Annotated in this window: 59 protein-coding genes, 2 tRNA genes and 1 other RNA gene (2 of these 62 cut by a window edge); 31 read left to right on the plus strand and 31 right to left on the minus strand. The window is 56.7% G+C overall.

Going from position 1 to position 55,646, the window contains the following annotated elements; translation table 11 throughout:
- The 4 genes from glmM to LGM20_RS02765 all read left to right on the plus strand — a co-directional run.
- On the plus strand, positions 1–253 hold the 3' portion of the coding sequence (gene glmM, locus LGM20_RS02750; protein WP_004206179.1) for a phosphoglucosamine mutase. 1,085 nt of this gene lie to the left of the window's left edge; 253 of the gene's 1,338 nt are visible here — the last part of the coding sequence; the start codon falls outside the window, past its left edge; the stop codon is at positions 251–253.
- Between the two features lie 229 nt (positions 254–482).
- Positions 483–812 (plus strand): preprotein translocase subunit SecG, encoded by a 330-nt coding sequence (gene secG / locus LGM20_RS02755; protein ID WP_002918369.1) that lies wholly within the window; start codon positions 483–485, stop codon positions 810–812.
- Between the two features lie 9 nt (positions 813–821).
- Positions 822–908: transfer RNA gene (locus LGM20_RS02760), tRNA-Leu, on the plus strand.
- Between the two features lie 297 nt (positions 909–1,205).
- The gene (locus tag LGM20_RS02765) at positions 1,206–1,454 is read left to right on the plus strand and encodes a hypothetical protein (protein WP_072420646.1); all 249 of its coding nucleotides are present in this window, start codon (positions 1,206–1,208) and stop codon (positions 1,452–1,454) included.
- 42 nt (positions 1,455–1,496) lie between these two features.
- Here LGM20_RS02765 and LGM20_RS02770 read toward each other — a convergent pair whose 3' ends face one another.
- From LGM20_RS02770 to argG, 3 genes are all read right to left on the minus strand, one after another.
- The gene (locus LGM20_RS02770) at positions 1,497–2,048 is read right to left on the minus strand and encodes a YfaZ family outer membrane protein (RefSeq protein WP_032454172.1); all 552 of its coding nucleotides are present in this window, start codon (positions 2,046–2,048) and stop codon (positions 1,497–1,499) included.
- 344 nt (positions 2,049–2,392) lie between these two features.
- Complete coding sequence (locus tag LGM20_RS02775; RefSeq protein WP_023291118.1) at positions 2,393–3,022, minus strand: winged helix-turn-helix transcriptional regulator; 630 nt, start codon at positions 3,020–3,022, stop codon at positions 2,393–2,395.
- A gap of 172 nt (positions 3,023–3,194) precedes the next feature.
- Positions 3,195–4,538, minus strand: a complete 1,344-nt coding sequence (gene argG, locus LGM20_RS02780) for an argininosuccinate synthase (RefSeq protein ID WP_004144895.1) — start codon at positions 4,536–4,538, stop codon at positions 3,195–3,197.
- A gap of 307 nt (positions 4,539–4,845) precedes the next feature.
- Here argG and LGM20_RS02785 point away from each other — a divergent pair.
- From LGM20_RS02785 to mtr, 12 genes are all read left to right on the plus strand, one after another.
- Positions 4,846–4,922: transfer RNA gene (locus LGM20_RS02785), tRNA-Met, on the plus strand.
- Between the two features lie 208 nt (positions 4,923–5,130).
- Positions 5,131–5,583: a ribosome maturation factor RimP gene (rimP, locus tag LGM20_RS02790; RefSeq protein WP_002918364.1), complete on the plus strand. Its 453-nt coding sequence runs from the start codon at positions 5,131–5,133 to the stop codon at positions 5,581–5,583.
- A gap of 27 nt (positions 5,584–5,610) precedes the next feature.
- Positions 5,611–7,098, plus strand: coding sequence for a transcription termination factor NusA (nusA, locus tag LGM20_RS02795; protein ID WP_002918252.1), 1,488 nt, complete (start codon positions 5,611–5,613; stop codon positions 7,096–7,098).
- A 24-nt stretch (positions 7,099–7,122) separates the two neighbouring features.
- A complete protein-coding gene (infB, locus tag LGM20_RS02800) occupies positions 7,123–9,813 on the plus strand; it encodes a translation initiation factor IF-2 (protein WP_044524835.1) in 2,691 nt (896 codons plus the stop codon).
- Positions 9,814–9,915: 102 nt separating this feature from the next.
- Positions 9,916–10,317, plus strand: coding sequence for a 30S ribosome-binding factor RbfA (gene rbfA, locus LGM20_RS02805; protein WP_002918248.1), 402 nt, complete (start codon positions 9,916–9,918; stop codon positions 10,315–10,317).
- Positions 10,317–11,261: a tRNA pseudouridine(55) synthase TruB gene (gene truB, locus LGM20_RS02810; RefSeq protein ID WP_044524834.1), complete on the plus strand. Its 945-nt coding sequence runs from the start codon at positions 10,317–10,319 to the stop codon at positions 11,259–11,261. The genes rbfA and truB overlap by 1 nt, the downstream gene beginning before the upstream one ends.
- 147 nt (positions 11,262–11,408) lie before the next feature.
- Positions 11,409–11,678: a 30S ribosomal protein S15 gene (gene rpsO / locus LGM20_RS02815; protein WP_002918244.1), complete on the plus strand. Its 270-nt coding sequence runs from the start codon at positions 11,409–11,411 to the stop codon at positions 11,676–11,678.
- 242 nt (positions 11,679–11,920) lie between these two features.
- Positions 11,921–14,056: a polyribonucleotide nucleotidyltransferase gene (pnp, locus tag LGM20_RS02820; protein WP_023291115.1), complete on the plus strand. Its 2,136-nt coding sequence runs from the start codon at positions 11,921–11,923 to the stop codon at positions 14,054–14,056.
- A 108-nt stretch (positions 14,057–14,164) separates the two neighbouring features.
- A complete protein-coding gene (gene nlpI, locus LGM20_RS02825) occupies positions 14,165–15,049 on the plus strand; it encodes a lipoprotein NlpI (RefSeq protein WP_004206169.1) in 885 nt (294 codons plus the stop codon).
- Positions 15,050–15,153: 104 nt separating this feature from the next.
- Positions 15,154–15,234: a protein YrbN gene (gene yrbN / locus LGM20_RS02830; RefSeq protein WP_085903200.1), complete on the plus strand. Its 81-nt coding sequence runs from the start codon at positions 15,154–15,156 to the stop codon at positions 15,232–15,234.
- The gene (deaD, locus tag LGM20_RS02835; RefSeq protein ID WP_023291114.1) at positions 15,227–17,158 is read left to right on the plus strand and encodes an ATP-dependent RNA helicase DeaD; all 1,932 of its coding nucleotides are present in this window, start codon (positions 15,227–15,229) and stop codon (positions 17,156–17,158) included. The genes yrbN and deaD overlap by 8 nt, the downstream gene beginning before the upstream one ends.
- Before the next feature lie 143 nt (positions 17,159–17,301).
- Positions 17,302–18,546, plus strand: coding sequence for a tryptophan permease (gene mtr / locus LGM20_RS02840; protein ID WP_032454170.1), 1,245 nt, complete (start codon positions 17,302–17,304; stop codon positions 18,544–18,546).
- A gap of 44 nt (positions 18,547–18,590) precedes the next feature.
- Here the strand turns inward: mtr and LGM20_RS02845 are convergent, their stop codons facing one another.
- The 3 genes from LGM20_RS02845 to ubiU all read right to left on the minus strand — a co-directional run bounded on the left by LGM20_RS02845 (position 18,591) and on the right by ubiU (position 21,621).
- Complete coding sequence (locus LGM20_RS02845) at positions 18,591–19,598, minus strand: luciferase-like monooxygenase (protein ID WP_044524832.1); 1,008 nt, start codon at positions 19,596–19,598, stop codon at positions 18,591–18,593.
- Positions 19,599–19,741: 143 nt separating this feature from the next.
- The gene (locus LGM20_RS02850) at positions 19,742–20,620 is read right to left on the minus strand and encodes a U32 family peptidase (RefSeq protein ID WP_023291112.1); all 879 of its coding nucleotides are present in this window, start codon (positions 20,618–20,620) and stop codon (positions 19,742–19,744) included.
- 5 nt (positions 20,621–20,625) lie between these two features.
- Complete coding sequence (gene ubiU / locus LGM20_RS02855; RefSeq protein ID WP_004206164.1) at positions 20,626–21,621, minus strand: ubiquinone anaerobic biosynthesis protein UbiU; 996 nt, start codon at positions 21,619–21,621, stop codon at positions 20,626–20,628.
- A 221-nt stretch (positions 21,622–21,842) separates the two neighbouring features.
- Between ubiU and ubiT the strand changes: the two genes are divergently transcribed.
- Positions 21,843–22,367, plus strand: a complete 525-nt coding sequence (ubiT, locus tag LGM20_RS02860) for a ubiquinone anaerobic biosynthesis accessory factor UbiT (protein ID WP_002918231.1) — start codon at positions 21,843–21,845, stop codon at positions 22,365–22,367.
- Positions 22,361–22,864, plus strand: coding sequence for a GNAT family N-acetyltransferase (locus tag LGM20_RS02865; protein ID WP_023291110.1), 504 nt, complete (start codon positions 22,361–22,363; stop codon positions 22,862–22,864). The genes ubiT and LGM20_RS02865 overlap by 7 nt, the downstream gene beginning before the upstream one ends.
- Here the strand turns inward: LGM20_RS02865 and LGM20_RS02870 are convergent.
- Positions 22,851–23,141: a GIY-YIG nuclease family protein gene (locus tag LGM20_RS02870; RefSeq protein WP_074186135.1), complete on the minus strand. Its 291-nt coding sequence runs from the start codon at positions 23,139–23,141 to the stop codon at positions 22,851–22,853. The two genes, LGM20_RS02865 and LGM20_RS02870, sit on opposite strands and share 14 nt — an antisense overlap.
- A gap of 49 nt (positions 23,142–23,190) precedes the next feature.
- Between LGM20_RS02870 and LGM20_RS02875 the strand changes: the two genes are divergently transcribed.
- Complete coding sequence (locus tag LGM20_RS02875; RefSeq protein WP_023291108.1) at positions 23,191–23,634, plus strand: YhbP family protein; 444 nt, start codon at positions 23,191–23,193, stop codon at positions 23,632–23,634.
- Here LGM20_RS02875 and LGM20_RS02880 read toward each other — a convergent pair.
- Entirely contained in the window at positions 23,596–24,132 is a 537-nt protein-coding gene (locus tag LGM20_RS02880; RefSeq protein WP_004206160.1) for a type 1 glutamine amidotransferase domain-containing protein, read from the minus strand. The genes LGM20_RS02875 and LGM20_RS02880 overlap by 39 nt on opposite strands.
- Before the next feature lie 128 nt (positions 24,133–24,260).
- Here LGM20_RS02880 and LGM20_RS02885 point away from each other — a divergent pair, with 128 nt between their 5' ends.
- Positions 24,261–24,908: an NAD(P)H-binding protein gene (locus LGM20_RS02885; RefSeq protein ID WP_023291107.1), complete on the plus strand. Its 648-nt coding sequence runs from the start codon at positions 24,261–24,263 to the stop codon at positions 24,906–24,908.
- 75 nt (positions 24,909–24,983) lie between these two features.
- Positions 24,984–26,024, plus strand: coding sequence for a permease (locus tag LGM20_RS02890; protein WP_023291106.1), 1,041 nt, complete (start codon positions 24,984–24,986; stop codon positions 26,022–26,024).
- A gap of 121 nt (positions 26,025–26,145) precedes the next feature.
- Here the strand turns inward: LGM20_RS02890 and dolP are convergent, their stop codons facing one another.
- Genes dolP through LGM20_RS02910 form a run of 4 tightly spaced genes read right to left on the minus strand, consistent with a single transcriptional unit; the run spans position 26,146 to position 29,799 of the window.
- Positions 26,146–26,721 (minus strand): division/outer membrane stress-associated lipid-binding lipoprotein, encoded by a 576-nt coding sequence (dolP, locus tag LGM20_RS02895; RefSeq protein ID WP_023291105.1) that lies wholly within the window; start codon positions 26,719–26,721, stop codon positions 26,146–26,148.
- Positions 26,722–26,730: 9 nt separating this feature from the next.
- Positions 26,731–27,321, minus strand: coding sequence for a DnaA initiator-associating protein DiaA (gene diaA, locus LGM20_RS02900; protein ID WP_002918211.1), 591 nt, complete (start codon positions 27,319–27,321; stop codon positions 26,731–26,733).
- A gap of 25 nt (positions 27,322–27,346) precedes the next feature.
- Complete coding sequence (locus tag LGM20_RS02905) at positions 27,347–27,733, minus strand: YraN family protein (RefSeq protein WP_044524830.1); 387 nt, start codon at positions 27,731–27,733, stop codon at positions 27,347–27,349.
- Entirely contained in the window at positions 27,691–29,799 is a 2,109-nt protein-coding gene (locus tag LGM20_RS02910; protein ID WP_044524829.1) for a penicillin-binding protein activator, read from the minus strand. Before LGM20_RS02910 ends, LGM20_RS02905 begins: the two co-directional genes overlap by 43 nt.
- 63 nt (positions 29,800–29,862) lie before the next feature.
- Here LGM20_RS02910 and rsmI point away from each other — a divergent pair, with 63 nt between their 5' ends.
- A complete protein-coding gene (gene rsmI / locus LGM20_RS02915; protein ID WP_023291102.1) occupies positions 29,863–30,726 on the plus strand; it encodes a 16S rRNA (cytidine(1402)-2'-O)-methyltransferase in 864 nt (287 codons plus the stop codon).
- Positions 30,727–30,925: 199 nt separating this feature from the next.
- Here the strand turns inward: rsmI and garD are convergent, their stop codons facing one another.
- The gene (garD, locus tag LGM20_RS02920) at positions 30,926–32,497 is read right to left on the minus strand and encodes a galactarate dehydratase (RefSeq protein ID WP_044524828.1); all 1,572 of its coding nucleotides are present in this window, start codon (positions 32,495–32,497) and stop codon (positions 30,926–30,928) included.
- Between the two features lie 564 nt (positions 32,498–33,061).
- Between garD and garL the strand changes: the two genes are divergently transcribed.
- From garL to LGM20_RS02945, 5 genes are all read left to right on the plus strand, one after another.
- On the plus strand, positions 33,062–33,832 hold the full coding sequence (gene garL, locus LGM20_RS02925) for a 2-dehydro-3-deoxyglucarate aldolase (protein WP_044524826.1): 771 nt from the start codon (positions 33,062–33,064) through the stop codon (positions 33,830–33,832).
- Between the two features lie 26 nt (positions 33,833–33,858).
- Complete coding sequence (garR, locus tag LGM20_RS02930) at positions 33,859–34,749, plus strand: 2-hydroxy-3-oxopropionate reductase (protein WP_032454164.1); 891 nt, start codon at positions 33,859–33,861, stop codon at positions 34,747–34,749.
- A 248-nt stretch (positions 34,750–34,997) separates the two neighbouring features.
- An RNA gene (rnpB, locus tag LGM20_RS02935) (RNase P RNA component class A) lies at positions 34,998–35,380 on the plus strand.
- 355 nt (positions 35,381–35,735) lie between these two features.
- Positions 35,736–36,599: a mechanosensitive ion channel domain-containing protein gene (locus LGM20_RS02940; protein WP_023291098.1), complete on the plus strand. Its 864-nt coding sequence runs from the start codon at positions 35,736–35,738 to the stop codon at positions 36,597–36,599.
- A 149-nt stretch (positions 36,600–36,748) separates the two neighbouring features.
- Positions 36,749–37,156 carry a Spy/CpxP family protein refolding chaperone gene (locus tag LGM20_RS02945; RefSeq protein ID WP_032454162.1) on the plus strand — a complete coding sequence of 136 codons (408 nt, stop codon included), beginning with the start codon at positions 36,749–36,751 and terminating at the stop codon, positions 37,154–37,156.
- 73 nt (positions 37,157–37,229) lie between these two features.
- On the opposite strand, the gene LGM20_RS02950 is transcribed toward LGM20_RS02945, so the two are convergent.
- Together LGM20_RS02950 and LGM20_RS02955 are read right to left on the minus strand one after the other, a co-directional pair.
- Positions 37,230–37,397, minus strand: a complete 168-nt coding sequence (locus LGM20_RS02950; protein WP_004206134.1) for a hypothetical protein — start codon at positions 37,395–37,397, stop codon at positions 37,230–37,232.
- A 24-nt stretch (positions 37,398–37,421) separates the two neighbouring features.
- A complete protein-coding gene (locus tag LGM20_RS02955) occupies positions 37,422–38,123 on the minus strand; it encodes a pirin family protein (RefSeq protein WP_023291096.1) in 702 nt (233 codons plus the stop codon).
- A 104-nt stretch (positions 38,124–38,227) separates the two neighbouring features.
- On the opposite strand from LGM20_RS02955, the gene LGM20_RS02960 reads away from it, so the two are divergent.
- On the plus strand, positions 38,228–39,124 hold the full coding sequence (locus tag LGM20_RS02960) for a LysR family transcriptional regulator (protein WP_004144865.1): 897 nt from the start codon (positions 38,228–38,230) through the stop codon (positions 39,122–39,124).
- Between the two features lie 39 nt (positions 39,125–39,163).
- Here LGM20_RS02960 and LGM20_RS02965 read toward each other — a convergent pair whose 3' ends face one another.
- The 11 genes from LGM20_RS02965 to LGM20_RS03015 form a co-directional block, all read right to left on the minus strand.
- Entirely contained in the window at positions 39,164–39,532 is a 369-nt protein-coding gene (locus tag LGM20_RS02965; protein ID WP_017900662.1) for a DUF805 domain-containing protein, read from the minus strand.
- Positions 39,533–39,658: 126 nt separating this feature from the next.
- On the minus strand, positions 39,659–40,645 hold the full coding sequence (locus LGM20_RS02970) for a glutathione S-transferase family protein (RefSeq protein ID WP_023291095.1): 987 nt from the start codon (positions 40,643–40,645) through the stop codon (positions 39,659–39,661).
- A gap of 79 nt (positions 40,646–40,724) precedes the next feature.
- Entirely contained in the window at positions 40,725–41,117 is a 393-nt protein-coding gene (locus LGM20_RS02975) for a DoxX family protein (protein WP_002917920.1), read from the minus strand.
- Between the two features lie 360 nt (positions 41,118–41,477).
- The gene (locus tag LGM20_RS02980; RefSeq protein ID WP_023291094.1) at positions 41,478–41,774 is read right to left on the minus strand and encodes a YqjK-like family protein; all 297 of its coding nucleotides are present in this window, start codon (positions 41,772–41,774) and stop codon (positions 41,478–41,480) included.
- A complete protein-coding gene (locus LGM20_RS02985; protein WP_004206125.1) occupies positions 41,771–42,169 on the minus strand; it encodes a phage holin family protein in 399 nt (132 codons plus the stop codon). Before LGM20_RS02985 ends, LGM20_RS02980 begins: the two co-directional genes overlap by 4 nt.
- A 2-nt stretch (positions 42,170–42,171) precedes the next feature.
- Positions 42,172–42,477: an ElaB/YgaM/YqjD family protein gene (locus tag LGM20_RS02990; RefSeq protein WP_002917916.1), complete on the minus strand. Its 306-nt coding sequence runs from the start codon at positions 42,475–42,477 to the stop codon at positions 42,172–42,174.
- A 45-nt stretch (positions 42,478–42,522) separates the two neighbouring features.
- Positions 42,523–42,891 (minus strand): DUF1090 domain-containing protein, encoded by a 369-nt coding sequence (locus LGM20_RS02995; RefSeq protein WP_004206124.1) that lies wholly within the window; start codon positions 42,889–42,891, stop codon positions 42,523–42,525.
- 149 nt (positions 42,892–43,040) lie between these two features.
- Entirely contained in the window at positions 43,041–43,418 is a 378-nt protein-coding gene (gene mzrA / locus LGM20_RS03000) for an EnvZ/OmpR regulon moderator MzrA (RefSeq protein ID WP_072096611.1), read from the minus strand.
- A gap of 8 nt (positions 43,419–43,426) precedes the next feature.
- Positions 43,427–44,089 (minus strand): DedA family general envelope maintenance protein YqjA, encoded by a 663-nt coding sequence (yqjA, locus tag LGM20_RS03005; protein WP_023291090.1) that lies wholly within the window; start codon positions 44,087–44,089, stop codon positions 43,427–43,429.
- Between the two features lie 341 nt (positions 44,090–44,430).
- Entirely contained in the window at positions 44,431–45,207 is a 777-nt protein-coding gene (gene exuR / locus LGM20_RS03010) for a transcriptional regulator ExuR (RefSeq protein ID WP_004206120.1), read from the minus strand.
- A gap of 130 nt (positions 45,208–45,337) precedes the next feature.
- Positions 45,338–46,639 carry an MFS transporter gene (locus LGM20_RS03015; RefSeq protein ID WP_023291089.1) on the minus strand — a complete coding sequence of 434 codons (1,302 nt, stop codon included), beginning with the start codon at positions 46,637–46,639 and terminating at the stop codon, positions 45,338–45,340.
- Positions 46,640–47,119: 480 nt separating this feature from the next.
- Between LGM20_RS03015 and uxaC the strand changes: the two genes are divergently transcribed.
- The 3 genes from uxaC to LGM20_RS03030 all read left to right on the plus strand — a co-directional run bounded on the left by uxaC (position 47,120) and on the right by LGM20_RS03030 (position 50,723).
- Positions 47,120–48,532 (plus strand): glucuronate isomerase, encoded by a 1,413-nt coding sequence (uxaC, locus tag LGM20_RS03020; RefSeq protein WP_023291088.1) that lies wholly within the window; start codon positions 47,120–47,122, stop codon positions 48,530–48,532.
- Positions 48,533–48,550: 18 nt separating this feature from the next.
- Positions 48,551–50,038 carry a UxaA family hydrolase gene (locus tag LGM20_RS03025; RefSeq protein ID WP_044524824.1) on the plus strand — a complete coding sequence of 496 codons (1,488 nt, stop codon included), beginning with the start codon at positions 48,551–48,553 and terminating at the stop codon, positions 50,036–50,038.
- Between the two features lie 130 nt (positions 50,039–50,168).
- The gene (locus tag LGM20_RS03030) at positions 50,169–50,723 is read left to right on the plus strand and encodes a YgjV family protein (protein ID WP_044524823.1); all 555 of its coding nucleotides are present in this window, start codon (positions 50,169–50,171) and stop codon (positions 50,721–50,723) included.
- Positions 50,724–50,738: 15 nt separating this feature from the next.
- Here the strand turns inward: LGM20_RS03030 and sstT are convergent, their stop codons facing one another.
- From sstT to LGM20_RS03055, 5 genes are all read right to left on the minus strand, one after another.
- Positions 50,739–51,986 carry a serine/threonine transporter SstT gene (sstT, locus tag LGM20_RS03035; RefSeq protein ID WP_023291085.1) on the minus strand — a complete coding sequence of 416 codons (1,248 nt, stop codon included), beginning with the start codon at positions 51,984–51,986 and terminating at the stop codon, positions 50,739–50,741.
- A 267-nt stretch (positions 51,987–52,253) separates the two neighbouring features.
- The gene (locus LGM20_RS03040) at positions 52,254–53,225 is read right to left on the minus strand and encodes a TerC family protein (protein WP_004188496.1); all 972 of its coding nucleotides are present in this window, start codon (positions 53,223–53,225) and stop codon (positions 52,254–52,256) included.
- Positions 53,226–53,497: 272 nt separating this feature from the next.
- Positions 53,498–54,487 (minus strand): Gfo/Idh/MocA family protein, encoded by a 990-nt coding sequence (locus tag LGM20_RS03045; protein ID WP_023291084.1) that lies wholly within the window; start codon positions 54,485–54,487, stop codon positions 53,498–53,500.
- Between the two features lie 73 nt (positions 54,488–54,560).
- Positions 54,561–55,061: a M48 metallopeptidase family protein gene (locus LGM20_RS03050; RefSeq protein ID WP_032454156.1), complete on the minus strand. Its 501-nt coding sequence runs from the start codon at positions 55,059–55,061 to the stop codon at positions 54,561–54,563.
- A gap of 19 nt (positions 55,062–55,080) precedes the next feature.
- Positions 55,081–55,646, minus strand: the 3' portion of a protein-coding gene (locus tag LGM20_RS03055; protein WP_043520967.1) for a helix-turn-helix domain-containing protein. It continues 37 nt past the right edge of the window; 566 of the gene's 603 nt are visible here — the last part of the coding sequence; its start codon lies off the right edge, out of view; its stop codon occupies positions 55,081–55,083.

Genomic DNA, 55,646 nt, shown 5'->3' on the forward strand with positions numbered 1-55,646 from the left:
GTGCAGCGGCATGAAGATGTTCCCTCAGCTGCTGGTGAATGTGCGCTTTACCGAGGGCAGCGGTAACCCTCTGGAGAATGAGCATGTCAAAGCGGTGACCGCAGAAGTGGAAGCGGCGTTAGGTAAGCGTGGCCGCGTCCTGCTGCGTAAATCGGGTACGGAACCGCTGATCCGCGTTATGGTGGAAGGCGAGCATGAAGATCAGGTGCACGAGTTTGCGCATCGCATCGCCGAAGCGGTAAAAAGCGTCTAAGCTTGTCGGCTAAGTGGTTAAAAAGGCGGCGCTTGCCGCCTTTTTTATGATCGAACACCGGCTTTTTGCTGTTTTTTTCTGCAGTTGATACAATGTGTCGAAATTGCCCTTGCGAAGGTCATTCGCTTTGGTTAGTATTCACACCCGCTTCAGTGGGAAACGTTAAAACGTCCCGCTTTATTGGTCGAAGCACTTGGTATGCGGCGAATCCGCAAGGAACAGGTTGATTATGTACGAAGCTCTTTTGGTTGTTTTCCTTATTGTAGCGATTGGCCTCGTAGGTCTGGTTATGCTGCAGCAAGGTAAAGGCGCTGATATGGGAGCCTCCTTCGGTGCAGGCGCTTCCGGCACACTGTTTGGGTCCAGCGGTTCTGGTAACTTCATGACCCGTATGACCGGCATCCTGGCTGCGCTGTTCTTCATCATCAGTCTGGCGCTGGGTAACATCAACAGCAACAAGACCAGTAAAGGAAGTGAGTGGGATAACCTGAGCGCGCCGAAAACAGAGCAAACTCAGCCAACTGCGCCGGCTCAGCCGACCAGCGATATCCCGCACTAAGTATTCTGTACCGAGGTGGTGGAATTGGTAGACACGCTACCTTGAGGTGGTAGTGCCCTAACGGGCTTGTGGGTTCGAGTCCCATCCTCGGTACCAATATTCCAGAAAAAAGACGCTGAAAAGCGTCTTTTTTTGTTTTTATCCCCGCCGGTCATTTATTAATAAACATCTCTTCACTGGCTCCCGCCTTTTACTGTCGTTAAAGTCGCCACGTCTAATCAACAGAGGTGAAGTGACACAATGAACAAGATCGGGTTGCTTATCGTCGCCGGCGCGCTCGGTTTAGCGGGATGCAGTTCAACATCGCCATCCAAAACGGTGGAGACGATTAATGCGCTAACCGTACCGGTATCATACAGTGAGCCTGGCGTTGCAGCGAATAATGCCCAGGCGGTGACGCGCTATTTCCAGGACAATACGGCACTGATTGGTCGCCTTAATCATTCATTGAAAAGCCATTATCTGCAGGATGTTGAGCGCCGCGATGTGTTCGACAGACACAGCGAGGCGTATCAGGTGTATGGCGCTCTGACCCGCCTGGAGCAGATGGCGTCCATGAATGAGGTTTACCGCAAAGAGAATAATGTTGCTGGCCTGCAGGAGATTAACCGCGTACTGAAAAGCGTGCCGCAGGCCAGTTAAGAATGAAGCAGGGACTGCCGGATGGCAATCCCTGTGCATGGATTAAAAGCGGAAGTTAACCCCGGCGTAGGCCCCGTCGGCGAGGGTGTTGTCGCGATGGCCGTCTTTCCCCGCCATATCGATATATCGATAGCCTGCTTCGATATTCAGCGACGGCAGCACGTTAAGGCGTACCCCGGCATTGGCCTCCACATAATCATCGACGCCGCTGGACATCGAGTCCGGCGAGTAATAGCCCTCACCGAAGAGCGTGAAGTACTGGCCGAGAGGGAGCTCTGCTCCGCCACCCGCGGCGATGGCGTAGCCTTCATCCCCATCTTTAGGGTTCAGATAGATGCCTTTACCGCCCAGCGTCATCAGGAAAGGCCCGAGGTTGAAGTTATAACCCATACCCAGTCCAATGGTGTCGCCGTCATTGTCACTATGCGCCCACTGGGTATTGAACGTCATTCCAGGTTCCCCGGCGCCAAAGCTGGCAGACAGATTGGTAAACTCGCTACCGGCTTCACCATGCAGATTAACGGATGCGCAGGCGGCGCCGCTGGCCCCCACAGCGATCATCAGGGCTACCATTTTTGGAGCAATAGACTTCATTGTTGAATTCCTTCAGATAAAAAAAAGCCCGATACGGGTGTTCGGGCAAAATTAACGGGTTTTTGGATCTCATCGTTATGGTCGAGCAGGCGGTAGGAGAGGGGATCAACTCCCGCTACCGCTGCTCACGCCTGGCCGATTGCCGGCGGCATATCCTGCGCCTGCGCAGGCCCGGCGATGCACGCCTTGGCTGTCTGCTGGTCGTACCCGGCACAGGATGTCCTCCGGTAACTCAGGTAGTTAGATTAAAATTATTTTTTTGTTACCGTTAGCGTTTATTGGTTTAAATTTAAACAACTTCAGCTGTAAGATGAATAGCCACAAATGACAGAGGTTGGCGCGAGTCAGAATTTTTCAGGAAGTGAGGCAATGCTTTGTAAATAACCCCCCCGGGCAAAGGCAATATAACCGCCTTTCTTTAAGGCTGACAAGACATTAAGAATACTGCTGCGTGAGAGATGAGTCCGGTCCTGAATATATTCAAGAATAGATACGCGCTGTCGTGTCTCTTCAGTTAAGAGCATCATTTCCAGCAGATGGTTACGGATCACCGAATAGGTTCGCTGTTGCAATACCAAATCGTCACGATACACCATATACGAGGTATGATAGGCCAGCAGGATTGTCACTTCTTCCCACAGATTATGCTGACGAAATAGCGCCGACGCCAGATCGTAGTCGATACGCAGCAGCTCGGATGAGACCTCTGCACGCAGGCTATGACTGCGGCTGGGCTGCAGCATTTCCGCCACGCCGAAAAGGTGGGGTTCATAGACGGTCACCATCAAGAGCCTGTCGGAATTACGAATAATCGACAACTCGCCTTTTTTAAAAATAAAGAGCTGGGTTTTGCCTTTATATTCCCACGTGAGTCTTTTTCTGGCGATCGCGTTAACGGGCGTCGCGTGTGGCTCAAGCACATCGATCAATCGGTCAATGGCCTTCTGCGGCCTGATAGGCGGTTTAATATTCATGATGTTTATCACCAGATACGAATTAATCAATTGAGGATATTATAGTCAACAATTTTGCTGACCAGGCGATAAGGAAATAATGCCTCTTTTCGAATTTTCTGGTGCAGACTGGTAACAAAAAATAAAAAAGCCGGCGGAGAGCCGCCGGCAGAGAGCAAACATCGTCAGGCGATTATTTGCCTTTGTTTTCCAGATTTTCAACCTGCGGTAAACCCGTCGCTGAGGAGGCGCTCAGCAGGCCAGACTGCGCGTAGCCGAACAGCTTCTCGCGGGTATCGGTGATATCCAGATTACGCATGGTCAGCTGGCCGATACGGTCTTCAGCGGTAAACATGGAATCGCCTTTTTCCATGGTCAGACGCTCTGCTTTATAGGTCAGGTTGTCTGATACCGTATTGAGGATCGAGTAGTCGTTGCCGCGACGCAGCTCAAGGGTGACTTCGCCGGTGATCTGGCTGGCGACCCAGCGCTGCAGCGAATCACGCAGCATCAGCGCCTGGGAATCGAACCAGCGGCCCTGATACAGCAGACGGCCCAGCTGGCGACCGTGAGCGTGATATTGCTCAATAGTATCTTCGTTATGAATACCGGTCAGCAGACGCTCATAAGCGATATGCAGCAGCGCCATCCCCGGGGCTTCATAAATGCCGCGGCTTTTCGCTTCGATAATCCGGTTTTCGATCTGGTCGCTCATGCCCAGGCCGTGACGACCGCCGATGCGGTTGGCTTCCAGCATCATCTCGACGTCATCGGCGAAGGTTTTGCCATTAAGCGCTACCGGGTGACCCTGCTCAAAACGTACGGTGACCTCTTCCGCAGGGATCTTCACGTTTTCGTCCCAGAACTTCACGCCCATAATCGGGTTGACGATCTTGACGCTGGAATTCAGAAACTCCAGATCTTTCGCTTCGTGGGTAGCGCCGAGCATGTTGGAGTCGGTGGAATAGGCTTTCTCGACCGACATCTTGTAGTCAAAGCCGCAGGCGATCATAAATTCGGACATTTCGTGACGGCCGCCGAGTTCATTGATGAAATCGCTGTCCAGCCACGGTTTGTAGATCTGCAGTTCAGCGTTGGTCAGCAGGCCGTAGCGATAGAAACGTTCGATATCGTTGCCTTTATAGGTGCTGCCATCGCCCCAGATGTTGACGCCGTCTTCTTTCATTGCCGCTACCAGCATGGTGCCGGTGACCGCGCGGCCCAGCGGCGTGGTGTTGAAGTAGGTCAACCCGCCGGTGGTGTTATGGAAAGCGCCACACTGAATCGCGGCGATCCCTTCTGCGACCAGCTGTTTGCGGCAGTCGATCAGACGGGCGCCTTCGGCGCCGTACTCTTTCGCGCGGCGCGGAATAGCATCGTAGTCGTCTTCGTCCGGTTGACCCAGGTTAGCGGTATATGCATAAGGCACGGCGCCTTTTTTGCGCATCCATAACAGCGCGGCGCTGGTATCCAGTCCACCAGAGAAAGCGATACCAATACGTTGACCAACCGGGAGATGCTTGAGAATCGTCGTCATAAAATAAAACCCTGCTCGATAGACTGTGGTGAGTTCGACTCAACAACCTTAACTGTATTTTTATGCATTAATTGTGAGTATTCATTTAACCATCTTTTACTGGTGACAGGAAGGGCTTCATCATCTTTTTGCTAAAAAAGCCTGAAATACCAGCACAAACGGCAATCGGGGGCGATAAAATGCATGTTGACAAAATATACTAATTGTCGTTACAATTCATCCCGATTTTATGTCCCGTCTTCGGTACCAAATCCCAGCAGTATTTGCGTCTTTTGCTCAAAAAGAGTAAAATATGCCACGTTTCAGGCGCGGGGTGGAGCAGCCTGGTAGCTCGTCGGGCTCATAACCCGAAGGTCGTCGGTTCAAATCCGGCCCCCGCAACCACTTTCCCATTAAGTACTTTTTCAAATATACTGTGAGGACTAGGTGTCCTTCGTAGCCGAATTTGAAAGAATTCTTGCGGAAGGTGTTCCAGATCGCCATGGCGATCTCAGGGTTCAGTTATCTAAAGCCCCGATTTATCGGGGTTTTTTGTTATCTGACTTCAGAATAACTGGGCTATACGCCCTTTTTTTATGTCTTGGGGGTGGGTTTGTCCACATTAGAGCAAAAATTGACAGAGATGCTCACTGCGCCGGTTGAAGCGCTTGGCTTTGAGCTGGTCGGCATCGAATTTATTCGCGGTCGCACATCCACACTGCGCATCTATATTGATAGTGAAGATGGCATCAACGTTGATGATTGTGCTGATGTGAGCCACCAGGTAAGCGCCGTCATGGATGTCGAAGACCCGATCACTGTCGCTTACAACCTGGAAGTCTCTTCGCCTGGTCTCGACCGTCCGATGTTCACCGCCGAACACTATCAACGTTTCACTGGCGAAGAAGTTGCGCTGGTGCTGCGCATGGCGGTTCAGAACCGTCGCAAATGGCAGGGCATTATCAAAGCGGTAGACGGTGAAATGATCACGGTAACCGTCGAAGGCAAAGATGAAGTGTTCGCGCTGAGTAACATCCAGAAGGCGAACCTGGTTCCCCACTTTTAACAGTCTGGATTGAGGTGAAAGGCCCCGATGAACAAAGAAATTTTGGCTGTTGTTGAAGCCGTTTCCAACGAAAAAGCGCTGCCGCGTGAGAAAATTTTCGAAGCGCTGGAAAGCGCGCTGGCAACGGCCACCAAGAAAAAATACGAACAAGAGATCGACGTTCGCGTTGAAATCGACCGCAAGAGCGGCGATTTCGACACTTTCCGTCGCTGGCTGGTTGTAGAAGAAGTCACCCAGCCGACGCGCGAGATCACGCTGGAAGCCGCGCGTTTCGAAGATGAAAGCATGAACGTCGGCGACTACGTCGAAGATCAGATTGAATCTGTCACCTTCGACCGCATCACCACCCAGACCGCTAAACAGGTTATCGTGCAGAAAGTTCGCGAAGCCGAGCGCGCGATGGTGGTCGATCAGTTCCGCGAGCACGAAGGTGAGATCATCACCGGCGTGGTGAAAAAAGTGAACCGCGACAACATCACTCTGGATCTGGGCAACAACGCTGAAGCCGTGATCCTGCGTGAAGATATGCTGCCGCGTGAAAACTTCCGTCCGGGCGACCGCATTCGCGGCGTACTGTACGCCGTCCGTCCGGAAGCGCGTGGCGCCCAGCTGTTCGTGACCCGTTCCAAACCTGAGATGCTGATCGAACTGTTCCGCATCGAAGTGCCGGAAATCGGTGAAGAAGTGCTGGAGATCAAAGCGGCAGCTCGCGATCCGGGCTCTCGTGCCAAAATCGCGGTGAAAACCAACGACAAGCGTATCGACCCGGTTGGCGCTTGCGTCGGTATGCGCGGCGCGCGCGTGCAGGCGGTATCCACCGAGCTGGGCGGCGAGCGTATCGATATCGTCCTCTGGGATGATAACCCGGCGCAGTTCGTGATTAACGCTATGGCGCCGGCAGACGTCGCGTCCATCGTGGTGGATGAAGATAAACACACCATGGATATCGCGGTAGAAGCGGGCAACCTGGCGCAGGCGATTGGCCGTAACGGTCAGAACGTCCGCCTGGCCTCGCAGCTTAGCGGCTGGGAACTCAACGTGATGACCGTTGACGATCTGCAGGCTAAGCACCAGGCGGAAGCGCATGCCGCTATCGATACCTTCACCAAATATCTCGATATTGATGAAGATTTCGCGACAGTGCTGGTTGAAGAAGGCTTCTCCTCACTGGAAGAGCTGGCCTATGTGCCGATGAAAGAACTGCTGGAAATCGACGGTCTGGATGAAGCCACCGTTGAAGCACTTCGTGAGCGTGCGAAAAACGCACTGACTACGCTGGCGCTGGCTCAGGAAGAAAGCCTGGGAGATAACAAACCTGCCGATGATCTGTTGAATCTCGAAGGTCTGGATCGTGCCCTGGCATTCAAACTGGCTGCCCGTGGTGTTTGTACGCTGGAAGATCTCGCCGAGCAGGGCGTTGATGACCTGGCTGATATCGAAGGGATGACCGACGAGAAAGCTGGCGAGCTCATCATGGCCGCTCGCAACATTTGTTGGTTCGGCGACGAAGCGTAATAAACTGTAGCAGGAAGGAACAGCATGACAGATGTGACTATTAAAGCGCTGGCCTCAGAGATTCAGACCTCTGTGGATCGCCTGATACAGCAATTTGCTGACGCAGGCATCCGCAAAACGGTTGATGATTCTGTGACCTCGCAAGAGAAACAAACTTTGTTGACGCACCTGAACCGTGAGCACGGTTCGGCGCCAGACAAGCTGACGTTACAGCGTAAGACGCGCAGTACGTTGAATATTCCAGGTACCGGTGGAAAGAGTAAATCGGTACAAATCGAAGTCCGCAAGAAACGCACCTTTGTGAAACGCGATCCGCAAGAGGCTGAACGCCTGGCCGCGGAAGAGCAGGCGCAGCGTGAAGCGGAAGAGCAGGCCCGTCGTGAAGCTGAAGAAGCAGCGAAACGCGAGGCGCAATTAAAAGCTGAACGTGAGGCCGCAGAACAAGCTAAACGTGAAGTCGCTGATAAAGCGAAACGTGAAGCTGCGGAAAAAGACAAAGTGAGCAATCAACATACCGACGAAATGACCAAAACCGCCCAGGCTGAAAAGATCCGTCGCGAGAACGAAGCCGCGGAACTGAAGCGCAAATCGGAAGAAGAAGCACGCCGCAAACTTGAAGAAGAAGCGCGCCGTGTAGCGGAAGAAGCACGCCGTATGGCAGAAGAAAACGAAAAAAATTGGTCTGAAACTTCAGACAGCCCGGAAGACACAAGCGACTATCACGTCACCACGTCACAGCATGCTCGTCAGGCTGAAGATGATAACGATCGTGAAGTCGAAGGCGGCCGCAGCCGCAGCCGTAGCAGCAAAGCGGCGCGTCCGGCGAAGAAAGGCAACAAACACGCTGAATCTAAAGCCGATCGTGAAGAAGCCCGTGCGGCCGTTCGCGGCGGCAAAGGCGGTAAGCACCGTAAAGGTTCCGCTCTGCAGCAGGGCTTCCAGAAGCCGGCGCAGGCCGTTAACCGTGATGTCGTGATCGGCGAAACCATCACCGTTGGCGAACTGGCTAACAAGATGGCGGTGAAAGGTTCGCAGGTCATCAAAGCGATGATGAAGCTGGGCGCCATGGCGACCATCAACCAGGTCATCGACCAGGAAACCGCACAGCTGGTTGCCGAAGAGATGGGCCACAAAGTTATCCTGCGTCGTGAAAACGAGCTGGAAGAAGCGGTAATGAGCGATCGTGACACCGGCGCGGCGGCTGAACCGCGCGCACCGGTTGTGACCATCATGGGTCACGTTGACCACGGTAAAACCTCGCTGCTGGACTACATCCGTTCCACTAAGGTTGCTTCCGGCGAAGCGGGTGGTATTACCCAGCACATCGGTGCTTACCATGTAGAAACCGACAACGGCATGATCACCTTCCTGGATACCCCGGGCCACGCCGCGTTTACCTCCATGCGTGCTCGTGGTGCGCAGGCGACGGATATCGTGGTTCTGGTGGTGGCGGCAGACGACGGCGTGATGCCGCAGACTATCGAAGCTATCCAGCACGCCAAAGCGGCGCAGGTGCCGGTGGTGGTTGCGGTGAACAAGATCGATAAGCCTGAAGCCGATCCGGACCGTGTGAAGAACGAACTGTCCCAGTACGGCATCCTGCCGGAAGAGTGGGGCGGCGAGAGCCAGTTCGTCCACGTCTCCGCGAAAGCCGGTACCGGTATCGACGACCTGCTGGACGCGATCCTGCTGCAGGCTGAAGTACTCGAGCTGAAAGCGGTCCGTAACGGGATGGCGAGCGGCGCGGTGATCGAATCCTTCCTTGATAAAGGTCGTGGTCCGGTCGCTACCGTTCTGGTTCGCGAAGGTACTCTGCACAAGGGCGATATCGTTCTGTGCGGCTTCGAATACGGTCGTGTGCGTGCGATGCGTGACGAACTGGGTCGCGAAGTGCTGGAAGCGGGTCCGTCTATTCCGGTGGAAATCCTCGGCCTGTCCGGTGTGCCGGCTGCCGGTGATGAAGTGACCGTGGTTCGTGACGAGAAAAAAGCGCGTGAAGTGGCGCTGTATCGTCAGGGCAAATTCCGTGAAGTTAAGCTGGCGCGTCAGCAGAAATCTAAACTGGAAAACATGTTCGCTAACATGACCGAAGGCGAAGTTCACGAAGTGAACATCGTGCTGAAAGCGGACGTACAGGGTTCTGTCGAAGCGATTTCCGATTCCTTACTGAAACTGTCTACCGACGAAGTGAAAGTGAAGATCATCGGTTCCGGCGTAGGTGGTATCACCGAAACCGACGCCACCCTGGCTGCAGCATCCAACGCGATTCTGGTTGGCTTCAACGTTCGTGCCGATGCCTCTGCACGTAAAGTTATCGAAGCGGAAAGCCTGGATCTGCGTTACTACTCCGTCATCTATAACCTGATCGACGAAGTGAAAGCGGCGATGAGCGGCATGCTGTCTCCGGAACTGAAACAGCAGATCATCGGTCTGGCTGAAGTGCGTGATGTCTTTAAATCGCCGAAATTCGGCGCCATCGCGGGCTGTATGGTTACCGAAGGGACGATCAAACGTCACAACCCAATCCGCGTGCTGCGTGACAACGTGGTTATCTATGAAGGCGAGCTGGAATCCCTGCGCCGCTTCAAAGATGACGTTAACGAAGTCCGTAACGGCATGGAATGTGGTATCGGTGTGAAGAACTACAACGACGTTCGCGTTGGCGATATGATCGAAGTGTTCGAAATCATCGAAATCCAGCGTAGCATCGATTAATCATCGGATGGCTAAGCCGCCGGGGAAGCGAAGCGCCACCCGGCAATCATTTTAAAAAGGGGCTTTAGGCCCCTTTTTTGTCTTTATTCTGGAGAATTTATTATGGCGAAAGAATTTGGTCGCCCGCAGCGCGTGGCCCAGGAGATGCAAAAAGAGATTGCTATCATCCTGCAGCGTGAAATTAAAGATCCGCGTCTGGGCATGATGACCACCGTTTCCGGTGTGGAAATGTCCCGTGACCTGGCCTATGCCAAGGTGTATGTCACCTTCCTCAACGACAAAGATGAAGCCGCGGTGAAAGCGGGCATCAAAGCGCTGCAGGAAGCCTCTGGCTTTATCCGCTCTCTGCTGGGGAAAGCGATGCGCCTGCGCATCGTGCCGGAGCTGACCTTCTTCTACGACAACTCACTGGTGGAAGGGATGCGTATGTCCAACCTGGTCACCAGCGTGGTGAAACACGACGATGAGCGTCGTGTGAACCCGGACGACAGCAAGGAGGACTGATGAGTCGTCCTCGTCGTCGCGGCCGCGACGTGCACGGCGTATTGCTGCTGGATAAGCCTCAGGGCGCCTCCAGCAACGATGTGCTGCAGAAAGTAAAGCGTATATATAACGCCAACCGCGCCGGACACACCGGCGCGCTGGATCCGCTGGCGACCGGTATGCTGCCGATCTGCCTTGGCGAAGCGACCAAGTTTTCCCAATACCTGCTGGACTCCGATAAGCGCTACCGCGTGATAGCTAAACTTGGCCAGCGCACCGATACCTCCGATGCCGATGGCCAGGTGGTGGAAGAGCGCCCGCTGACCTTTAGCGACGAACAGCTGGCGGCGGCGCTGGACAGCTTCCGCGGCGAGACGCAGCAGGTGCCGTCGATGTATTCGGCGCTGAAATATCAGGGCAAGAAGCTGTACGAATATGCCCGTCAGGGGATTGAGGTCCCGCGTGAAGCTCGGCCGATTACCGTTTATGAGCTGCTGTTTATTCGCCATGAAGGCGATGAACTGGAGCTGGAGATCCACTGCTCGAAAGGCACCTACATCCGGACGATTATCGATGATTTAGGTGAGAAGCTCGGCTGCGGCGCGCACGTGATTTTCCTGCGTCGCCTGGCGGTGAGCAAATACCCGGTTGAGCGGATGGTGACCCTCGAGCAGCTGCAGGCGCTGGTCGATCAGGCGGCGGCGCAGGATATTCCTGCCGCGCAGCTGCTCGATCCGCTGCTGATGCCCATGGACAGCCCGGCGTCGGACTATCCGCTGGTGACGATCCCGGAGACCTCCGCGGTCTACTTTAAAAACGGCAACCCGGTACGTCAGTCAGGCGCGCCGCTTAACGGGCTGGTGCGGGTGATGGAAAGCGAATCCGGCAAGTTTCTCGGCATGGGCGAAATTGACGAGGAAGGCCGCGTGGCGCCGCGTCGTCTGGTGGTGGAATACCCGGCGTAAGCGCTTTTCTTGCGATAAAAGCCTGCTACGAGTAGAATATCGCCGCTTAACGTCCGCTAAAGTGTTTTAACATTTTCGGGCGTTGCATCAGGGGTCGCTGAATTAGAGATCGGCACCCTTTCTTTCTTTTAATTTTGGAGTTCTAAAATGTCTCTAAGCGTTGAAGCTAAAGCAAAAATCGTTTCTGAGTTTGGTCGTGGCGAAAACGACAGCGGTTCTACCGAAGTTCAGGTTGCACTGCTGACTGCACAGATCAACCACCTGCAGGGCCACTTTGCAGAGCACAAAAAAGATCACCACAGCCGTCGTGGTCTGCTGCGCATGGTTTCTCAGCGTCGTAAACTGCTCGACTACCTGAAACGTAAAGATGTTGCACGTTACTCTGCGCTGATCGAGCGTCTGGGTCTGCGTCGCTAATTCTGCGAGTTTCAGAAAAAGGGGCCTGACGGCCCCTTTTTTCGACCGGGCGGCAGCAATTCATTCAAAACTCATGTATTGTTGCTAGTAATGATCTTCATGCAGAGGTTCGCGCGGCTAATGAGAGGCTTCATCCGCAGGGGCGGGTAAAGGTTGTCATTAGTCGCGAGGATGCAGAGGATCGGGTCAATAGACGCTATGTCGTAGATATGGCGTGATTTATAGATAAAAAGGATAGAATTTTGCTTAATCCGATCGTTCGTAAATTCCAGTACGGCCAGCATACCGTGACCCTGGAAACCGGCATGATGGCGCGCCAGGCAACGGCCGCTGTGATGGTTAGCATGGATGACACTGCGGTATTCGTGACCGTTGTGGGCCAGAAAAAAGCGAAGCCAGGCCAGGACTTTTTCCCGCTGACGGTTAACTACCAGGAGCGTACCTACGCTGCCGGTAAAATCCCGGGTGGTTTCTTCCGTCGTGAAGGCCGCCCAAGCGAAGGCGAAACCCTGATCGCGCGTCTGATTGACCGCCCGGTTCGCCCGCTGTTCCCGGAAGGCTTCGTTAACGAAGTTCAGGTTATCGCCACCGTGGTTTCCGTTAACCCGCAGGTTAACCCGGATATCGTCGCGATGATCGGCGCTTCCGCAGCGCTGTCCCTGTCTGGTATTCCGTTCAATGGCCCAATCGGCGCCGCGCGCGTGGGTTACATCAACGACCAGTACGTACTGAACCCAACCCAGGAAGAGCTGAAGTCCAGCAAACTGGATCTGGTGGTTGCCGGTACCGAAGCGGCCGTGCTGATGGTGGAATCCGAAGCGGAACTGTTGAGCGAAGACCAGATGCTGGGCGCGGTGGTCTTTGGCCACGAGCAGCAGCAGATTGTTATTCAGAACATCAACGACCTGGTGAAAGAAGCCGGTAAACCGCGTTGGGACTGGCAGCCGGAAGCCGTCAACGAAGCGCTGAACGCGCGCGTGGCTGCGCTGGCTGAATCCCGCCTGAGCGATGCTTACCGTATCACCGACAAACAAGAGCGTTACGCTCAGGTTGATGTGATCAAATCTGAAACCATCGCTACGCTGGTTGCAGAAGATGAAACCCTGGACGCTAACGAACTGGGTGAAATCCTGCACGCTATCGAGAAAAACGTGGTTCGTAGCCGCGTGCTGGCCGGTGAGCCGCGTATCGATGGCCGCGAAAAAGATATGATCCGTGGTCTGGACGTTCGTACCGGCGTTCTGCCGCGTACTCACGGTTCCGCACTGTTCACCCGTGGCGAAACGCAGGCGCTGGTTACCGCGACTCTGGGTACCGCACGCGATGCGCAGAACATCGACGAACTGATGGGCGAGCGTACCGACTCCTTCCTGTTCCACTACAACTTCCCTCCGTACTCCGTAGGCGAAACTGGCATGGTGGGGTCTCCGAAGCGTCGTGAAATCGGTCACGGTCGTCTGGCTAAGCGCGGCGTTCTGGCCGTGATGCCGACTATCGACGAATTCCCGTACACCGTTCGCGTGGTGTCTGAAATCACCGAATCCAACGGCTCTTCTTCCATGGCTTCCGTCTGTGGTGCCTCTCTGGCGCTGATGGACGCTGGTGTGCCGGTGAAAGCCGCCGTGGCGGGTATCGCCATGGGCCTGGTGAAAGAAGGCGACAACTTCGTCGTGCTGTCTGACATCCTCGGTGACGAAGACCACCTTGGCGATATGGACTTCAAAGTAGCGGGTTCCCGCGACGGTATCTCTGCGCTGCAGATGGATATCAAAATTGAAGGTATCACCAAAGAAATCATGCAGGTTGCATTGAACCAGGCTAAAGGTGCGCGTCTGCACATCCTGGGCGTGATGGAGCAGGCGATTAACGCGCCGCGCGGCGACATCTCTGAATTCGCACCGCGTATCCACACCATCAAGATCAACCCGGACAAGATCAAAGACGTTATCGGTAAAGGCGGTTCTGTTATCCGTGCCCTGACCGAAGAGACCGGCACCACCATCGAAATCGAAGATGACGGTACCGTGAAGATCGCAGCGACCGACGGCGACAAAGCACAACATGCTATCCGTCGTATCGAAGAGATCACCGCTGAGATCGAAGTTGGCCGTATCTACAATGGTAAAGTGACCCGTATCGTTGACTTTGGCGCGTTCGTTGCCATCGGCGGCGGTAAAGAAGGTCTGGTTCACATCTCGCAGATCGCCGACAAGCGCGTTGAGAAAGTGACTGACTACCTGCAGATGGGTCAGGAAGTACCGGTTAAGGTTCTGGAAGTTGACCGCCAGGGCCGTGTCCGTCTGAGCATCAAAGAAGCAACTGAACAGACTCCGTCTGCCGCAGCGCCGGAAGTTCCGGCTGCCGAGCAGGGCGAGTAAGGTTGCCGTTAGCCCTCCGCTTTTGCGGAGGGCGTTTTACGGGCAGGACGCCTCGTTTGCAGCCGGGGAACAGGACGTTCATCCAATCGTTGTCTTCGGGAGTGGGAAATGAAGCCTTTTTTGCGCTGGTGTTTCGTGGCGACAGCTCTCACGCTGGCAGGATGCAGTAGCACCGCCTGGCGTAAGGACGCCGTCCTCGCAGTACCATTGCAACCGACTTTACAGCAAGAAGTGATTCTGGCACGTATGGAACAAATTCTTGCCAGTCGGGCTTTATCCGATGACGAACGCGCACAGCTTTTATATGAGCGCGGAGTGTTGTATGATAGTCTCGGTCTGAGGGCATTAGCGCGAAATGATTTTTCACAAGCGCTGGCAATCCGACCCGATATGCCTGAAGTATTCAATTACTTAGGCATTTACTTAACGCAGGCAGGCAATTTTGATGCTGCCTATGAAGCGTTTGATTCTGTACTTGAGCTTGATCCAACTTACAACTACGCGCACTTGAACCGCGGTATCGCCCTGTATTACGGCGGCCGGGCTAAGTTAGCGCAAGATGATCTGCTGGCGTTTTATCAAGACGATCCCAATGATCCTTTCCGTAGCCTGTGGCTTTATATCGCCGAGCGTAAACTCGACGAGAAGCGGGCGCTTGAAGCACTCAGAGAGCGCTTAGACAAGTCGGACAAAGAGCAATGGGGATGGAACATTGTCGAGTTCTACCTTGGCGACATTAGCGAAAAAGAGCTGATGACTCGTCTGAAGGCAGACGCAACGGATAACACCTCGCTCGCTGAGCATCTCAGTGAAACCAACTTCTATTTAGGTAAGTACTACCTAAGTCTGGGGGACAAGGACAGCGCTACGGCACTGTTCAAACTGGCGGTCGCCAACAACGTACATAACTACGTTGAGCACCGATACGCATTGTTGGAATTATCGCTCTTGGGCCAGGAGCAAGATGACCTGGCAGAATCGGACCAGCAATAGCTGACGAACACATCAGCCCATAGTTTTTTGCTTGCCATCACCTTCGCGGGTGAGGGCGTTGTTGTTCGTTAATACACCTACTTTGAGCCGGTTCACACTTTTCAATGAAAATTACCGTAAATTTTCACGATGAGTTATGTAGACTGGCCGCCATTAATTTTGAGGCACACGTACTACATGGCTGAATTCGAAACCACTTTTGCAGATCTGGGCCTGAAGGCTCCTATCCTTGAAGCGCTTACCGATCTGGGTTACGAAAAACCATCTCCGATCCAGGCTGAGTGCATTCCGCATCTGCTGGACGGCCGCGACGTTCTGGGTATGGCCCAGACCGGTAGCGGTAAAACCGCAGCGTTCTCTTTACCGCTGCTGAACAACATCGATCCTGAGCTGAGAGCACCACAGATCCTGGTGCTGGCGCCGACCCGCGAGCTGGCGGTACAGGTTGCTGAAGCAATGACGGAATTCTCTAAACATATGCGCGGCGTAAACGTGGTTGCCCTGTACGGCGGCCAGCGTTATGACGTGCAGCTGCGCGCCCTGCGTCAGGGTCCGCAGATCGTTGTCGGTACCCCGGGTCGTCTGCTGGACCACCTGAAGCGCGGCACTCTGGACCTCTCTAAACTGAGCGGCCTGGTACTGGATGAAGCAGATGAAATGCTGCGCATGGGCTTTATCGAAGACGTAGAAACCATTATGGCGCAGATCCCGGAAGGGCATCAGACCGCGCTGTTCTCCGCCACCATGCCGGAAGCGATCCGTCGCATTACCCGCCGCTTTATGAAAGAGCCGCAGGAAGTGCGTATTCAGTCCAGCGTGACGACTCGTCCGGACATCAGCCAGAGCTACTGGACTGCCTACGGCATGCGTAAAAACGAAGCGCTGGTGCGTTTCCTGGAAGCGGAAGATTTTGATGCGGCGATTATCTTCGTCCGTACCAAAAACGCGACCCTGGAAGTGGCTGAAGCGCTGGAGCGTAACGGCTACAACAGCGCGGCGCTGAACGGCGACATGAACCAGGCGCTGCGTGAGCAGACCCTGGAGCGTCTGAAAGACGGTCGTCTGGATATCCTGATTGCGACTGACGTTGCAGCCCGTGGTCTGGACGTTGAGCGTATCAGCCTGGTGGTGAACTACGACATCCCGATGGATTCCGAGTCTTACGTTCACCGTATCGGCCGTACCGGTCGTGCGGGCCGCGCCGGCCGCGCGCTGCTGTTCGTTGAGAACCGCGAGCGTCGTCTGCTGCGCAACATCGAACGTACGATGAAGCTGACCATTCCGGAAGTTGAACTGCCGAACGCAGAGCTGCTGAGCAAACGTCGTCTGGAAAAATTCGCCGCGAAAGTCCAGCAGCAGCTGGAAAGCAGCGATCTGGACCAGTACCGTGCGCTGCTGGCGAAAATCCAGCCGACGGCGGAAGGCGAAGAGCTGGACGTGGAAACGCTGGCTGCTGCGCTGCTGAAAATGGCCCAGGGCGAACGCTCGCTGATCGTGCCGCCGGATGCGCCGATGCGTCCGCGTCGTGAGTTCCGTGACCGTGACGATCGCTTCGAGCGTCGTGGCGACCGCAACGACCGCGCTCCGCGTGGCGATCGCGAAGATCGTCCGAAGCGTGAGCGTCGTGACGTAGGCGATATGGAACTGTATCGCATTGAAGTGGGTCGCGATGACGGTGTTGAAGTACGTCATATCGTTGGCGCGATCGCTAACGAAGGCGATATCAGCAGCCGTTACATCGGTAACATTAAGCTGTTCGCATCTCACTCTACCATCGAACTGCCGAAAGGGATGCCGGGCGAAGTGCTGCAGCACTTTACTCGTACCCGTATCCTGAACAAGCCGATGAACATGCAGCTGCTGGGCGATGCGCAGCCGCGCACCGAACGTCGTGGCGGCGGTGAACGTCGTGAAGGCGGTCGTAGCTTCGGCGGTGAGCGTCGTGAAGGCGGTCGTGGCTTCGGTGGCGAGCGTCGTGAAGGTGGTCGTGGTGATGGTCGTCGTTTCAGCGGCGAACGTCGTGAAGGCCGTGCGCCGCGTCGTGACGATGCATCCGCGCCGCGCCGCGATGACTCTGCCGGTCGCCGTCGCTTCGGTGGCGATGCGTAATTAACGCAGCCCGCTAGCGTAAACTAAATAATACAGCCCCGATCGTCATGATTGGGGCTTTTTTTATTTATTTTGTACTCGTGTACTGGTACAGTGCGTCACACCCATCGTGGGAAAGTATTTTTGACTGGAGATTTCGGTAAATGGCGACACTAACCACTACGGCAACCCGTCCGTCCCTGTTTGGCGGCGTGGTGATCATCGGCGGTACGATTATCGGCGCGGGCATGTTCTCGCTGCCGGTGGTGATGTCCGGCGCGTGGTTTTTCTGGTCGCTGGCGGCGCTGGTCTTCACCTGGTTCTGCATGTTGCACTCCGGTCTGATGATCCTCGAGGCCAACCTTAACTACCGGATCGGCTCCAGCTTCGACACCATTACCAAAGATCTGCTCGGCAAGGGCTGGAACCTGGTCAACGGCGTGTCGATCGCCTTTGTGCTGTATATTCTGACCTACGCCTATATTTCAGCCAGCGGCTCGATACTGCATCATACGTTTAGCGAGATGTCGCTGAACGTACCGGCGCGGGCGGCGGGTTTTGGCTTTGCGCTGCTGGTGGCATTTATCGTCTGGATGAGCACCAAAGCGGTGAGCCGCATGACGGCTATCGTGCTTGGCGCCAAGGTGATCACTTTCTTCCTGACCTTCGGCAGTCTGCTGGGGCACGTCGAGCCGACGACGTTGTTTAACGTCGCGGAAAAGAACGCCTCCTATGCGCCATACCTGCTGATGACGCTGCCGTTCTGCCTGGCCTCGTTTGGCTACCACGGCAACGTGCCGAGCCTGATGAAATACTACGGAAAAGATCCACGTACCATCATCCGCTGCTTAACCTACGGTACGCTGCTGGCGCTGGGTCTGTACGTGGTCTGGCTGCTGGTGACGATGGGCAATATCCCGCGCCCGCAGTTTATCGACATCGCGCAGAAGGGCGGCAACATTGATGTGCTGGTGCAGGCCCTGAGCGGGGTGCTGAACAGCCGGAGCCTGGATCTGCTGCTGGTGGTGTTCTCTAACTTTGCCGTCGCCAGCTCGTTCCTTGGCGTCACGCTGGGGCTGTTCGACTACCTGGCGGATCTGTTTGGCTTTGACGACAGCGCGCTGGGGCGCTTTAAAACTGCGCTGCTGACCTTTATTCCGCCGATGATTGGCGGGTTGGTGAAACCCGATGGCTTCCTCTACGCCATCGGCTATGCCGGCCTGGCGGCGACGATCTGGGCGGCGATTGTACCGGCGCTGCTGGCTCGCGCCTCGCGTAAACGCTTCGGCAGCCCACAGTTCCGCGTATGGGGCGGAACACCGATGATTGTGCTGATCCTGCTGTTTGGCCTGGGCAATGCGGTCGTGCACATTCTGTCGAGCGTTAATCTGCTGCCGGTTTACCAGTAAGAGGCTTACCCGGTGGCGCGACGTCCACCGGGCCTGGATTTTGATTAACCCAACAATTCCTCTTTCACCTGCATCGCTAAATCGAAAGAATGCAGGCGCGCCTGGGGGTCGAAGATCTGGCCATTGACCATGATTTCGTCCGCCTCGGTTTCCCGCAAAATCGACTCCAGGCCGTGGCGGACTTTGGTTTTATCACCCACCAGCGACATGCGCAGCGCCTGCTGCACGCCATACTGCTCGGACGCTGACCACAGCTGATGCATATTTTCCACCGGCGGCGGCAGCTGTCCGGTTTCGCCGCGACGTAGCTTCACAAACGCCTGCTGCATGGAAGTGAAGAGAAACTCCGCATCGCGGTTGCTGTCGGCGGCGATGATATTAATGCACACCATGGCATACGGTTTTTCCAGCCGCGCTGAGGGCGTAAAGTTGCTGCGATACAGGTGCAGGGCCTGGAACAGCATATCCGGCGCGAAGTGCGAAGCGAATGCGAACGGCAGGCCGAGCTGCGCCGCCAGCTGGGCGCTGTAGAGGCTTGAGCCCAGCAGCCACACCGGAATTCGTTCGCCATAGCCAGGAACCGGGCGCACGTGCGGGTTCGGATCGCGGGCGTCAAACCAGTCCACCAGTTCCGCCACATCGCGCGGGAAGTTATCGACATCGCCGCTCATATGGCGACGCAGGGCGCGCATGGTGGGCTGATCGCTGCCCGGCGCGCGGCCAAGGCCGAGATCGATACGCCCGGGATAGAGGGTATTCAGGGTGCCGAACTGCTCAGCGATCACCAGCGGAGAGTGGTTGGGCAGCATCACCCCGCCGGACCCCAGATGCAGGGTGGTGGTATTGGCTGCGAGATAGCCAATTAGCACCGAGGTCGCTGCGCTGGCAATGCCGACCATATTGTGGTGCTCCGCCAGCCAGTAGCGGTGATAGCCGCGCGATTCGGCCAGCCGGGCGAGATCCAGAGAGTGGGTAAAGGCTTCTTTAGCAGAAGATCCTTGCGGGATCGGCGCCAGATCGAGCACCGAGAACGGAACAGATTTGTCAGTCATAAAGGCTCACTTTGCTACAGCATCGTCATCAGATTGAAGGTCTTCTTCCAGCCTGGCGCATCCAGGACGCGCCAGCCAGAAAAGCTGCATCTTTAATAATGCATTAAAATCTGAGCACTGCTGTTAACAAAGTGAGCGGTTTATCAGGCCTGCAGCGCCAGCCCAGGCAGCCGTTTCCAGTAGCCGTTGCAATCGCTGTTGCCGGTGAGCGCCAGCGGCGCAGCGCCGTTTTCATTGGCGCGGAAGGCGTCGAGCATGGCGAAGGTCTCGTTGCCCATCGGCGACAGGCGCACCATATCCACCAGGCCGTGCATGGACGTCAGCTCATTGCCCAGGTTGTAGACATAGCCGCTCATGGTCTGGATACCGTTGAGCACGAACACCTGCTGGTTCTCCTGGGACAGCATGCTGCGCCCGGTTGGGTACTTGATGCAGCAGGTCTCGCACTCATCCTTTGGCCGATCTTCCGAGCGGGCGGTAAAGCAGCGGGCGGAATAAGCCAGCGGCAGATGGCCGTAGCTCAGCACTTCGACTTCAAACTGATTGCGAATACCCAGCTCTTCGCACTGGGTCAGTAAATTAGCCAGCCAGTCGCGGGAAAGCTCCACCGGCATGCACCAGCGCACCATACCTTGCTTAAGCAGCAGACGCAGAGTGACGGCGTTGTAGCAGTTCAGCGCATGCCCGGCGACGAACGGCAGCTTGCGTTCGGCGCAGAGGTTCACCACGCCCAAATCGCTGGCCTCAATCAGGAACTCACCGTTATCGACATAGCGCTTCAGCTCGCCCAGTTCAGAGGAGGCCTGCACCAGCGCGAGGGTAGACAGCACCACCTGCTTGCCGCTGCCGGCCAGCGCTTTCGCCATCTCGATCCAGTCGCCGACTTTGGTGGCGCGGCGTTTGCTGCACACCGCTTCGCCGAGATAAATGGTGTCGGCGCTGCAGTTTGCCGCCTGCTGGTAAAAATCTTCCAGCGTCTCTTTTGGCCAGTAGTAAAGCACCGGCCCTAATGAATATTTCATGTTTCTCACTGCCATTTACGGTGATAGGCGCCAAGGGTGGTTTGTGTCCCTTCGGACATGGAGCCAAGGGTTTCCATCCATGCGGATTGCGGCACGAAATTCTGCGGATCGGCTTTGCAGCGATCGATCGCCTGGCGCCAGACTTTCGCCACCTGGGTGACGTAGGCTGGGCTGCGCTGACGGCCTTCGATTTTCACTGAGGCGATATTGGCGGCCATCAGCTCCGGCAACAGTTCCAGAGTGTTGAGGCTGGTGGGCTCCTCCAGCGCGTGATAGCGCTCGCCATCGACCAGGTAGCGGCCTTTACACAACGTTGGGTAGCCCGCGTTTTCCCCATCCTGATAGCGGTCAATCAGCACCTCATTGAGACGCGATTCCAGCCCCTGCGGGGTTTGCTGCCAGCGAACGAAGCGCGCAGGCGAACAGGCGCCGACGGTGTTGGGCGATTCGCCGGTCAGGTAGGAAGAGAGATAGCAGCGGCCTTCCGCCATGATGCACAGGCTGCCGAAGGCAAAGACTTCCAGCGGCACTGGCGTGGCGCGGGCCAGCTGTTTCACCTGGTGAATAGATAACACCCGCGGCAGTACGACGCGCGCCACGTCGAAGTTGCGATGATAGAAGCGAATGGCCTCTTCATTGGTGGCGGAAGCCTGTACCGACACATGGCGTTCTATATGCGGATAGCGCTCCGCGGCGTACTCCAGCATGGCGATATCGGCCAGAATGAGCGCATCGGCGCCCAGCTGAGCCGCCATATCCACCGCGCGCTGCCAGCGGGCGTAGCCGTCGGGGTGGGCGAAGGTGTTGATGGCGATATGCAGCTTACGACGGTGCTGATGCACAAAGCTGACGGCTTCCTGCAGTTTCTTTTCGGTGAAATTAAGGCCGGCAAAGTGGCGGGCGTTGGTGTCATCTTTCAGCCCGATATAGACGGCATCGGCGCCGTTTTCGATGGCCGCCTTAAGCGCCGGAAGGTTACCGGCTGGGCAGAGCAGCTCCATAATTTTTCCTGAAAAATGCGGCCCGTCAGGGACGCTGAATGGTTAACGAGCAGGGATTTTAGTTAACCTTCTGGTGACAATTTTTGATTTGAGGCAGTTAAAAGTGTATTGGCGGCGCCAATAACTGGCTGCCGTCATCGCGTTTTTGTTGATTTACGCCGCTATGTTGTTTATGTGATATGGCACAATAGCGGCACAATTGCATTCATGGAGTAAAGCTTGTGTTGGATAAACTGCGTTCCCGGCTGGTCCACTTTGGCCCGTCTTTAATGAGCGTGCCGGTTAAGCTGGCGCCTTTTGCCCTCAAGCGCCAGGTGCTGGAGCAGGTGCTTAGCTGGCAGTTTCGCCAGGCGCTGGCGGAGGGTGAGCTGGAGTTTCTCGAGGGGCGCTGGTTAAGTATTCATGTGCGTGACATCGGTCTGCTGTGGTATACCTCGGTAGTCGATGGTCGCCTGGTGGTCAGCCAGCAGGCCGACGCCGACGTCAGCTTCAGCGCCGACGCCAGCGATCTGTTAATGATCGCCGCGCGCAAGCAGGATCCGGATACGCTATTCTTCCAGCGTCGTCTGGTTATTGAAGGCGATACGGAGCTGGGGCTGTATGTAAAAAATTTGATGGACGCCATTGAGCTCGAGCAGATGCCCAAAGCGCTGCGCGTGATGTTGCTGCAACTGGCGGATTTTGTCGAAGCTGGACTGAAGAGCCCGCAGAAACCTGAACAGACATCGGTAGGTGAGGCATGCTGATTCGAGTGGAAATTGGGATTGATGCACCGGGAATCGACGCGCTGCTGCGTCGTACCTTCGGCCGCGATGCCGAAGCGCAGCTGGTGCACGATCTGCGTGAAGATGGACTGATCACGCTGGGGGTAGTGGCGACGGATGATGAAGGCCAGGTGATCGGCTACGTTGCCTTCAGCCCGGTTGCGGTGGAAGGTGAAGAGCTGCAGTGGGTCGGCCTGGCGCCGCTGGCGGTGGATGAACGCTATCGTGGACAGGGCATTGGCCGGCAGCTGGTCTATGAAGGGCTGGATTCGCTGAATGAGTTTGGCTATGCCGCGGTGGTGACGCTGGGCGACCCGGCGTTATACCGTCGCTTTGGTTTTGAACCGGCCGCGCGCTTCGATCTCCGCTGCCGCTGGCCGGACAGCGCGGAGGCGTTCCAGGTGCATCGCCTGGCGGATGACGCCCTCGAAGGCGTCCACGGTCAGGTCGAATACAGCGACCACTTTAATCGTTTTTAAGCCTTGCCAGCAAGGTTTCAACGGTATCCTCTCCGGCAACGAGGCGCTCTTTTTCGCGCTTCGTTAGCTGCTTAATGCGGTATTCCAGCCGCAAAGCAAGTGAGTGTTCACCAACTTCATGACTAAAGGCCAGTCGCAGGTCGCCTTTGCCGCGCAACGCCTTCGCGCCTTTCCCTGCCTGATGCTGGCGAAAGCGGCGCTGCACATCGGTGGTGATGCCGGTATAGAGGCGATTATCCGCGGTTCGAATGAGATACAGAAACCAGCACACGGTCACAAAGTCACTATGGTAAGGTGTATGCACCATAGCATAACGGAGAAGAAAGATGGATACGCTTGCCGCCATTGGCCGCTGGCTGAGTAAACAGCACGTCGTTACCTGGTGCGTCTCCCGTGACGACGAGCTGTGGTGTGCGAATGCCTTTTACGTCTATGACCCGGATACCGTGGCCTTTTATCTGCTCAGCGAGGAGCACACCCGCCACGGCCAGATGACCGGCGAGCGGGCGAAGGTGGCCGGGACGGTCAACGGTCAGCCAAAAACCGTGGCCCTGATCCGCGGCGTGCAGTTCCAGGGCGAGATCCGTCGTCTGCGCGGCGACGAAGAGGCGCGAATGCGCCAGCGCTATGTCAAGCGCTTCCCGGTGGCCCGCATGCTGTCGGCGCCGGTCTGGGAGATTCGTCCGGACGAAATCAAGTTTACCGACAACACGCTGGGGTTCGGGAAAAAGCTACACTGGCGGCGCGATGCCGGCGCCGAGCAGGCGTAGCGCTTCGCGATTGAAGGCCGGCAGATCGTCCGGCGTTCTGCTGGTGACCAGCTGTTCGTTATCGACCACCACCTCCTGGTCGTAAAACTCGCCCCCGGCGTTTTTCACATCCACCACGATCGGTTTTACCGCCGTGAGCTTGCGCCCGCGGATCACATCGGCGCTGATCAGCAGCTGCGGGCCGTGGCAGATGGCGAAGACCGGCTTCCCGCCGTTGACAAAATCGCGCGTAAAGGTGACAAAGCGTTCATCCCCGCGCAGCTGGTCCGGGGAATAGCCCCCTGGCAGCAACAAGGCATCAAATTCACCCGGTGTGACGTCATCAATGGCCCGATCGATGGCGACCTCTGCTTCTCCCTGTTTACCCTTCACCGTCTTGCCAGCCTGCTTTTCGATCGTCACGACCTGATGCCCGGCGAGCTTAAACGCCTCGGCGGGAGAGGTAAATTCAGAATCTTCAAAGTCGTCGGTAATGAGCACGGCTATCTTTTTACTCATGCTTCCTCCGCTGTCTGGATGGTCAATGAGGTAATTCCATGATGATGGTGGATACTTACCTTGTAAGGTATTAAGCCTGGAACATGAGCGCGAAAGTGCAAGGCAGAGAATTCCGTAAAGGAGAATCAATGAGTCAGGTATTATTGACCGGCGCGACCGGGTTAGTTGGCGGTCACTTACTCCGGCTGCTGCAAAATGAGCCCCGCATCAGCACCATCGCCGCCCCGACGCGTCGCCCACTGGCGCCGGCGGAAGGCGTGTTTAATCCGTACGATCCGCAACTGACCGATGCCCTGGCGCAGGTGGTCGACCCGGTCGACATTGTCTTCTGCTGTCTGGGAACGACGCGCCGGGAAGCGGGAAGTAAAGAGGCCTTTGTCCATGCCGACTTTACGCTGGTTGTTGATACGGCGCTGACCGGCAAACGGCTAGGCGCTCAGCATATGCTGGTGGTCAGCGCGATGGGCGCTAACGCCCACTCGCCGTTTTTCTACAATCGGGTGAAGGGGGAAATGGAGGCGGCGCTAATCGAGCAGGGATGGCCGCGGCTGACCATTGCCCGGCCGTCGATGCTGTCAGGCGAGCGGGAAAAAAAACGGGCCAATGAGACCTTCCTCGAACCGCTGTTCCGACTCTTACCGGGGAACTGGAAATCCATTGCGGCCCGCGACGTGGCGATTGCCCTGCTGGAGGAGGCGCTGTCGCCCACTCACGAAGGGGTGCAAATTCTGTCATCGTCCGAGCTGCGGGAGCGCGCCGCGCGGCAGGCGGAATAGCGGTTTGCAAACGCAGGCTTCCGGCGTAGTATTCACGGCTTCAATTCATATCCACATTTCTTGCTGGGGAATGCTATGGCTGGTCAGTCTTCATCTCAGGCGGCGTCACCATTTCAATGGTGGAAACCCGCGCTTTTCTTTCTCGTCGTGATTGTCGGCCTGTGGTTCGTCAAATGGCAGCCGTACTACGGGAAAGCCTTCACCGCGGCGGAAACCCACAGTATCGGTAAATCCATTCTCGCCCAGGCCGACGCTAATCCGTTAAAGGCGGCGTGGGACTACGCGATGGTTTACTTCCTTGCCGTCTGGAAAGCGGCGGTGCTCGGCGTGCTGCTCGGGTCGCTGATTCAGGTGCTGATCCCGCGCGACTGGCTGCTGCGCACCCTGGGGCAATCGCGTTTTCAGGGGACGCTGCTGGGGGCGATTTTCTCGCTACCAGGCATGATGTGCACCTGCTGCGCCGCGCCGGTCGCGGCCGGGATGCGCAAACAGCAGGTGTCGATGGGCGGGGCGCTGGCGTTCTGGATGGGCAATCCGCTGCTCAACCCGGCGACATTGGTGTTTATGGGCTTTGTTCTGGGCTGGCAGTTTGCGCTGGTTCGCCTGGTGGCGGGCCTGGCGACGGTGCTGATTGTCGCAACGCTGGTGCAGAAATGGGTAAAAGAGGCGGCGACGCAGCCTGCCGTGGTGCCTGAAGCGCAACCGGAAGCGGCCCAGGGCGGTTTCTTTAGCCGCTGGCTGCGGGCGCTGTGGACGTTGTTCTGGAACACCATCCCGGTTTATATCCTTGCGGTACTGGTGCTGGGTGCGGCGCGCGTCTGGCTGTTCCCGCACGCTGATGGCGTGGTGGATAATACCTTGTTCTGGGTCATCGCGATGGCGATCGCCGGCTGCCTGTTTGTGATCCCTACTGCGGCGGAAATTCCGATTGTCCAGACGATGATGCTGGCAGGGATGGGCGTCGCGCCGGCGCTGGCGCTGCTGATTACGTTGCCGGCGGTGAGCGTGCCGTCGCTGATTATGCTGCGCAAAGCCTTCCCGGCCAAAGCGCTGTGGCTGACCGGCGGGCTGGTGGCGCTGTGCGGCGCGATTGTCGGTGCGCTGGCGCTGGTGTAGTGTGCTGTAAACGTACGGATAGCCGGATGGTGTGCCGGGCGGCGGCTACGCCTAACCCGGCACATAACGAACAGGGGACTGCAGCCCGGCTAAGCGTAGCGCCAGCCGGGAAACTGCAGCTTTATTTGATGTAGGTAAAGGCGGTAGTCACCCGGGACACGCCGCTCACCCGGCTGGCAATATCCGCCGCCGCGCGGCCTTCACGGTCGGTCACCAGCCCCATCAGGAAGACTTCGCTGTTTTCCGTGGTCACCTTCACGTTCGAGGATTTGACCTGATCGGTGCCCAGCAGCTGCGAACGCACCTTGGTGGTAATCCAGGTATCAGAAGAGGCGGTGCCTAAACCAATCGGCTGGCCCTGGCGCACTTCGTTAAACACTTCCGTGGTTCCTTCCACGCCCATGGCGATTTGCTTGGCGCGGGCTGAGAGGTCCGGCGTCGGCGACTGACCGGTCAGCAGGACTTTGCCCTGATAAGCGGTAACGTTGATGCGGGCCTGTTTCTTAATCTGTTCATCTTTCGACAAGGCGCTATTGACGCGCAGTTCCAGGGTGCTGTCATCGACCTGGGTTCCCACCGTACGCGGGTCCGTTGCGGCTTTAGTGCCGACTGCTGCCGTTCCGACTACCGCGGCGGCAACGCAGCCCTGCAGCAGTAGTGCAGAAAGCAGGATGGCGAGGGGCGAGAGAGCCTTCATGTGTTCTCCTTAATCGTCCTGGTGTGGAAAAAGAGTGTTATCTATCAAATCGCACAGACAGTTGACGGTCAGCATATGCATCTCCTGGATACGCGCGCTGCGGTGCGAGGGGATGCGAATTTCGACATCCTGCTGACCTAACAGGCCCGCCAGCTCACCGCCGTCATAGCCGGTCAACGCGACGATGGTCATGTCGCGGGTCACGGCGGCTTCCACTGCCTTGACGATGTCCCGGCTGTTACCGCGCGTGGAGATTGCCAGCAGCACATCGCCGGCATGTCCCAGGGCGCGCACCTGCTTGGCGTAAATCTCGTCATGCAGGCGATCGTTAGCGATGGCAGTTAAGACCACATTATCGGTGTTTAGTGCAATGGCGGGTAAACCAGGGCGTTCCGTTTCAAAACGATTAATCATGCTGGCAGCAAAATGCTGTGCGTTGGCGGCGGAAGTGCCATTACCACAACAGAGGATTTTGTTGCCGTTGAGCAGGGACTGCACGAGCGTCATCGCCGCCCGGGAGATGGCGTCCGGGAGTGCTTCTGCTGCGGCAATTTGGGTTTGAATGCTTTCGGTAAAGCAGGCTTTGATTCTGTCGAGCACGGGATCCCTTACTTCTGGTATTACGCTATTCGCCAAAGGCGTTTTTTAGCCATTGGATGTCGTTGCCGGTGAAGGCTACCACATCGAAACGGCAATCCACAGTCTCAAAGCTCCCATTCTGTCGGCAGAGCCACAAACGGGCGGCTTTAAGGAGGCGTTGCTGTTTTTGCGGGGTGACGCTGGCCGCCGCGTCACCGTACAGGGCGCTGCGGCGGTAGCGCACCTCGACAAAGACGGTGACGGCGCCGTCGCGCATGATGAGGTCAATTTCGCCGCCACGCTCGCGGGCGTTGGCGGCGATAAAACGCAGGCCCTGGCCTTCCAGCCAGCGGCGAGCACGGTTTTCCCATGCATCGCCGGTCTGTTTGCTTAGCTGGCCGGGACGATTTGTCCCTGCTGGTACTTGAGCCATGACAGTTTCCTGTTAATCACGCAGTCCTGAGTCGCCGTCAGATCGCCGGTATTCCCGTTCAGTTCGAAGCCCGGCGTCTGGCGCATTTGCGTGAAGTGGTTTGCCAGCGACCAGGCGTCAGCGCCCATCGCATACAGACGCGCCAGCGAGTAGTCATTGCGCACCGCAGACAGCGCCTGCTGCATCAGCGCCGGGTTGCTGCCAGCCAGCATCGGGATTTCGCTATACTGCAGGCCTTCCATCTCCAGACGGAAATCCGGACCGGCGGTGCCCTGTGCGCTGCGCGAGCTGGCGTACAGGGTGACATTGCTCTGGCTGCCGTTGCGCATCGCGATCATGGGTTTGATATAGCCAATCTGTTCCGGGGTGGCGAGGATGTAGGCTGCGTCGACGCTGCCGCCGCTGCTAACCGGCATCTCATCCGCACTGCCGAGGACGCTGTTCTGCGCTGATGGCAGGGTGGAGACCGGGGTGCCGCTCAGCGCAATGCCTCCTCCGCCGTTAACGCCGGCGCGCAGTTCCGCCGTGGAGCCAAAACGCTGCTGCAGGACGCTGGCGCCGCCCAGCTTCAGCCATTCGTCGGCAAACGCGTTGACCACACGATCGCCCAGCGCGCCGCGCGGAACCAGCAGCAACGGCGTCTGTTTGCCCTGTTGATGGATATGTCGGGCGGCGTCACGCGCTTCGTCTTCCGGCGACAGCGCGAAATAGCAGATATTAGCGCGGCCTTCGACCTTCTCCGGCTGGTTGAGCGCCAGCACGTTGAGCGGCGTATTGCTCTTGATAACATCTTCGACGTTCTCTTTCAGCAGCGGTCCGACGACGAGGGTGGCGCCGTCCTGCTGAGCCTGAGCAAGCAGCTGGCCGATCGGCTGGCTGGTGGTATCGTAAATTTTCAGTTCTGCCGAGGGGTTGGCGGCGGTGGCGACCACTGGCTGCGGCTGTGCGGCCGGGGCAGTGACCGGCTGGGTGGCCGGAGAGGTGGTGGTCTGCGGCGCGGCGACCGCTGCCGGGGCCTGAGCGGCCGGCTCCGCGGCTGGCGTTGCCTGGGTTTGCGCCGGGGCCTGCACCGGTTCAGCGCGACTTCCGGTAGCCGTAAGATCGGTAATTTCCGCCTGCGACGGGCTTACCACGTCATCATTACCGGACGCGTTCGCCGCCTGGGCGACCTGAGCGGGAACCGCGCTGCCCGTCACCGACGGCGCGCCGTTTTTGGCGGCTTCGAAGCCCTGCTGGATGGTACGGCCGAAGATCGACGCCTGGCCGTTCAGCGGCAGGAAAAGCGCAATCTTGTTGATGGAGGCGGGCTTATAGTTTTGCATGTTCACCAGCGCCGTCGGCAGCATTTTGGCGCCCGGGTTTTGCGGGTAGCGCGTCTGCCAGTCTTTGACGCCGGCTTTCAGCAGCGTGGGATCGTTGCGGTTGTCAAACCACATCCGCTGCAGATCCAGCCAGCCCTGGAGGGTATTTTCATCGGCATTGATCACCAGCGCATTGGCCTGATCCTGGGTCATCGCGGTCAGCGCTTGCCAGGTCGCGTCAATATTTTGCTGGCGCTGTTTGGCATCGCTCAGCAGCGGCTGCTGGGCGATTAAGGCGCGCAGCAGCGTAACCGATGGTTTACCCTGGCTGGCATCGATTTGCGCCTGCCAGTAGCGCGCCTGCTGAGGCTGCTCCAGGCTTGCCGGGTCAAGCTTAGCCAACAGCGTACGGGCCCCCTGATAGTCGTTCTGCGCCAGCTTCACTTCTATCGCCAGCAGTGACTGTTCACGGGCCTGGGTGCTGTCCAGGTTCGACGGCAGCTGGTTAAACAGGTCGATGGCCTGCTGCTTCTTTCCTTCCTGCAGCAGTGCACGAATGGCGAGTAATTGCCAGTTGGTCTTGCTATCATTCGTGCTTTGCTGCATCTGCTGCAAGTAGAAACTGGAGTTGGCCTGCGACGTACCCTGCATAAACGCCGTACTTTGATCCTGCGTGTGGGTGCCGCAGCCAGCAAAAAGAAGAGTAGCCAGCAATACGGGCAGACAGCGCGCGGGCTTAGAACGAAGAAATGTTGACGGTACCATAAGTGTCCAGTGATATTTTTTTGGCTCAATGCTCAATATTAAATCGGCAATACGGACGAGACAATGAAACAACACGAATCAGCGGATAATTCTCAGGGGCAGCTCTATATTGTGCCCACTCCGATAGGAAATCTGTCTGATATCACGCAGCGCGCACTGGAAGTGTTGCAAGCCGTTGATTTAATTGCCGCGGAGGATACCCGCCACACCGGTTTGCTGCTGCAGCATTTTGCGATTAACGCCCGCTTGTTTGCGCTTCATGACCATAACGAGCAGCAAAAGGCGGAAACACTTCTCGCTAAACTGAAAGAAGGGCAAAACATCGCGCTGGTCTCCGATGCCGGCACGCCGCTGATTAACGACCCAGGCTACCATCTGGTGCGCACCTGTCGTGAAGCGAATATTCGCGTCGTACCGCTGCCGGGACCCTGCGCGGCCATCGCCGCCCTCAGCGCCGCCGGTTTGCCCTCCGATCGTTTCTGCTATGAAGGCTTCCTGCCGGCGAAATCGAAAGGCCGTCGCGATACCCTGAAAGCGCTGGAAGAAGAGCCGCGCACCCTCATCTTCTACGAGTCGACCCACCGGCTGGTGGAGAGTCTGGAAGATATCTGTGCGGTACTGGGAGAATCCCGCTACGTGGTGCTGGCCCGCGAGCTAACCAAAACCTGGGAATCGATCCACGGGGCGCCGATTGGCGAGCTGGTGGCGTGGGTCAGGGAAGACGAAAACCGTCGCAAAGGCGAGATGGTGCTGATCGTCGAAGGCTTTAAGGCGCAGGAAGAGGCGCTGCCGGCGGCGGCGCTGCGTACCCTGGCGCTGCTGCAGGCGGAGCTGCCGCTGAAGAAAGCCGCTGCGCTGGCTGCGGAGATCCACGGTGTGAAGAAGAATGCGCTGTATAAGTATGCCCTGGAGCAGCAGGGGGAGTGATCCTGTAAAACCAGTGAAAGCCTGGCAAGCCGCCCTTAAGATTGTGAAGGGTGGCTTGAGCGTCATCCGACATGTCGGAAGAAATGTCGGAAGAAATGTCGGAAGAAAAGTGCAGCCCGCCTTCCTTGCCGCACAGCACCCCTAACCAACCAGCCCGGATAAATCCGGGCTTAACGTGGTTAAACCCTTACGCTCTCGATCAGGTCACCGGCGCCGGGTTAAACACCGCCAGCTGGTTATGCAGACCCCATTGATCGGAGAAGGTTTTCTTGCGTCCGCTGGCCACGTCGAGAATGAATTCGAACAGCTTCAGCCCCACATCCTCAATCGTCTCTTCGCCGGTGGCGATGGTGCCGGCGTTAATGTCCATTAAGTCATACCAGCGGTTAGCCAGCTCGGTACGGGTCGCCATTTTTATCACCGGTACCGCCATCAGTCCGTAAGGCGTGCCGCGGCCGGTGGTGAATACCTGCACCGTGATGCCAGAGGCCACCTGCTGGGTGCCGCAGACAAAATCGCTGGCGGGGGGGGCAGCGTAAATCAGGCCGCGTTTGGTCGGGCGCTGCCCAGGGGAAAGCACCTCAACGATGGCGCTTTTGCCTGATTTGGCAATCGACCCCAGCGCTTTTTCCACCACGTTGGCCAGGCCGCCTTTCTTGTTGCCGGGGGAGGGGTTGGCGCTGCGGTCGGTTTTGCCCATGTCGAGATAGTTATCGTACCAGGCCATCTCTTCCAGCAGGCGTTGACCCACCTCTTCGTTGATCGCCCGCGGGGTCAGCAGATGGATAGCGTCGCGGACTTCGGTCACCTCTGAGAACATCACCGTCGCGCCGCAGCGCACCAGCAGATCGGAGGCGTAACCCACCGCCGGGTTGGCGGTCACGCCGGAGAAAGCGTCGCTGCCGCCGCACTGCATACCCACCACCAGCTCAGAGGCCGGGCAGGTTTCCCGCTGACGCTGGTTGAGTTTCGTCAGATGGCGCTCGGCGACCTGCAGAATGTCATCGACCATCGATTTAAAGCCCACGTGCTTTTCATCCTGCAGGCTGACGATGCTGGCGCTGTCCACCGGGATGCTTTTGACATCTTCGGTCCCCTGCAGCAGGCGTTCGGGCTGCAGCTTTTCACAGCCAAGGCCAATGACCATCACTTCGCCGCCGAAGTTCGGGTTAAGGGCGATATTGTGGATGGTGCGAATCGGCACCACCGCCGCTGGCGCATTAATCGCTACGCCGCAGCCATAGAGGTGATTCAGACCCACCACGCCGTCGACGTTGGGATAGTTCGGCAGCAGGTCGCGTTCAATGAGTTTCACCACGTAATCGACCACGCCCGCAACGCAGTGCACGCTGGTGGTGATACCCAGCAGATTTTTGGTGCCCACGCTGCCGTCGGCATTGCGGTAGCCTTCGAAGGTGTAGCCTTCCAGCGGCGGTAGCGGGGCGGGCACTTTGGTGGCCAGCGGCAGGGTGTCCAACGGCGGGGCGGTAGGCAACTCCACTAACGACTCGTCAATCCAGCTTCCCTGGGGGATGTCGCGCACCGCGAAGCCAATCACTTCTCCGTAACGGATAATTTCACCGCGGGCAGGGATATCCGCCAGGGCGACTTTATGCCCCTGTGGGATGTGCTCGATGAGCGTCAGGCCGTCCGGGAAACGCGTTCCGGCGGTCAATCCCCGATCGTTGACAATAATCGCCACATTATCTGTTGGGTCAACTTTTATATAAAACGCGGTCGGCGATGGTTGTCGAATTGAAATATCGGCCATTGTCCAGTTATCTCCAAACAGGTACTAAAAATATAATTAAATGGTCATTCTGGCGCGGTAGAGCAGAATAATGAAATAAAGAATGTCAGGTGTGTCGGCATGAAGATGTGATCTAAATCACTCCTTATCGCCATGAACGCGTGCGGTGGGCGGGCAATCGTAAGAAGTGTGGATTAGCGCCCATGGCTTAAGGCGATTGCCCAACTTAAGCTTTTAAAAATGTATTTATATTGTGTTTATGCATAGTGTCTGGCGAGTTGGCGCTGACTATACTGAGTCGTGTTTTTGTGACGTCCGATATCTGCATGGTTGGCCTTTGAATCGCGGGTTAATAATTTAGCCGTGACCTAATGAATAATAAAAAATGGTTAATTTGCGATGGGCTTACATTTTCCGGACTCAAGGTCAGGGAATAAAAAAGGACACCCATTCGCCGGTTTACTCTGCGGATAATATTTGGGGTCAGGCGATACACTTTTCCAGCCTAATGGGGCTCTCTCGCCGGGCTGGTGATATAACGAATGAATTGCAGAAGTTAGCAACGGTTAACGCAAGGTAAAAATCATGGATAACGCAATTTTCCCGAACAAATTTAAGGCCGCGCTGGCGGCTCATCAGGTGCAGATTGGCTGCTGGTGCGCGCTGGCCAATCCGATTAGCACCGAGGTGTTGGGTCTGGCGGGTTTCGACTGGCTGGTACTGGACGCGGAACACGCGCCGAACGACGTCACCACGCTTATCCCGCAGCTTATGGCGCTGAAAGGCAGTTCCAGCGCTCAGGTGGTTCGCGTGCCGACCAACGAGCCCATCATTATTAAGCGCATGCTGGATATCGGCTTCTATAACTTCCTGGTGCCGTTTGTCGAGACGGCTGAACAGGCGGCGCAGGCGGTGGCTTCTACCCGCTATCCGCCGGAAGGGATCCGTGGGGTTTCCGTTTCCCATCGCGGCAATATGTTCGGCACCGTGCCGGACTACTTCGCCCAGTCCAATAAGAACATTTCTGTTCTGGTACAGATTGAGAGCCAGATCGGGGTGGACAACGTCGAGGCGATTGCCGCGATCGAAGGTGTCGACGGCCTGTTCGTCGGCCCGAGCGACCTGGCCGCCGCGCTAGGTCATCTGGGCAATGCCGCCCATCCTGAGGTGCAGCGCGCCATCCAGCATATCTTCGCCAGCGCGAAGAAGCACGGTAAGCCAAGCGGCATTCTGGCGCCGGTGGAGGCCGATGCGCGGCGCTACCTGGAGTGGGGCGCCTCTTTTGTCGCCGTCGGCAGCGATCTGGGCGTCTTCCGTTCCGCAACCCAGAAACTTGCTGATGCCTTTAAAAAATAGTCACCAGGATGAAGAGAGAGAACAATATGACAATCAAAGTGGGTTTTATCGGTCTTGGCATTATGGGCAAGCCGATGAGCAAAAATTTGCTGAAGGCGGGTTACTCGCTGGTGGTGTCTGACCGTAACCCGGAAGCGATTGCCGACGTGATTGCCGCGGGCGCAGAGACCGCGACCACGCCGAAGGCGATTGCCGAGCAGTGCGACGTGATCATCACCATGCTGCCGAACTCGCCGCATGTCAAAGAGGTGGCGCTGGGGGAGAACGGCATTATTGAAGGCGCGAAACCGGGCACCGTGGTGATCGACATGAGCTCTATTGCACCGCTGGCCAGCCGGGAAATCAGCGAAGCGCTGAAGGCTAAAGGCATTGATATGCTGGACGCGCCAGTAAGCGGCGGCGAACCAAAAGCGATCGACGGCACCCTGTCGGTAATGGTCGGCGGCGACAAGGCGATCTTCGACAAATATTACGAGCTGATGAAAGCGATGGCCGGCTCCGTGGTGCATACCGGCGACATCGGCGCGGGCAATGTGACCAAACTGGCCAATCAGGTGATTGTCGCCCTGAACATCGCGGCCATGTCCGAAGCGCTGACTCTGGCCACCAAAGCCGGCGTCAATCCGGATCTGGTTTATCAGGCGATCCGCGGTGGTCTGGCGGGGAGTACCGTGCTGGATGCCAAAGCGCCGATGGTGATGGATCGTAACTTCAAGCCGGGCTTCCGGATCGATCTGCATATTAAAGATCTGGCCAATGCGCTGGATACCTCCCACGGCGTGGGCGCTCAGCTGCCGCTGACGGCGGCGGTAATGGAGATGATGCAGGCGCTGCGTGCGGACGGTCTGGGCACCGCTGACCATAGCGCGCTGGCTTGTTACTACGAAAAGCTGGCGAAAGTGGAAGTGACTCGCTAACAAGAAGAGCTCTGCGCGGCCCGGTGGTTATGCCTGGCGCAACAGCATCAGACTGCCACGGCGGGGCGAGCCTGGACGCGGTATCGGCGTCGTCTTCCGCGTGTTTACCTCGGTTGCGACGCAGGAAGCGGCGTTTCGCGCGCGTTGGACAATATTTCTCGTGCGTCGCGCAATAGCGCTGCCGCCCTGCAGGGCGGGATGACGACAGAGGGATGACAACGGGCGGTAAACCCACTATACTGCGCGCCGAAGCTGACCAGACAGTCGCCGCTTCGTCGTCGTCCTCTTTCGGGGGGAGACGGGCGGAGGGGAGGAAAGTCCGGGCTCCATAGGGCAAGGTGCCAGGTAACGCCTGGGGGGTGTCACAGCCCACGACCAGTGCAACAGAGAGCAAACCGCCGATGGCCCGCGCAAGCGGGATCAGGTAAGGGTGAAAGGGTGCGGTAAGAGCGCACCGCGCGGCTGGTAACAGTCCGCGGCACGGTAAACTCCACCCGGAGCAAGGCCAAATAGGGGTTCATAAGGTACGGCCCGTACTGAACCCGGGTAGGCTGCTTGAGCCAGTGAGCGATTGCTGGCCTAGATGAATGACTGTCCACGACAGAACCCGGCTTATCGGTCAGTTTCACCTCTTTATGTCAAAACCCCGCTCCGGCGGGGTTTTTGCTATCTGAATCCGTGACGCGGATGAATGACTGTCCACGACGCTATACCCAAAGAAAGCGGCTTATCGGTCAGTTGCAACTATCTCTATAAAACCTCTCGACGAAGGTGTTTATTTTTAATTTCAGTCGGTTGTAAATCAGGTTTGCAGAATATCCACTTTTAAACAGTTTTTTGGCTGCTTTAAACACCGGATTCGTTAATACTGTCACGCTACGATGTTTTATTGTCTATCCGTTAGTCTCTATTCCCTGATTTGCAGCGGTCATCATTCAGCTTAATGGATAGCAGGTTTATAGGTTATCCAGACAGGAGTGATAGACGTGAAAAATGTAGTATTATTCCCGCAGCTCAAATCGGCAATAGCCTGGCTTATCGGTCATGGTGAAACAATTATGCAGTTTGCCTGGAATATCGTGGCAGCGCTGATTATTCTTTTTGTCGGGCGAATGCTTGCAAAAGTCCTCGCTAAAGCCTTCGAGAAAATTCTCTTACGACGCAACGTCGATGCGACAATCGTTCATTTCTTTGCTGCGCTCGTTCGTTATATTACGATGGCTTTTGCGATAATCGCCGCATTAGGTCGGGTAGGGATTGAGACGTCGTCCATCATCGCGGTTATTGGCGCGGCAGGGCTGGCAATTGGTCTGGCGCTGCAAGGTTCGCTTTCTAACTTTGCCGCTGGTGTTCTGTTAGTCACTTTACGTCCTTTTCGGGCCGGCAATTTTGTACAGGTCGGCGCGATTTCTGGTATGGTGCAGTCCGTACATGTTTTTTCAACTACACTACTAACCGTTGATAATAAAGAAGTTATTATTCCAAATGGTAAAGTCATCGCCGACAGTATTGTGAATTATTCCTGCCATCCTTTTCGGCGAATCGATCTGACCCTCGGCGTGGCCAGCGAGACTAAAATTGTGCAGGTTAAGCAGGTCATTCAGGCTATCATTGATAGTGAAAAGCGAATCGATCAATCTCGTGGTACTACGGTTCGTCTGCTTGAAATGATGCCGGGCACACTTAACTTCACTGTTCGTGTCTGGGTGAAAAATAGCGAATATTGGGAGACTTATTTTGATTTTCTTGAAGCGATTAAAGAAGCGCTCGATGAACATCAGATCACCCTCGCCGCGCAACGGATGGATATTAATTTAACCTCCTCGTCGTTATCGGACCTAAAAAAATAAACAATGTGGATGTTTAGCTTATAGATCATTTGATCTATGAATGTATTCAACCCCTTTTACAATTATGTTCATGCTTTTTTACACATCGCCATTATTGTTCAGGGAATAATAGTGCGTCTTATCATGACGCACTTATACAGGATAATAAAATGACAAAAGTATCACGAGCTATATTATTGACCGCCGCCGTTGCAGGTTTTTCGCTGGCGGCGCAGGCCGCGGAAGTGACTGCGCCAGCTCCCGCTAAGGACCCTATCGTTCAGCACTTAAAACTGACTTCCGATCAGGTGAGCAAAATTAACAGTCTGCATCAGCAAATGGAAAAAAACGTTGAGCAGATTTCACAGCAAGACATTAAAGATGGCGCGCTGATTAACGTGATTGATTCCGGTAAATGGAATGAGAAAGCGGTGAAGGATCAGCTGGCGGCATTCAGTAAAATTGATCAACAGGTACGTTATTATCGCGTGAAGTACTATTTTGATGTGAATCAGGTACTGACGCCGGAGCAGCGCACCCAGGTGAAAAAAGATCTTGCCGACGCGCTGAGTGAATAATGCCATCAGCCCCTTTCGGGGCCGGTATTAGCGGCAGGCCACCAACGATAGCCGAATAATCCATGCTGCAGCTTCAGGCGAGACTTTCTTCATCCCGCAGGCGAATCTCCGCCTCGGCGACGATGGCTTCCAGTTCGCTAAGCATCTCATCATAACCAAAGCTGACGACGCCGACGGTTTCCGGCGGCGTCGGGGCAAGCGGCGTCGGAGACGCCTTTTTTCTGTTTTTCTTCTTACTCACTGACAGACTCCATCCCTTCCGTTGTTACACCGGTAAATCTATCAGCAATGCGCGCAGCGGCGTATCGGCGACGAGGGTAATGTTAGCTTCGTCACGAATAAATGCCCCATCACCACAGGTGAGAGCCTGTTTGGGTTGTTCCTGCGCGACGGCATGGACGGTGCCGTGGATCGACTGCAGGTAGGCGCGCGGACCATGCAATTGCACGTTGATCTGCTCACCTTTTTCCAGCGCGATATGATAGACCCAGGCCTGCTGGCGAAGCTGGAGGCTATTATTCCCCCCATCCGGTGAGGCCAGCAGCTGTAGCGGCGCGTTGGCGACCTCGATTTTCTGCTGCAGCGGGTTTTCCCGCTGCGGGCAGGCATCGAGCCATAGCTGCATCCGCGTTAACGACTGCTCTTTGCTCAGATTGTGCTCGCTATAGCTCACGCCAGGCTGAGTGGCGATAATCAACGCGTCGCCGGCCCTGGCCTGCAGGTGATTGCCGTCGCTGTCGCGATACTCCGCTTCGCCTTCCAGAATCAGGTTCAGGATATCGACCTTGGGATACGTTCTGGCCTGGAACGAGGCCCCGGGGGCCAGCACTTCCTGATTGAGAACGCGTAAAGACGCGAAGCCCAGTAATTTTGGGTCGAAGTAGTGGCCAAAGGAGAAGGTGTAGCGGGCCTGCAGCCAGCCGAAGTCTGCTTGTCCGCATTGTTTGGCTGTTCGGGTAGTAATCATGTTCTTGACCTCTCTTTACACTAAATCAATGGTAAAGGTATGGACGCTGTATTGTTAGCCAGATATTCTGCGCGGTATGTTCAAATTTCCTGAATGAGAAAGCGATGGCTAAAGAGAGAGCATTAACGCTGGAAGCGTTACGCGTGATGGATGCGATCGACCGTCGCGGGAGCTTCGCTGCCGCGGCTGATGAGCTGGGACGCGTGCCTTCCGCCCTGAGCTACACCATGCAAAAACTGGAGGAAGAGCTGGACGTGGTGCTGTTTGACCGCTCAGGTCATCGCACAAAGTTCACCAACGTCGGGCGTATGCTGCTGGAGCGCGGTCGCGTGCTGCTCGAGGCGGCGGACAAGCTCACCACCGATGCCGAAGCCCTGTCTCGCGGCTGGGAAACTCACCTGACGATCGTCACCGAAGCGCTGGTGCCCACGCCGGATCTGTTTCCGCTGATTGAGAAACTGGCGACCAAGTCCAATACCCAGCTGTCGATTATCACCGAGGTGCTGGCCGGCGCCTGGGAGCGGCTGGAGCAGGGGCGGGCGGATATCGTTGTCGCGCCGGATATGCATTTTCGTTCTTCCTCGGAGATTAACTCGCGCAAACTCTATTCGGTGCTCAGCGTGTACGTCGCGGCGCCGGACCACCCGATCCACCAGGAGCCTGAACCGCTCTCTGAGGTCACCCGCGTGAAATACCGTGGCGTCGCGGTGGCGGATACCGCGCGCGAGCGGCCCGTTCTCACCGTTCAGCTGCTGGATAAACAGCCGCGCTTAACGGTGAGCACCATTGAAGATAAGCGCCAGGCGCTGCTGGCCGGATTAGGCGTGGCGACCATGCCCTATCCGCTGGTGGAGAAGGATATTGCTGAAGGACGCTTGCGGGTGGTCAGTCCGGAATATACCAATGAAATTGACATTATCATGGCCTGGCGACGGGACAGCATGGGCGAAGCGAAGTCCTGGTGCTTGCGTGAGATCCCTAAGCTGTTTGCCGGCAGATAGTCGAGGACACTCCTCCCGCTAGCGGGAGGAGCAGGAAGATCAGTAGGAAAAGGGTTTTGGATCGGGCCCGAATCGGTTGTTGCCTTCCGTTCCGCGCTGGCAGTTAAAGATCAGGATCACCAGCCAGCCGATGACCGGGATCAACAGCAGCAGCAGCCACCATGCCGAACGGTCGGTGTCGTGCAGACGCCGAAACTGCACCGCCCACCATGGTAAAAAGACCAGTATGCCATAGATGGTCGTCAGAATGCCTTCGCCGCCCGCCCGCTGCCAGCCCAGCATTTTATCGATGATGCTCAATACGCCGGTCAGGATGAGGTTGACCAGAATAAACATCCAGTACTCTTTGCGCCGCGCACGGCCGCCAAATCCTATATAGTTTTTTAATACCTTGAGATACCAGTCCATTTCTACGCCTCAATTAACCGTCAATCACTTGTTTTTTAAGCGATCGCAATAAGAATAGACGTGAATGAATGGTGGGTAAATATCTGTTTTCTGAATTATTGGGCGCCATCACTGGCGCCCGACGGATCAACGGAAGCGCTGGTCGCGACCGTGTGGTTCGCTGAGATCCTGCTGCGGCCCAATGGAGATGATGCCGGTAGGGTTAATGGTTTTATGGCTGCGGTAATAGTGGTGACGAATATGCGGAAAGCTCACCGTCTCCGCGATACCCGGCATCTGGTAGATGTCGCGCAGGAAACCGTAGAGATTGAGATAATCGCTGATGCGTCGTTTGTCGCATTTAAAATGGGTCACATACACCGGGTCGAAGCGTACCAGCGTCGTCCACAGGCGAATATCCGCTTCCGTCAGCTGATTGCCCGTCAGGTAACGATGCTGACCGAGGATCTGCTCCAGCCGCTCCAGCGAGGTAAACACCGCATCCACCGCTTCGTCGTAAGCCTGCTGACTGGTGGCAAAGCCGGCTTTATACACGCCGTTATTGACGTTGTCATAGATCCAGCCGTTCAGTTCATCGATTTTTTCCCGCAGCGCCGGCGGGTAGTAATCCCCGGCTCTGGCGCCCAGGCCATCGAAGGCGGTATTAAACATACGGATGATTTCTGCCGACTCATTGCTGACGATGGTCTGCTGTTTTTTATCCCATAGTACCGGGACGGTGACGCGACCGGTGTAGTGCGGGTCGGCGTGCAGATACAGCTGATAGAGAAAATCGTGCTGATAAAGGGTGTCACCGGTGGCTTCCGGGAAGCTGTCGTCAAAAGTCCAGCCGTTTTCCAGCATCAGCGGATTGACCACGGAGACAGGGAGAAAAGGCTCCAGTCCTTTCAGCTTACGCATAATTAACGTGCGATGCGCCCACGGGCAGGCGAGAGAGACGTACAGATGATAGCGATCTTTTTCCGCCGCAAATCCCCCTTCACCACTCGGGCCGGCCGCGCCATCGGCGGTGAGCCAGTTACGGAAGGCGGAAACGGAACGCTTAAAACGCCCACCGGTGGATTTTGTGTCATACCAGGTATCCTGCCAGACGCCGTCGACTAATTGTCCCATCTTTATTCCTCCTTCAGACTTCAGATAGCAAAAGCGAGGAGTGGTCTCCTCGCTTTTTCATTCATTCAGTATAGTGCGCTTACCATTTCTTATTCAGTACACGGTCGATACTGAAGGCGCCCGGTCCGGTAATGGCCAGCAGCAGGTAACCGCCAGCGATGGTCAGGTTTTTCATGAACATCAGGGAGTTCACGCCTTCCGCAAAGTTGCTGTGGAACAGGAACGCGGTCAACAGCGTAAAGCCTGCGGTGAACAGCGCGGTGGTCCGGGTCAGGAAACCGAACAGAATCGCCAGTCCGCCGCCGAATTCAAGGAGAATGGTCAGCGGCAGCAGCGCACCCGGTACGCCCATGGCTTCCATATACTGCTGGGTTCCCGCATAACCGGTGATTTTGCCCCATCCTGCAGTGATAAACAGAATCGGCATCAGAATGCGCGCTACCAGTACACCAACATCTTCTAATTTTTTCATTTCTTACTCCAGAAAACCCAAAGGGCGGCGGTTTTGTTTTTTAGCGCAATCCCGCGTAGTTACGCGGTGTTGCTGTCGATGGAGAGGATAGTAGCGAGGCGGAGAGGGAATTGTTAGCAAGGAAAACTGTAGATCTAGTTCAAAGTTTCTGAGTAATCGGTAAGAGGGGGCGAAAAATGCCTCAGCGCGATAGGTCACGACCGGCGCTGGTAAAGGCCTGGCCGGGCGGAATGGCATGGGATCAGAGGGCTGGCTGACCGCGGATGGCGGCCAGGGGGCAAGTTTTTACGCACGGCGTTGCGTATCGGGCGAGGAAGTGGCAGAGCGGGGCGCCGGGAAAAGCGCCCGCGCTCCGGGCGGCTAACGGACTGCCGACTGGCGCAGGATCCCGCGGACCAGCCGCCAGGTACTCCATAAACCCAGTCCGCGTTTGGTCCAGCGCATTAAAAAATGCGGGTGTCGGACGGACCACACGGCCATCAGACCGCTGCCCACCATCAGCCACGAACGTAAACTTAGCAGCGTATGCCAGCCGCGGTCTAAGGGCGCCGTCGCTTCCAGCCAGTGGCGGCGACAGGCGCTCAGCTCCAGCCGTTGCTGCTGGATCTGGCGCAGCAGCTGCGCCTTTTGCCGTTCACGCTCCTGTCGGCCATTCATGGTTTATCTTCCTCCAGAAGGGCACGGTCGTTCTCCAGCTCTTTTCGCGTCAGGCGCAGCAGCGTGGAGCGTCGGGCCTTACGTAAGGTAAGGATACCGACAATCGCGGCGGCGAGAAGCAGCACGACGGTGGTGGCGATCATGACGTGCAGGCGGTACTGAGCGTCAACGGCCCAGATAACCAGCACCAGCAGACTCATGAGGCCAAACGCGGCAAACAGCAGCGTCAGTCCGGTCATGATCAGCAGCTGGAAGAGGTTGGCTTTCTCCTCCTCCAGCTCCACGACGACCAGGCGCAGCCGTGTTTCCACCATTTCGACCAGCAGCGTAACGATACGCTGGCCAATGGAGAAGACGCGCTGACCCGGCCCCTGCGTGTGTTGAGTATTCGCCATAATCAGCGACGCGACAGCAGGACACCCAGCACCAGCCCGACGGCGGCGCCAATCCCGACCCCTGTCCACGGATTTTCGCGAACATAATCATCCGCTCGCGCGGCGGTCTCACGAGTTTGACGCAGAATCGCTTCGCTGGTCTCACCCAGACGGGCGCGGCTCTCTTTCAGCGCGCTCTCGGCTTTACTGCGCAGTTTACCCATCTCTTCTTTCGACTTGTCCGCCGAGGAATTCAGTACTTCCTCCAGGGTGTCCGCCAGCGTTTTCAGTTCTGCACGAAGGTCGTCAGTCACATTCTCTTTAGCCATGTCGTTCTCCTGTAGCGTGGTCCGTATTGCGAAAGTTAATAGTGATTAGTAATCCCGAGACTCCAGCGTTTTCAACTCCTGTTGCGCTTCATTGAGTTTATGCTGGCGTTTGTTGATTTTGTCCGCATCGCCTTTCTTCCGGGCTTCCTGCAGATCGCGCTGACGTTCAGCGATCTCTTCCCGCTGTTTGGCAATTTTTTGCTGATGATCGGCTTTGAGTTTACTGTCGCTGCAGTTCTCCCGTACCTGGCGTAGCGCGGTATTTAGCCCATCAATGCGACTTTGATTGTGATGCTTTTCGGCATAGCTGATCTCTCGTTGAATATCCTGCTCTTTTTCCTGGCAGGGAGAGGCGGCTATGGCGCTGGCGCTAAGTGAAGACAGGGCCAGAAGCAGAGCGATGCGGTGTTTCATGGATAGTACCTTCCATTGTCTTAGGGGATACCCGGAGGATAAACCCGTTCCCGTTGGTAAACGTGAATGCGTTGATTCACGCAGGTTTAAGCATAGTAACAAATGCGGGAAACCACCAGACTGCGTTGAAAACGCAGTCTGACGGCCGTTTACCCGAGCCGATGCGGCGCGTCGCGCAGGCGGGATAACCAGGCGGTGGGCGAGTTATCGTCTTCCAGCAAGGCGATAATATAACCATGAGGCAGAGCGCGGCCGAGAACCTCTTTCGCCGCCGCGCCCTGGGCGGTGGAATCAAACTTAATCAGCAGGCCATCCTTTTGCGGCGTAATGCTCTTGAAGCGGATACCGTTGGCGTCGAGGTGATGCCAGACGGAGAAACCATCCGGCATACTGACGCCCTGTCCAACCGGACGGATCGCCAGCGTGGCCTCTTGCTGCTGCACCGCCAGCCAGAGCCAGAACAGCGCGCAGAGCAGAAGAGAGCCACCCAGCAGCCAGCTGAGCTGGCGCAGGGAAGGGCGTTTTATGACCATCATTAGCCCCGGCTTCTGTATTTTTTCTTCCACAGCACCACCAGCGAGCCGACCAGTCCGAAGACCAACAGCGCAACCGGCAGGAGCATCAGGCAGGACATCAGCTGATCTTCATACTTAAGGAATACCGGGGTTTTGCCCAGCAGATAGCCCAGCGAGGTCAGGATGAGCACCCACAGCAGGCCGCTCATCCAGTTAAAGAACTGAAAGCGGGCGTTATTGAGGCCGGAAAGCCCGGCGATGGTCGGCAGCAGCGTGCGCACGAAGGCGATGAAGCGGCCGATCAGCAGCGCGGAGAGCCCATGTTTATGAAACAGGTGATGCGCGCGCTGATGATAGTGAGAGGGCAGATGCGACAGCCAGTTTTGCACGATCCGCGTATTGCCCAACCAACGCCCCTGGATGTAGCTCAGCCAGCAGCCGAGGCTGGCGGCGGCGGTGAGCAGCAGCAACGTTTCCGGAAAGCCCATCGCCCCTTTGGCGATCAGCACGCCCACGAGCACAAGCAGGCTGTCCCCCGGCAAAAACGCGGCAGGCAATAACCCGTTCTCAAGGAACAAAATCATAAACAAGACAAAATACAGCATGCCAATCATGGAGGGATTCGCGAGCGTTTCGTAATCCTGAGCCCACAAGGCATTCAATAACTGGGTTAATAGTTCCATTCACGATTCCTGGTACATCGGTTAACGGCACGTCTGAGCGCGCGGCATGTAGGGCGACAAGATTTTTATGAGATTATGGTCGCTGCTTCGGCGCTCTGAACGCTTCCCTGTATAAAATTGAAGTAAGTCGATACCTACTCCCAGAACGGCAAAATGCATCTAATTGTAACAAATCACCTGACTTTCCGTCAGAGAAATTGCAAGGTGTTGCTCGTTGATTTTGCTGATTGCGGCGATGGGAGGCGAGAGGATTTACACAGGCTGACACTATATATGTTTTGCTTACCCCAGCCTGCATGGGGAACAGGCGCGCAGGGGCCGCGCGCCGGGGGGATAAAGGCTTATTTCGCGCCGTTGGCCGCTGTATCGAGATGAACCACCGGGTTTTCGGCAAATAAGTAGCGATCGGCATTAAATTCAAAGTCGTCGCTGGTTTCGTTAAACAGCATTTGCTTGGTATTTTCCAGATGCTGCCACATCGCCAGTTTGGCGGCGTTCGGATCTTTACGCAGCAGAGCCTTCAGGATCTGATCGTGGTCGTCGCACCAGTTATCGACGGTGCGCAGATCGATATGCTCATGCAGCTTTTTCCAGTACGGGTTATGCACGCGCTGGGTCCACATTTTTTCCACGATCGCCGCCAGGGCGCTATTCTGCGTGGCCAGCGCCACCTGGACGTGAAACTGCAGATCCCATTCGGAGTCGCGGAAACACTTCTCGTTGCGCGCTTTCTCCTGAATCTCCATCAGCTTCATGATGTCCTGCTTGGTCACCTGAGTGGCCGCGAATTCGGCGATATTGCTTTCAATAAGCTGCCGCGCCTGCAGCAGCTCAAAGGGGCCATAGTTGGCGAACTCCAGGCTTTCATCGGCCACCTGCTGGTATTTCGGATGGTTGGAGATGACGTGAATGCCCGACCCTTTGCGGACTTCGACATAGCCTTCCACTTCCAGCATGATAATGGCTTCACGAACCACGGTGCGGCTAACGTTTTTTTCATCGGCGATAAAGCGCTCGGCGGGCAGCTTATCCCCTACAAGGTAGACACCTTGTTCGATGCGCGTCTTCAGCTCAGCGGCAAGTTGCTGATAAAGACGGCGTGGTTCAATGATTTCCATATTCGCTCCCGCAAGATGGCGACAATATTCGATTTGTTATACCACTTTTACGCGATTTCCACCACTGGCAGGGATGAAAAAGCCGCCTGAGAAGGCGGCTTGGCAGGCGATCACCTCAGTATAAGCGTCTCTAACTCTGGGTGGCCGGTTTGCGGCTGCTAAGCGGCGTCGTGTCATCGTCAGCCGGTTTGTTTTTCAGCACCGTCCAGATGACCAGCGCGCCCAGCAGGTCAAAGACCGCCAGTACCGCAAACAGCGGGCTGAAACCGATGGTGTCTGCCAGCGCGCCGACGACCAGGGCGAACATGGTGCTCGCCAGCCAGGCGGCCATCCCGGTCAGACCGTTGGCGGTAGCGACTTCGTTACGGCCAAAGACGTCGGAAGAGAGGGTAATCAGCGCCCCGGACAGCGCCTGGTGAGCAAACCCGCCGATGCACAGCAGGGCAATCGCCACGTACGGGCTGGTGAACAGGCCGATCATCCCCGGGCCAATCATCAGCAGGGCACCCATGGTGACCACCATTTTACGCGACACGATCAGGTTAACGCCGAACCAGCGCTGGAACAGCGGCGGCAGGTATCCACCGACGATGCAGCCGAGGTCGGCGAACAGCATCGGCATCCAGGCAAACATCGCGATCTCTTTCAGGTTAAAGCCGTAAACCTTAAACATGAACAGCGGGATCCAGGCGTTAAAGGTCCCCCAGGCCGGCTCGGCGAGGAAGCGCGGCAGGGCGATACCCCAGAACTGACGGTTGCGCAGGATCTCCCACGGCGACATTTTCTTCGCATTATTGGTCTGGTGTTGAGACTCCTGGCCGCCAATGATGTAGTCGCGTTCTTCGTCAGATAATTTCTTCTGGTCGCGCGGGTGTTTGTAGAAGATCAGCCAGGCGATGGCCCAGGCGAAGCTCAGAACCCCGGAGATAATGAACGCCATCTGCCAGCTGTGCATGACGATCGCCCACACCACCAGCGGCGGCGCGATCATGGCGCCTATAGAGGAACCTACGTTGAAGTAGCCCACCGCGATAGAGCGTTCTTTTGCCGGGAACCATTCGGAGCTGGCTTTCAGCCCGGCGGGGATCATCGCCGCTTCCGCCGCGCCCACCGCGCCGCGGGCCAGCGCCAGTCCGCCCCAGCTGCCGGCGAGGGCGGTCGAGCCGCAGAATATCGCCCAGGCGATAGCGAAGAAGGCATAGCCGACTTTAGTCCCCAGAATATCAAGGACATAACCTGCGACAGGCTGCATGACGGTATAGGCAGCGGAATAGGCTGCAATGATATAGGAGTACTGTTGGGTCGAGATGTGTAACTCTTCCATCAGCGTCGGCGCGGCCGCCGCCACGGTGTTACGGGTCAGGTAGCCCAGCACGGTGCCCAGCGTCACCAGTGCGATCATGTACCAACGTAACCCTTTAATTTTACGCATGTAAACCTCATCGTCTGTAATTTCTCCGCACCAGGTGCGGCCTCTCCTGACGGCGATACGCGGTCAGGAAAGCGAAACGGAGGGTTCAGGAGGGCGGTCCCCTCTGGCCCGAACCTTACCATCAGTTGTTATGTAAAAAGTCGGTATCCATTCCGTATAAGCCGATGCCATAAACACCGGTAAAGCATTCCGTCGGTTTATATGTTGCGACGGCAGAAAGATAACTTGTCATACAACTTTAAAAGTTGAGTGCTGTCACAAAAGCGGGAAAGTTAGTGTGGTCTTTATGATTGGCGAAGAAAGCCAGATACGGCGCGCCCTGGCGAGATGTTTGCCGCGCGCAGACGGTTTTTTTTATCAGCGTTTATTGATCTAACTCACGAAAAACAGTTCGGTCTGTAGAAATTGGTGTGATAACTTTGTCAGCATTGTAGTCAATCATCTGAAAGGCTCCCGCTCCGGAGCGAAGAGGACACACGAATGACACCGTTTATGACCGAAGATTTTCTACTCGATAGCGAATTTGCCCGCCGCCTGTACCACGATTACGCCAAAGATCAGCCTATTTTCGACTACCATTGCCACCTTCCGCCGCAGCAGGTTGCCGAAAATTACCGTTTCAAAAATCTGTATGACATCTGGCTGAAAGGCGATCACTATAAATGGCGCGCAATGCGCACCAACGGCGTGCCGGAGCGTCTGTGTACCGGTGATGCCTCCGATCGCGAGAAATTTGACGCCTGGGCAGCCACCGTGCCTCACACGATTGGCAACCCGTTATACCACTGGACCCATTTAGAGCTGCGTCGCCCATTTGGTATTACAGGTAAGCTGCTGTCGCCTTCCACCGCCGATGAGATCTGGGACCAGTGCAATGCGTTACTGGCGCAGGACGCTTTCTCCGCCCGCGGGATCATGAAGCAGATGAATGTGAAGATGGTCGGCACCACCGACGATCCGATTGATTCCCTGGAACACCATGCGGTTGTCGCCAAAGACACTTCATTTGATATCAAGGTGTTACCGAGCTGGCGCCCGGATAAAGCGTTCAACATCGAGCAGGCGACCTTCAATGACTATATGGCTAAGCTGGGTGAAGTGTCCGACACCGATATTCGCCGTTTTGCGGACCTGCAAAGCGCGCTGACCAAACGTCTGGACCACTTTGCCGCTCACGGTTGCAAAGTCTCCGACCACGCCCTGGACGTGGTGCTGTTTGCGGAAGCGACTGACGCCGAGCTGGACGCCATTCTGGCGCGTCGCCTGGCTGGCGAAACCCTCAGCGAACGCGAAGTGGCGCAGTTCAAAACCGCGGTGCTGGTGTTCCTCGGCGCAGAGTATGCCCGTCGCGGCTGGGTGCAGCAGTACCACATCGGCGCGCTGCGCAATAACAACCTGCGTCAGTTCAAACTGTTAGGCCCGGACGTTGGCTTTGACTCGATCAACGATCGCCCGATGGCTGAAGAGCTGTCTAAGCTGCTGAGCAAGCAGAACGAAGAGAACCTGCTGCCGAAAACTATTCTCTACTGCCTGAACCCGCGCGATAACGAAGTGCTGGGCACCATGATCGGTAACTTCCAGGGCGAAGGGATGCCGGGCAAGATGCAGTTCGGCTCCGGCTGGTGGTTCAACGATCAGAAAGACGGCATGGAGCGGCAGATGACCCAGCTGGCGCAGCTCGGCCTGCTGAGCCGCTTTGTCGGGATGCTGACCGACAGCCGCAGCTTCCTCTCCTACACCCGCCACGAATACTTCCGTCGTATTCTGTGCCAGATGATCGGCCGTTGGGTGGCCGCCGGCGAAGCGCCTGCGGATATCGCGCTGCTGGGCGAGATGGTGAAAAACATTTGCTTTAACAATGCGCGTGACTATTTCGCCATTGAACTGAACTAAGACCAGAGGTCGGTTGATATGCAATACATCAAAATCCATTCGCAGGATAACGTCGCGGTCGCGCTGGCGGATATGACGGCCGGTAGCGTGGTGACGATCGACAATGACCCGGTCACCCTCGGTCAGGATATCGTTCGCGGACACAAGTTTGCACTGCGCGCTATCGCGAAAGGGGAAAACGTCGTTAAGTATGGGTTGCCGATTGGCCATGCGCTGGCGGATATCGCGCCGGGCGAGCATGTCCATGCGCACAATACGCGCACCAATCTCAGCGACCTTGACGCGTATCGCTATCAACCGGAGCAGGTTGCCCAACCGCCGCAGCCAGCGGATCGCGAAGTGCAGATTTATCGTCGCGCCAATGGCGACGTCGGGGTGCGCAATGAGCTATGGATACTGCCGACCGTCGGCTGCGTCAACGCCATGGCCCGTCAGATGCAGAACCGTTTTCTGAAAGAGGCGAACGGCGCCGAAGATATCGATGGGGTGCATCTCTTCAGCCATACCTACGGTTGCTCACAGCTCGGGGACGACCACATCAACACCCGCACCATGTTGCAGAATATGGTCCGCCACCCGAACGCCGGAGCGGTGCTGGTGGTGGGCCTTGGCTGTGAAAACAACCAGGTGGATGCTTTTCGCGAAACGCTGGGCGAGTATGATCCGCAGCGCGTGCACTTTATGGTTTGTCAGCATCAGGACGATGAAGTGGAGGCGGGGGTGGCGCATCTCCACCAGCTGTATGACGTGATGCGTCAGGATAAACGTCAGCCGGGCAAGCTGAGCGAGCTGAAGTTTGGCCTCGAGTGCGGTGGGTCGGACGGCCTGTCCGGCATCACCGCTAACCCGATGCTGGGGCGCTTCTCAGACTATGTGATCGCCAACGGCGGCACCACCGTACTGACCGAAGTGCCGGAGATGTTCGGCGCCGAACAGCTGCTGATGAGCCACTGCCGCGACGAAGCGACCTTCGACAAGCTGGTGACCATGGTCAATGACTTTAAGCAGTACTTTATCGCTCACGACCAGCCTATTTACGAAAACCCTTCGCCGGGCAACAAGGCCGGGGGGATCACCACCCTCGAAGATAAGTCGCTGGGCTGTACCCAGAAAGCGGGCTCCAGCCAGGTGGTGGATGTCCTGCGCTACGGCGAGCGTCTGAAGGTACATGGTCTGAACTTGCTGAGCGCGCCGGGCAATGATGCCGTCGCCACCAGCGCGCTGGCCGGCGCCGGCTGCCATATGGTGCTGTTCAGCACCGGCCGCGGCACGCCGTACGGCGGCTTTGTGCCGACGGTGAAGATCGCCACCAACAGCGAGCTGGCGGCAAAGAAAAAGCACTGGATCGACTTCGATGCCGGACAGCTGATCCACGGCAAAGCGATGCCGCAGCTGCTGGAGGAGTTCGTGGACACCATTGTGGCTTTCGCCAACGGCAAACCGACCTGTAATGAGCAGAATGACTTCCGCGAGCTGGCCATCTTTAAAAGCGGTGTTACCCTGTAAAGGCGCATTCATATTGGCGCCCGGGCGGCGTTGATCGCGCATTGGCCTGATAGCGCAGCGTCATCGGGTAAGCAATAGCGGCGTTTCAGCCTGTGAAGCGCCGTTTGTTTTTTTCTCTCAGGGAGCTTTCATGACCGCATATTGGCTGGCCCAGGGCGTCGGCGTCATCGCCTTTCTTATCGGCATTACCACCTTTATCAACCGCGACGAACGTCGCTTCAGGCTTCAGCTGGCGGTCTATAGCGGCGTTATCGGCGTCCATTTCTTTCTGATGGGCGCCGCGCCTGCCGGGATGAGCGCTGGGCTTAATGCGCTCCGCACGGTCATTTCCCTGCGCACCCGCAGCCTGTGGGTGATGACGCTCTTTATCCTGCTGACGCTGATCCTCGGCCTTGGCAAGCTGCAGCATGCTATGGAGCTGCTGCCGATTATTGGCACTGTCGCCAGCACCTGGGCGCTGTTTCGCTGTAAAGGGCTGACCGTCCGCTGCGTGATGTGGTGCTCCACCGCCTGCTGGGTGACGCATAACCTGTGGCTGGGTTCCATCGGCGGGACGCTGATTGAAGGCAGCTTCCTGATCGTCAACGGCCTGAATATTATTCGCTTCCGCCGGATGCAAAAGCGGGGTATCGATCCGTTCAGGGTTGAAAACGCGGTGCAGGAAGAGAGCCCCTCCGCGCGGTAGCGGAGGGGAAAGGCATTAGCTACGCAGGGCGTTTTTCGCCAGCTGGTCGTCTTCCGCCATGCAGGCGGCGGCGGTAAACAGGGCGTCGGTGGAGGAGTTCAGCGCGGTTTCGCAAGAATCCTGCAGCACGCCGATAATAAAGCCGACGGCAACCACCTGCATCGCCACATCGTTCGGAATACCAAACATATTACAGGCCAGCGGGATCAGCAGCAGCGAACCGCCCGCCACGCCGGAGGCGCCGCAGGCGCACAGCGAAGCGACCACGCTTAGCAACAGCGCCGTCGGCAGATCCACCGGAATATTCAGCGTATGGACCGCCGCCAGCGTCAGCACGGTGATCGTGATTGCCGCGCCCGCCATATTGATGGTTGCCCCCAGCGGAATGGAGACCGAATAGGTATCGCGATCCAGGTTCAGTTTCTCACACAGCGCCATATTCACCGGAATATTAGCGGCGGAGCTGCGGGTGAAAAACGCGTAGACGCCGCTTTCGCGCAGGCAGGTCAGCACCAGCGGATAGGGGTTGCGGCGGAGCTTCCAGAACACCAGCAGCGGATTAATCACCAGCGCTACCAGCAGCATACAGCCCACCAGCACCAGCAGCAGCTGGGCGTAACCCCACAGGGTTTCAAAACCGGTGGTCGCCAGGGTGGAAGAGACCAGACCGAAGATCCCCAGCGGCGCAAAGCGGATCACCACTTTAACGATAAAGGTCACCGCGTGGGAGACATCGTTGATCAGGTTTTTAGTGGTGTCGTTACCGTGACGCAGGGCGAAGCCAAGGCCCACCGCCCACACCAGAATACCGATATAGTTGGCGTTCAGCAGGGCGTCGATCGGGTTGGACACCATGCTCATTAGCAGGCCGCGCAGCACCTCAACAATCCCCGACGGCGGCGTGATGCTGTCGGCGGCGGTGGTTAAGTGCAGGGTCGAGGGAAAGACAAAACTGAACAACACCGCGGTCAGCGCCGCGCTGAAGGTGCCCAGCAGATAGAGAAACAGAATGGGGCGGATACTGGTTTTTTGTCCGTGCTGATGGTTGGCGATCGAGGCCATGACGAGCATCAATACCAGCACCGGCGCTACCGCCTTTAACGCGCCGACGAACAGGGTCCCCAGCAGGCCGACGGCGATGGCCGCAGGCTTAGAGACCAGCGCCAGCAGCACGCCAAGTACCAGGCCGACTAAAATTTGTTTCACCAGGCTGCCTTGTGCCAGGCGGGAAAGCCACCCTGATGAGGGAGTGCGTGTGGTCATAATTCATTCCTTCCAGTGATGTAGCAAGCCATCCCAGCCACGTATTATTTGTTACGTTTATGTCAGGATGTAAGTATATGTTTGCATAGTCGAGTATACGGAAAGAATGACGAGCGGGAAGCGCAAAATACTGTGATTTTAATCTGGATCTTATTTTTTAACTATGTAGCAACATAATTGTGACATGAGCAGGCATTATCGTTACGAAAAGATCTGCTATAGCCGATTACCGCGCCGCCAGCGGGGGCCGACGGCGCGCCAGGCAGGTTACTCAGGCAGTTTGCGCTGCTTGTCGTGCTGCTTGTTGACCCAGGCGTTAATCAACAGCGTGACGGTCAGGATACCACCCACGACCCCCAGCGAGATGGCGACCGGGATATGGTAGAAATCGACGATCAGCATCTTCACGCCAATAAACACCAGGATCACCGACAGGCCATATTTGAGCATTGAGAAGCGCTCAGCGACCCCCGCCAGCAGGAAGTACATGGCGCGCAGGCCGAGAATGGCAAACAGGTTCGAGGTCAGCACGATAAACGGGTCGGTGGTGACCGCGAAGATCGCCGGGATACTGTCGACGGCGAATATCACATCGCTCAGCTCGACCAGAATCAACACCAGCAGCAGCGGCGTGGCGAACAGCACCCCGTTTTTACGGGTGAAGAAGCGCTCGCTCTCGATTTTATCGGTCATTCGCAGATGGCTGCGGATCCAGCGCACCAGCGGTTTGTCGCCGATGCCGGAATCGTCCTCTTTCGCCAGCGCCATCTTCACGCCGGTAAACAGCAGGAAGGCGCCGAAGACGTACAGCAGCCAGTCGAACTGGGAGATAAGCCAGCTACCGGCGAAGATCATAATGGTGCGCAGAACAATCGCCCCGAGGACGCCATACACCAGCACCCGGCGCTGCAGAGCAGGCGGCACGGCGAAGTAGCTGAACAGCATCAGCCAGACGAAGACGTTATCGACCGCCAGCGCTTTTTCAATCAGATAGCCGGTGAGGAAGGCCAGGGCCTGCGGATCGGCGACGGCGCGGCCCTGGGTTTGCACCAGATACCACCAGAACGCGGCGTTAAACAACAGAGAAAGTGTGACCCAGAGGATAGACCAGCCAGCGGCCTGCTTCATGGTCATGCTATGCGAACCGCGTCGTCCCTGAAGCAGCAGGTCGATCGCCAACATGATCGCGACGACGACAGCGAATCCACCCCATAGCAACGGCGTGCCGACAGTATTCATTTGATATTCCTTACATAAAAACAAAAACGGCTGACGTCGGAAGACGGCAGCCGCTGCGCTTTTATGCATAGACCTCGCCTTCCGGCAAGGTCTCACTTACAACAACCAAAGTTCATCGCGATGGGCTTTGGTAATTGCCCGGCGACCGGATGCGGTGTTACACGCATCGTAATGACGATCGGCCGGCAAGGAAGTTACTCCCCTTTGCTCGTAACAAAATATGTCACGGGGCGGTTTTCGTCAATGGCGGCCAGACGGGCCTTTACACTTTTTTACGCCAGCGGCTGCGTATCGGCCGGGAAGATCACCCCAGTCTGGCGACGAATTTCGCTCGACAGTTTCGCCGTGATACGGCTCACTGCCAGGCCCGGATGGTCGACATCCTCTGTTTCCACCAGCCGCGCGAAGGTCTCCGCCTCATACAGCATAGTATTGATATGCTGCGGCTGCGTCAGGTCCTGGGCTTTGCCGCCGCGCGGCACAAACGCCAGCTTCTGGCACTCGGAGATTTTTTCGATCACTAATACGCCGTCTTCGCCCTGAATTTCACTGGGGATCGCCGAGTCGCTCACCTTGGAATGATGCAGCGTCACGTCGAAGTCGCCGTAGCTCAGCACCACGGTGCCCTGGGCGTCCACGCCGCTGTCCAGCAGGCTGGCGGTGGCATGAACGGCCCGCGGTTCGCCCCACAGCGCCACAGCGGACGCCAGGCAATAGAAGCCGATATCCATAATCGAACCGTTGGAGAACGCCGGATTAAAGGTGTTGGGGTTTTCGCCGTCGAGATAGCGCTGGTAGCGCGAAGAGTACTGGCAGTAGTTAATGAAGGCTTTACGCAGTTTACCCACTTTGCCGAGGGTTTCCTTCAGCAGCAGAAAGTTGGGCAGGCTGGCGGTTTTGAAGGCTTCAAACAGCACCACGTTGTTGGCTTTCGCCACCGCGATGGCCGCCTCGACCTCCTGCAGATTCGACGCCAGCGGTTTTTCGCAAATGACGTGCTTTTTGTGGCTCAGGAACAGCCGCGTCTGCGGGAAGTGCAGGGAGTTCGGGCTGGCGATATATACCGCGTCAATGGCGTCGCTTTGCGCCAGCGACTCCAGCGAGGTAAACAGATGCTCGACCGGATAGTCATTGGCGAAGGCTTGCGCCTGTTCGAGGCTGCGGGAGTAGATGGCGGTAAGTTTATATTTGCCGGTTTCATGGGCGGCATCGACAAACTGCTTAGTGATCCAGTTTGTGCCAACAACTGCGAAACGTATCATAAACGGTGACGAACTCCATTAAAGGGAACCTGTCGTCACTCTATCATGCCCCCATGACAAAACCAGTGCGTGACTACGCAGAACGATTTAACGAAAGGTGCGTCAGCCACAGGCGGGTGTCGAACTCCAGCTGATGGTACTGCGGCTCCATATGGCAGCACAGCTGGTAGAAGGCTTTGTTGTGCTCCTTCTCTTTCAGATGCGCCAGTTCATGGACCACGATCATCCGCAAAAAGTCCTCCGGCGCGTCGCGAAATACCGTCGCCACGCGGATCTCCGCTTTGGCTTTCAGCTTGCCGCCCTGAACGCGGGAAATGGCGGTATGCAGGCCGAGCGCATTGTTCAGCACGTGGATCTTACTGTCGTACATCACTTTGTTGATCGGCGCCGCGCCGCGCAGAAAGCGGTTTTTCAAATCCTGGGTGTACTGATATAGCGCTTTATCGCTGTTAACGTCGTGCCCATGCGGATAGCGCTTTTGCAGCACCTCCCCAAGGCGGTTTTGCTCGATTAACGTGGTCACCTGCGCCAGCAGCGATTCAGGATAGCCCTGTAAATAAATGAGTTTTGTCATCGTCTTATCATTATGTCTGTCAGGAGGGCAGTTCAGCCACGGTCATGGTAAAGACCAGCGGCGCGGGCCCCGCATTCCGGTACCCGTGCTCTGTTTCGGTACGGGCCACCGCGGATTCCCCGGCCGCCACCGTGCGGCAGGTCTCGCCAAGCGTCAGCGTCAGCGCGCCGGCTTCCACGTGCAGCAGCTCGAAGGTCGTCGCCGGATGGCCGGGCGAGGTAAAGGCTTCGCCGGGCTGCATCTCCCAGCGCCACAGCTCTATCATATTCGGCCCGGCGGTGCCGGCGAGGAGCCTGGCGCTGCCCCCCAGCGGGCCTTGCCAGAGGGTGGGGATCTGCTCGGCGGGAATAATATGCAACGCGGGTTCGCTAGCCACATTGACAATATCCGCCACCGAGACGCCCAGCGCGGCGGCGAGTTTGCAGAGGATCGCAATGCTGGGGTTGGCGGCCTCTTTTTCCATCTCGACCAGCATGCCTTTGCTGATGCTGGCCCGGCGCGACAGCTCGTCCAGCGACATTTTTTTCGCTTTACGGTAGGCCTTCAGCCGCGTGGCGACGGCGCGACTTACCTGGTCGACATCAG

The sequence above is a fragment of the Klebsiella quasipneumoniae subsp. quasipneumoniae genome, assembly GCF_020525925.1.
Lineage (GTDB): Bacteria > Pseudomonadota > Gammaproteobacteria > Enterobacterales > Enterobacteriaceae > Klebsiella > Klebsiella quasipneumoniae.

Excerpts from the sequence above, each read along its gene's own strand:
- secG (WP_002918369.1), top strand. The coding sequence starts at position 483 with ATGTACGAAGCTCTTTTGGTTGTTTTCCTTATTGTAGCGATTGGCCTC.
- LGM20_RS02770 (WP_032454172.1), bottom strand. The coding sequence starts at position 2,048 with ATGAAGTCTATTGCTCCAAAAATGGTAGCCCTGATGATCGCTGTGGGG.
- LGM20_RS02775 (WP_023291118.1), bottom strand. The coding sequence starts at position 3,022 with ATGAATATTAAACCGCCTATCAGGCCGCAGAAGGCCATTGACCGATTG.
- argG (WP_004144895.1), bottom strand. The coding sequence starts at position 4,538 with ATGACGACGATTCTCAAGCATCTCCCGGTTGGTCAACGTATTGGTATC.
- nusA (WP_002918252.1), top strand. The coding sequence starts at position 5,611 with ATGAACAAAGAAATTTTGGCTGTTGTTGAAGCCGTTTCCAACGAAAAA.
- infB (WP_044524835.1), top strand. The coding sequence starts at position 7,123 with ATGACAGATGTGACTATTAAAGCGCTGGCCTCAGAGATTCAGACCTCT.
- rbfA (WP_002918248.1), top strand. The coding sequence starts at position 9,916 with ATGGCGAAAGAATTTGGTCGCCCGCAGCGCGTGGCCCAGGAGATGCAA.
- truB (WP_044524834.1), top strand. The coding sequence starts at position 10,317 with ATGAGTCGTCCTCGTCGTCGCGGCCGCGACGTGCACGGCGTATTGCTG.
- rpsO (WP_002918244.1), top strand. The coding sequence starts at position 11,409 with ATGTCTCTAAGCGTTGAAGCTAAAGCAAAAATCGTTTCTGAGTTTGGT.
- nlpI (WP_004206169.1), top strand. The coding sequence starts at position 14,165 with ATGAAGCCTTTTTTGCGCTGGTGTTTCGTGGCGACAGCTCTCACGCTG.
- yrbN (WP_085903200.1), top strand. The coding sequence starts at position 15,154 with ATGAAAATTACCGTAAATTTTCACGATGAGTTATGTAGACTGGCCGCC.
- deaD (WP_023291114.1), top strand. The coding sequence starts at position 15,227 with ATGGCTGAATTCGAAACCACTTTTGCAGATCTGGGCCTGAAGGCTCCT.
- mtr (WP_032454170.1), top strand. The coding sequence starts at position 17,302 with ATGGCGACACTAACCACTACGGCAACCCGTCCGTCCCTGTTTGGCGGC.
- LGM20_RS02845 (WP_044524832.1), bottom strand. The coding sequence starts at position 19,598 with ATGACTGACAAATCTGTTCCGTTCTCGGTGCTCGATCTGGCGCCGATC.
- LGM20_RS02850 (WP_023291112.1), bottom strand. The coding sequence starts at position 20,620 with ATGAAATATTCATTAGGGCCGGTGCTTTACTACTGGCCAAAAGAGACG.
- ubiU (WP_004206164.1), bottom strand. The coding sequence starts at position 21,621 with ATGGAGCTGCTCTGCCCAGCCGGTAACCTTCCGGCGCTTAAGGCGGCC.
- LGM20_RS02865 (WP_023291110.1), top strand. The coding sequence starts at position 22,361 with ATGCTGATTCGAGTGGAAATTGGGATTGATGCACCGGGAATCGACGCG.
- LGM20_RS02875 (WP_023291108.1), top strand. The coding sequence starts at position 23,191 with ATGGATACGCTTGCCGCCATTGGCCGCTGGCTGAGTAAACAGCACGTC.
- LGM20_RS02880 (WP_004206160.1), bottom strand. The coding sequence starts at position 24,132 with ATGAGTAAAAAGATAGCCGTGCTCATTACCGACGACTTTGAAGATTCT.
- LGM20_RS02885 (WP_023291107.1), top strand. The coding sequence starts at position 24,261 with ATGAGTCAGGTATTATTGACCGGCGCGACCGGGTTAGTTGGCGGTCAC.
- LGM20_RS02890 (WP_023291106.1), top strand. The coding sequence starts at position 24,984 with ATGGCTGGTCAGTCTTCATCTCAGGCGGCGTCACCATTTCAATGGTGG.
- dolP (WP_023291105.1), bottom strand. The coding sequence starts at position 26,721 with ATGAAGGCTCTCTCGCCCCTCGCCATCCTGCTTTCTGCACTACTGCTG.
- LGM20_RS02905 (WP_044524830.1), bottom strand. The coding sequence starts at position 27,733 with ATGGCTCAAGTACCAGCAGGGACAAATCGTCCCGGCCAGCTAAGCAAA.
- LGM20_RS02910 (WP_044524829.1), bottom strand. The coding sequence starts at position 29,799 with ATGGTACCGTCAACATTTCTTCGTTCTAAGCCCGCGCGCTGTCTGCCC.
- rsmI (WP_023291102.1), top strand. The coding sequence starts at position 29,863 with ATGAAACAACACGAATCAGCGGATAATTCTCAGGGGCAGCTCTATATT.
- garD (WP_044524828.1), bottom strand. The coding sequence starts at position 32,497 with ATGGCCGATATTTCAATTCGACAACCATCGCCGACCGCGTTTTATATA.
- garL (WP_044524826.1), top strand. The coding sequence starts at position 33,062 with ATGGATAACGCAATTTTCCCGAACAAATTTAAGGCCGCGCTGGCGGCT.
- garR (WP_032454164.1), top strand. The coding sequence starts at position 33,859 with ATGACAATCAAAGTGGGTTTTATCGGTCTTGGCATTATGGGCAAGCCG.
- LGM20_RS02945 (WP_032454162.1), top strand. The coding sequence starts at position 36,749 with ATGACAAAAGTATCACGAGCTATATTATTGACCGCCGCCGTTGCAGGT.
- LGM20_RS02955 (WP_023291096.1), bottom strand. The coding sequence starts at position 38,123 with ATGATTACTACCCGAACAGCCAAACAATGCGGACAAGCAGACTTCGGC.
- LGM20_RS02960 (WP_004144865.1), top strand. The coding sequence starts at position 38,228 with ATGGCTAAAGAGAGAGCATTAACGCTGGAAGCGTTACGCGTGATGGAT.
- LGM20_RS02965 (WP_017900662.1), bottom strand. The coding sequence starts at position 39,532 with ATGGACTGGTATCTCAAGGTATTAAAAAACTATATAGGATTTGGCGGC.
- LGM20_RS02970 (WP_023291095.1), bottom strand. The coding sequence starts at position 40,645 with ATGGGACAATTAGTCGACGGCGTCTGGCAGGATACCTGGTATGACACA.
- LGM20_RS02975 (WP_002917920.1), bottom strand. The coding sequence starts at position 41,117 with ATGAAAAAATTAGAAGATGTTGGTGTACTGGTAGCGCGCATTCTGATG.
- LGM20_RS02980 (WP_023291094.1), bottom strand. The coding sequence starts at position 41,774 with ATGAATGGCCGACAGGAGCGTGAACGGCAAAAGGCGCAGCTGCTGCGC.
- LGM20_RS02985 (WP_004206125.1), bottom strand. The coding sequence starts at position 42,169 with ATGGCGAATACTCAACACACGCAGGGGCCGGGTCAGCGCGTCTTCTCC.
- LGM20_RS02990 (WP_002917916.1), bottom strand. The coding sequence starts at position 42,477 with ATGGCTAAAGAGAATGTGACTGACGACCTTCGTGCAGAACTGAAAACG.
- LGM20_RS02995 (WP_004206124.1), bottom strand. The coding sequence starts at position 42,891 with ATGAAACACCGCATCGCTCTGCTTCTGGCCCTGTCTTCACTTAGCGCC.
- yqjA (WP_023291090.1), bottom strand. The coding sequence starts at position 44,089 with ATGGAACTATTAACCCAGTTATTGAATGCCTTGTGGGCTCAGGATTAC.
- exuR (WP_004206120.1), bottom strand. The coding sequence starts at position 45,207 with ATGGAAATCATTGAACCACGCCGTCTTTATCAGCAACTTGCCGCTGAG.
- LGM20_RS03015 (WP_023291089.1), bottom strand. The coding sequence starts at position 46,639 with ATGCGTAAAATTAAAGGGTTACGTTGGTACATGATCGCACTGGTGACG.
- uxaC (WP_023291088.1), top strand. The coding sequence starts at position 47,120 with ATGACACCGTTTATGACCGAAGATTTTCTACTCGATAGCGAATTTGCC.
- LGM20_RS03025 (WP_044524824.1), top strand. The coding sequence starts at position 48,551 with ATGCAATACATCAAAATCCATTCGCAGGATAACGTCGCGGTCGCGCTG.
- LGM20_RS03030 (WP_044524823.1), top strand. The coding sequence starts at position 50,169 with ATGACCGCATATTGGCTGGCCCAGGGCGTCGGCGTCATCGCCTTTCTT.
- sstT (WP_023291085.1), bottom strand. The coding sequence starts at position 51,986 with ATGACCACACGCACTCCCTCATCAGGGTGGCTTTCCCGCCTGGCACAA.
- LGM20_RS03040 (WP_004188496.1), bottom strand. The coding sequence starts at position 53,225 with ATGAATACTGTCGGCACGCCGTTGCTATGGGGTGGATTCGCTGTCGTC.
- LGM20_RS03045 (WP_023291084.1), bottom strand. The coding sequence starts at position 54,487 with ATGATACGTTTCGCAGTTGTTGGCACAAACTGGATCACTAAGCAGTTT.
- LGM20_RS03050 (WP_032454156.1), bottom strand. The coding sequence starts at position 55,061 with ATGACAAAACTCATTTATTTACAGGGCTATCCTGAATCGCTGCTGGCG.